The organism is Aurantimonas marianensis (assembly GCF_024195285.1).
GTDB classification, from domain to species: Bacteria; Pseudomonadota; Alphaproteobacteria; order Rhizobiales; family Rhizobiaceae; genus Aurantimonas; species Aurantimonas marianensis.
On sequence record NZ_JALHBS010000019.1, the window covers coordinates 1 to 57233 of the forward strand.

The window sequence follows — 57233 nt, forward strand, 5'->3', positions numbered from 1 at the left end:
CCTCGTCGGGTGCATCGTCGGCGATGATCTCGCCGGCATAAAAGGCCAGCACCCGGTCGGCGTAACGGGTCACGATATCCATGTCGTGCTCGACGAAGATCACTGCCGCGTCCTCGCCCGACAAAGCCTTCATCACCCGATCCATCAAGGGAAACTTTTCTTCCGAACTGACGCCGGAGGTCGGCTCGTCGAGCAATAGTACCCTCGGGCGGCTCGCCAGCGCCATGGCGATGTCGATCAGCTTGCGGACGCCGCCGGGCAATTCGTCGACCGGCTGTGCGGCATAGTCGGACAGTCCGAAACGGCCCAGCATCTCATGCGCCCGGTCGAGCGATTCCTCGGTATGGGCCGGACGCAAGAAGGACGGACGGTCCTTTCTGGCGATGTCGATGGCAACCAGAATGTTGTCGACCGGCGTCATGGTTTCGCAGAGCTGCGGGATCTGGAAGGAACGGCACATGCCGCGCCGGGTGATGCGCCTTGGCGCGAGACCCGTCACGTCCTTCCCGTCAAGCAGCACCTGTCCGGCATCGGGCTTGAGGTAGCCGGTGACCATGTTCACGAAGGTCGTCTTGCCGGCGCCGTTGGCGCCGATCAGGGAAAGCCGCGCCGTCGGCGTCACCGAGATATTGATGTCGTTCGCCGCGACCAGCGCACCGAAGGATTTCATGAGGCCGCGCGCCTCGAGAACGGCGTCGCTCATTCGGCTGGCTCCTCGTGAGGGCTGGCACCCCGCGCTCGCCATTTCGATGCGACCCGCTCGCCGGTGGCGCCGGCCCAAAGCGAACCGAAGCCGCGCGGCAGGAACAGGATGACCATGAGCAGGAACAGGCCGAGCGCCAGCTGCCAGCTGTCGGGGAAATACTGGTTGGCGAAGGAGCGCACGAGTTCGGTGATCAGCGCCGCGCCGAACACCGCGACGACGCTGGCATAGCCGCCGAGGACGGCAATGAACACCACCTCGCCGGACGTGGTCCAGTAGGCGAAGAACGGGTCGACATGGCCGAGCGCGACCCCGTTAAGCACGCCGCCGAGGCCAGCCAGAACTCCCGCGAGGATGAAATTGCGGGCGGTGACGGCGAAGACCGAGGCGCCGAGATATTCCACCCGCAGTTCGTTCTCGCGCGCCGCCAGCGCGATCAGCCCCGGACCGCTGTCGAAATAGATCCGGCAAACCGCGGCGGCGATGGCGGCAACGCCCACCGCGACGGCGTAGAGCGCGAAATCGGCGGCCCCGGTGCCCGGCAGATAGCCGAGGAAGCTGGGTGGCGGCACGTTGAAGCCATCCGATCCGCCGATCGCCGTGACCTTGGCGAGGACGCCGTAAAGCACCATCGACAGGGCCATAGTCAGCATGGCGAAGAAGATGCCGCGATAGCGCGCGATCAACGGCGAGACCAGGGCGGCGACGAGACCGCCGGAAAGCCCGCCGATGATCAGCAGCGCGAAGACGTCGGTTATCCCGAGCCGGCTTGCGAGCATCCCCGACACATAGGCGCCGACGCAGTAGTAAAGTCCTTGGCCGAAGGAGACGAGGCCGCCGCGCATCAGGGCGACGATGCCGAGCGCAATCAGCCCGAAGGCGATCGCCTTGGTCATGGTGAAGAGCAGCCAGAGCGGCAGCACCCAGCCCATCGCGATGAAAAGGACGGCACCGAGCGCCGCGAGGACGAGGGTTCGCATCGGCGCGCTCATATCTTGCGCGCCTGGACCGGAGTGAACAGGCCCTCGGGGCGGAAGATCAGCACGACGACCATGACCAGGTAGATGATGAAAATCTCCGCCTCCGGTATCTCATAGACCGCGAAGGACCGGGCCAGGCCGACAATCAGCGCGCCGATCGCCGCGCCGGGAATCGAGCCGAGGCCGCCGATGATGACCACCGCGAAACTGACGATGACGACGCTGACGCTGATGCCCGGCTGCACCGAAATAAGCGGGCTGGTGAACGCCCCGCCAAGGGCGGCGAGAAATACGCCGAGGCCGAAGGCGAGAAGATAGATGCGGGTGACGTTCACGCCCATCGCCGCGCTCACCTCCGGCTCGTTGATCACGGCCACGGTGATCTTGCCGATCCGGGTGCGGGTGAGGCCAAGCCAGACGCCGAGCCCGCAGACGATCGCCAGCCCGATCAGCGCGATGTCGTAGCCGACATAGAATAGGCTGCCGACCTCGACATTGCCGAAAAGATTGCGCGGCTCGAAGACGTAATAGGGATCGACGCCGAAGACCATCTTGGTGATGTCCTCCAGCATGAGGAACACCGCATAGGTGACCAGCAGGACGAGACCCTCGTCGCGACCGTAGAAAAACCGCAGCAGCCCGCGCTCGATGAGCGGCGCGACGACGATGGCGACTGCCAGTGCGGCGATGAACATCGCAACGAGGCTGAACCATTCTGGCAGCCCCCAGCCCGCGAACAAGGGCACGGCGACCGCCGCGGCATAGGCGCCGAGAGCGTACAGGCCGCCATGGGCGAAATTGAGGATGCGCAGCACGCCGAAGACCAGCGTCAGCCCGAGCGCGACGATGAACAGCCAGGAGGCGTAGATCAGTCCGTCGAGAATGATGGTGAGAACGATGTCCATCGCGGCGTGGTCCACCCGTCGCTGGCTTGCGGTAAACCGGGCCGCTTGGCGGCCCGGTCGGATTGCCGTGTCAGATCATCATTAGCATTTGGCGCCGGGAAAGCCGGCGTTGATCCATTCCAAACCCTTCATGTCGGCCGGCGGGTTGACGCAACGCGCGTCGAACCGGATGACGTCGTCGAGGATGATTTCGCCGTTCTCGTCCTTCTTCGAACGGCCGAAGCCGATCGGCTGGATCGCCTGGTGGCCGTTGCCGTTGACCATCTCTATCAAACCGCCCGGGCTTTCCCAGCTCAGCCCCTTCATCGCCGCGGCGAGTTCCTCGCTGCTGGGCTTCTTGCCGCCGTTTTCTGCCATCGCCTTTTCGACCGCGGTTTTCAGGCCGAGGATGGCCTGCGCCATGCGGTAGGGCGCTTGCACCGGCATGACGTCGTAGGTGGATTCGTAGTTTTCCTTCCACCATGTGTTCAGCTCGGATTCAGGCGCCATGAAACCGTAGGCGCCGCGCGCGCCGACGACGACGCCCTCCGGCATGTTCTTGCCGAGCGGCGGCAGCGAATGATCGCCGGCCGAAAACGCCACCTGGCTGCGCTGGAACAGGCCGCGCGGCAGAGCCTGCAGGATCAGAGCCTGAAGGTCGCCGCCCCAGAGCGAGGAATGCACGACGTCGGCCTTGCCCTGCAGCAGCGCGGATATCTCGGTGCCGTACTGGCCGGCGCCGAAGGCGGGGAAGAGTTCGGCGGTTACCTTCGCATCCGGGTAGATCTGGCCCATGGCGGCCTTGAAGTCAGCCCAGCTGTCCTGGCCCCAGGCATAGTCTTGGTTGATGCCGGAGAAGGTCTCGACCTCGATATCCAGGGCCTTCAGGTACCGCGCCAGCCCGACGTTATCCATCGTCGCGTGGGCGGCGGTGCGAAAGACGTATTCGTAGTCGTTCTCCTCGAAGACCCGCGGCGTGCCGCAATCGTAGAGGATCGTGAACTGCTTGAGTTCCTCGGCGACCGGCGCGACCGCCAGACAGTCGCCCGAGCCGACATAGCCGACCACGACATCGACGTTCTCGCGCTGAACGAGGTTGCGGTATTCCTGCACCTGGACCGTGGCGCCGCCGGCTTCATCGATCACCACCGGCTCGATCGTCATGCCGCCGAAACCCTTGGTGTCGTAAGGGGCGGGCGCCTCGCCGGCGTTCAGCTTCTCGATCAGCATCTTGCCGCCGTCCCAGGCGGGGACGCCGAAGCTCTGGGCGGCCTGGCCGGACAGGAAGGTGACCACGCCGATCTTGAACGTCTCTTGCGCCACGGCGGCGCCGGTCAGGGCAAAGGCGGCCGTGGTAGCCATGAGGGCGGCGGCGATGCCGGCGCGTGAAGATTTCGGGTTCATTGACGTTTCCTCCTCTTTTCAAGTCCGTTCCGCGCGGAGCGCGGCGGACCTTGTTTATTTGTTTGCGTCGAATCCTCGGGGCCGCCGGTCTCCCCAACCGGTCGGCGAAGCTCTGTCGTTAACGGCGGGCGCCTCCCTCTCGCGGCAGGGGCAGATGGACCGGCTCGTCCGGATCGCAGCCGGCAAGCACGTAGCCGCGCCGGAAATCGTTGATGTGCCGGCGCATCCAGTCCGCCGCCAGACCCGCGTCGCGGTTCTTGAGGGCGACAATGATGTGCTCGTGCGCCTCGATCAGCCGCGCGCCGGCCTGGCTCAGGCGCGGCAGCATGCGTTCATTGGCCGGAAACAGCAGCATCGCCGCGGGTTCGCGCGCCAATTGCCACGTGGCATTGCCGGTCGCCTCGGCGATCAGCGCATGGAATTCGAGATCGAGCCTGGTCAGGACGCTTTTCTCGGCCACGGCCACGCGGGTGCGGACGAGATTGTCCTCCAGCGCTTCGATCTGCTCGGGCCGGATGGCCAGCGCCGCCTGAGCCGCCGCCGCTGGCTCCAGCGCCAGCAGCAACTGCCACAGCTCGTCGAAACTGACACGCTGGAGCGCCAAAGCGCGGCTGGCGCGGGTACTCAAATCCTCCGCGCGTGGCGCCGAGGCGTAAAGGCGTCGACCGGTGCGGCGCTGGACCAGGCCGCTCTGTTCGAGCAGCCGCAAGCCTTCGCGTGTGGTGGAGCGATGAACACCGAGACGCGCCGCGAGTTCGGTCTCGGTCGGGAGCCGATCGCCGAGCGCCAGACGGCCGTCGAGGATTTCCCGCTCGATCGTCTCGAACACCAGCCGATAGGCCGGCGCCGCTTCGATCGCGGCGAAATGCGTCGCGGGGTTCTCGCTTCGCCGGGGCGCGGCAACGCTCGATACCGCTCCCGGCGTTCGATCCGCCATAGGCAACACACGTCCCGACAATGGCCGGGCCTCCTCCCACGAGTGCCGCGGCTCTTCCGGCCGTCGGCATCCTCATTGTCCGACAATCAGACTAGGCGGAGGATCATGGAAGCGTCAACCGAGGAATATGGTTGGCGCCGACGGCCCTATCCGCAGCGAACCCTGACGATCCGATTCTCCCCGTCGGTCTCCAGGTTGAGCCGGGTCGCGACGAATTCCTGGGTGATCGGCTGATTGGGATAGAGCACGCGCACGTCCTCGGCGCCGGGGGCCGCCTTCGCCGCCTCGGTGGCCTCGACATTGGCGATCCGTCCGAGGACGACGCGCGCGGCGTTGGCGTTGCAGGCCTCCAACTCAGGCGCTGGCATGCTCGGCCCGCCGACCGGCATGGGCAAGTTTTGCGGCGGCGGCACCGGGTTGGCGCGGTTGCTCGCGGCGCAGCCGGCCACGATGATCGCCGTCCCCGCAAGGATGGCCGGTAAGAGGGTTCGTTGCATGCCGCTTCCTTCATGTTTCGCTGTGATGCCGGCACTCTGCCCTTGCGGAATCACCATCGGGATCGAGGAGCGCCGTCATTGTCCGAGCGCAGACTAGCGCACCGGCCGCAAAAGACGAAAGCCAGCCACAAACCCGTGAGGATCGGTGGTCCTTTTCACGGCGGCAGCGGCGACTATGTCAAACTCCCAACACCCATTCCTTTCCCCGATGTTGTGCCTTGGAGCCTTCGCCATGAAATCTCTTCTCGCCGCCAGCGCCGCCCTTGTCGGGCTCTTTGGTCTTCCCGCCGCCAGCCAAGCCCAGGAAGGCTGCGGCACCATCCAGATCGCCTCGATGAACTGGGCATCGGCCGAGGTGATGGCCGCGATCGACCAGTTCATCCTCGAGAACGGTTTCGGCTGCGACGCGCAGCTCGTGCCCGGCGATACCATGCCGACCTTCACCTCGATGACCGAGAAGGGCGAGCCGGATGTCGCACCGGAGATCTACGTCAAGCAGTTCAAGGAGCAGATCGAGACGGCGCTGAAGGAAGGGCGGATCGTCTACGGCGCCAAGGTGCTCAAGGATGGGTCGGAAGAAGGCTTCTGGATTCCGCAATATCTCGCCGATGCGAATCCGGACATCGTCACGGTCTCGGACGCTTTGGAGCGTCCCGACCTGTTCCCTTCGCCGCAATCGTCGGACAAGGGCGCGTTCTACGACTGTCCGGCGGGCTGGGGCTGCCAGATCGTGCTCCACAACTTCTTCAAGGCCTATGACGCCGAAGAGAAGGGGTTCGAACTCGTGCCGACCGGATCGGCCGCCGGTCTCGACGGCTCCATCGCCAACGCCTTCGAGGCCAAGCAGGGCTGGCTCGGCTATTACTGGTCTCCGACCGCCATCATCGCGCGCTACCCGATGAAGAAGCTCGAATGGGACGTTCCCTACGACGATGCCGAGTGGTTGAACTGCACGACCCAGCCAAATTGCGAGAACCCCAAGCTGAACGCCTGGACGGAGGCCGATGTCTACACGCTGATGACGCCCAAGCTCGCGAAGGAATCGCCGGAAGCCGCCGCCTATCTCGAGCAGCGCGCCTGGGGCAACGATACCGTCAACAAGCTGCTGGCCTGGAAGGACGAGAACCAGGCGACCGGCGAGGACACCGCCCTCTACTTCCTCGACACCGAGGAGGACGTCTGGACCAAATGGGTCTCGCCGGAGGTCGCCGAAAAGGTCAAGGAAGCACTCTGACCGCCCGCGCGTTCATGGATACGCCGGGCGGCCACGGTTGGCATTTCGTCAGACGATCGTGGAAAGCCCGGCGAACAATGCCCAGAGCGCGGCGCCGAGCATTGCCAGGATCGACAGGCCGGTGCCTGCCGAGCGCTGCCAAGCGGGAGCATCCGCGGCGGTAAAATGCAGCGCGTGCAGGAAGCGACCGACAGTCAGAAGCAGACCGGCCCCGTGGATCGCCCAGGCCGGACCGCCCAGAAGGGCGGCGACGAGCAGGGCGATCAGCGTCACCGGAATAAACTCGATGGCATTCGCGTGGCCACGCATGATCCGGATCATGCGTGGATTGCCACCGTCGCCCATCAAGACCTTCTCGCTCTGGCGCACGCGTCCGGTCTGGAAGGCCAGCCAGAGGAGAATCAACGTGTTGAGACCCGCGTAGATCGCCAGCGCCCCTATCGCGTCGGTCGTGGGATTTATCATGGTCTCCGGTCCCATCCTGGCGGTGCGCTCGCTGCCTGATCCGATGGGTTTAAGGCGGTGTCGCCGGGATGTCGATCCGGCCTGTCATCGAGGGGGCGCGTTCGTCGCATCTTTGAGCTAGTCTTCGCTTCCCCGACGCGTGCGGCATCGGCCGATGACGCACGCGCGCGAACCGGAGAGGCGATGCCATGATGCCACTGCTGCTGGGAATGATCGTTTTCTTCGGGGTTCACTCGTTGCGGATCTTTGCCGAGGACGGGCCGGATCGGCTGATCGCTCGGCTGGGTGAAAGCCAGTTCAAGCTGACCTATTCGGCCCTGTCCTTGATCGGGCTCCTGTTGATCATCTTCGGCTATGGGCAGGCAAGGGCGGACGCGAGCTTGCTCTGGTCGCCGCCGGCCGGCCTTCGCCATCTGGCATTCCTTCTCGTGCCGGCGGCGTTCATCCTTGTCGTCAGCGCTTACGCCCCGACCGGTCACATCAAGGCAGCGGTTCGCCATCCGATGGTGCTCGGCGTGGCGCTCTGGGCCTTGGCGCATCTCCTCGTCAATGGCACGGACGCCGATCTCGTGCTGTTCGGCGGCTTTCTGGCCTGGGCGCTCGTCGACTATGCCAGCGCGCTTCGGCGCACCGCGACCGGCGCCACGCAGGCGACGGCGGAAAAAGGCTTGCGCGGCGACATCATCGCCGTGGCGATCGGTCTCGTCCTGTCCGGCGCCTTCTTGTACGGGTTGCATGGTTGGCTCTTCGGCGTGCCGCTGCTTGGATAGGATCACTAGAGCTTGCCCTTTCACAGACGCGAAAAATCGTTAGAAGACGCCATGTCTGTTGTGTGCGTCGGCTGCGGTGGATGGTGTGCCGCAACGATTTTTCGAAGAGTGAGTGAATGAGCGACGACAGTTTCTTCCGCGAGGTCAGCGACGAGCTTCGCCAGGACAAGGTCAAGGCCGTCTGGACGAAGTTCGGTGCATGGATCTTCGCCGCCGTCGTCCTCGCTGTCGCCACCACGGCTGGCGTCGTCGGCTGGGATCGTTACCGGATCGCGCAGGCCAATGAATCCGGCGACAACTATCTCGCCGCGCTGGATCTTGCCCGGGAGGGCAAGCGGGACGAAGCCGTGGCGGCGCTGCAAACGATCGCGGTGGACGGCTACGGAGCCTATCCCGACCTCGCCCGGATGAGCATCGGCGGCGTCCTGCATGAACAGGACAAGCCCGATGAGGCAGTCGCGGCATTTGACGCTGTGGCCAAGGATTCCGACGTGCCGCAGCCGATCCGCGATATGGCCGCCGTCCGGGCGGCCTACATTCTTGTCGACAGCGGCACGCTCGACGACGTCCGCAGCCGTGTCGAACGCCTGACCGGCGACAGCGAACCGTTGCGCTTTCCGGCGCGCGAGGCGATCGCGCTGGCGGCGTGGAAGGCTGGCGATCGGGAAACCGCCCGCCAGCTTTTCCAGGAGCTCCTCGACGATGCCGGGGCGCCGAACGGCATTTCCGGGCGCGCGCGCATGATGCTCGAAGTGATCGCCGCCGGCACGCCGGCCGAGTCCGCGGATAGTGTGGCCCCGGTCGATGGGGTCGCCGGCGTACCGCTGACAACGCCACCGGCCACCGCCACCGGTGTGCCTGGAAGCGACACCGGCCAGCCGGCAGCCGCCGGCACGCCGCCCGCCGATGCGCCCGAATCCGCGAGCGCCCCTGCGCCAGCGACCGGAACGAATTCGCAGGCCGCGCCCTCCTCGACGCCCTCCCAAGCGGTTAGCGAACCGGTGCCAGCGACCGGCGCGAACTGATCCCAATCGGCGTCCGGCCAACCGTCGGACGCCCCATCGCTCCGGAGGAGCGCGGAGACCTTCATGGTCACCATCGCCATCATCGGTCGGCCGAATGTCGGCAAATCGACCCTGTTCAACCGTCTCGTCGGCAAGCGGCTGGCGCTCGTCGACGATCGGCCGGGCGTCACCCGCGACCGGCGTTCCGGTGACGCGACGCTGATGGATCTCGAGTTCGAGATCGTCGATACGGCCGGGCTCGAGGAAGCCGGGGCGGAGACGCTGGAGGGGCGGATGCGCGCCCAGACGGAAGCGGCGATCGCGACGGCGGATCTGGCGCTGTTCATGATCGACGCCAAGGCTGGTCTCAATCCGCAGGATCTCGCCTTCGCCGATCTGATGCGGCGAACCGCGGCAAAGGTCGTGCTGGTGGCCAACAAGGCCGAGGCGAAGGGCGCCGAGTCCGGCTTCATCGACGCTTATTCGCTTGGGTTGGGCGAGCCGATCGGCATCTCGGCCGAGCACGGCGTCGGGATGGCGGAACTTCGTGACGCCATCGTCGAGGCATTGGGCGACGCGGTCCTGGACCATGCGGGGGACGACGAGAGCGCCGACGCGGACAGCGACCCGGCGTTTGCGCAGGAGGAGGAAGAGCCGGCATACGACCCGACCAAGCCGCTGCGAATTGCCATCGTCGGACGGCCGAATGCCGGCAAGTCGACGCTGATCAATCGCTTCATCGGCGAGGATCGCATGCTGACCGGGCCGGAGGCCGGTATCACGCGCGATTCCATCTCGGTCGAGTGGGAATGGCGCGGGCGAAAGATCAAGCTGTTCGATACGGCCGGCCTTCGGCGCAAGGCGCGCATTCAGGAAAAGCTCGAAAAGCTCTCCGTCGCCGACGCGCTCCGCGCGATCAAATTCGCCGAAGTCGTGGTGGTGGTTCTCGACGTCACCATCCCTTTCGAGCGCCAGGATCTTTCGATCGTCGACCTGGTGGTGCGCGAGGGCCGGGCGCCCGTCATCGCCTTCAACAAATGGGATCTTGTGGAGGATCGGCAGGCCGTGCTCGCCGATTTGCGCGAGAAGACCGGCCGCCTTTTGCCGCAGGCGCGGGGCATACGAGCGGTGACGGTGTCGGGCGAGACCGGCGAGGGGCTCGACCGGCTCATGCGCGCGATCGCCGAGACACATGAAATCTGGAATAGCCGCGTCTCGACGGCGAAACTGAATCAGTGGCTCGAGCGGATGGTCGGCCACCATCCCCCGCCCGCGGTCGCGGGCCGGCGGGTGACGATCAAATATATCACTCAAGTCAAGTCGCGACCACCGACCTTCATGTTGTCCACAACGCGGCCGGAAGCGCTTGGCGTCGCTTACACACGCTATCTTATCAATGGGTTACGCGACAGTTTCGGACTTTTGGGCGTGCCTATCCGTCTTGGATTGCGAAAGCCGGACAACCCTTACGCCGCAAAAGCGAAGCGGCGGTCATGAAATCACCATCATCTGTTAACCAAGAGACAAGGTTAATGGGGGAAATTCGGTGGATGTCCATCGAATGAAGAAGATGTTGGGGACGTAATGACGGCTGTTGGTTCGGTAGCAGGGGGACGCATGCATAGCCGTTCATCGAAACGCGCTGCACGCGCGATCGTGGTTGCGGCCGGCAGTTTCGTGACACTCACCGCGTTTACCGGCCAGCTCGCCTATCAGGACATGACCAGCCTGCTGGGCGGTTCCAGAGAAGCAAACCGCTGGCAGTCGTTTTTTGTTCCATCGCCCGCGGGTTCGGTGGAAACCGCCAAGATCGCCTTCGCCGATTCCGGCAAGAACAGCCGCCTGCCTGCCGGAAGCGGCGTGAAGGCCGGAAACGGCGATCTCTTCACCGTCGATACGGTTCCGCAGGCGCTCGATACGCCCGACGAGAACCGGGTCGCGCGGGCCGAGAAGGGAAAACGGGTCATTTCCGTCGCGCCCGCCGCCGGTCTGCCGCCGCGCGGCTTCTCCGCCGGCTCGATCCTGGAGCGGCAGTCGCTGCTCGGATCCCGGGTCACCGGCGGCCAGGAGCGCATCCGCAGCGCCTTCTCCAAGGTGACGCAGTCCACCAAGGACGCGATGACCGTCGCCATGAATTTCCAGCTCAAGGGCCCGCCGGCGATCAAGCCAGGCCGGGAGCGGGCAACCAACGACATGTTGATGCTGGCTTCGCTGAAGCCGTCGGACACAGAGACCGCCGCGCTCGGCTACGCGCCGTCGGGGGGGCAGTCGGGCCGCGCCTCCTCGCTGTTCGAGAAGATCCTGAAGGAAACGCCGGAGGCGTTCATTCCGCCGATCAGCGAGAATGATCATGCCTGGGCCGCCACGCCTCTGCCGGCAACCGCCTATTCGGAGAAGGAGCAGAATTGCCTTGCCAACGGCCTGTATTTCGAGGCACGGGGCGAGTCGACGCTGGGTCAGGCGGCGGTAGGGCAGGTTATCCTGAACCGCGTTCGCAACCCGGCATTCCCGAACACGATCTGCGGCGTCGTCTACCAGAACAAGAACTGGCGCAATCGCTGCCAGTTCTCCTTCGCCTGCGATGGCGCGCGTGATCGCATCGCCGACAGCGGCGCCTGGTCCCGTGTCACGCGCGTAGCCGAACAGGTGACCAAGGGCGAGCTCTGGATCAACGCCGTCGGCTCGGCGACCCATTATCACGCCAATTATGTTCAACCCCGCTGGGCACGCGCCATGGAGAAGGTCGACAAGATCGGCAAGCACATCTTCTATCGCACCTTCAACGGCGGCTGGTAGGCGGTACGCGCTAGCGAGGACCCCCGGCGCCGACCGAATGCCAAAGGTTCCTCCGTGAAATCTTGTCGCATTGTGCCGTGCCGGCCTTAGCGCGACCCGAACATTTTGCCGTGGCCGAAAAATGCGCTAGAGCCCAAGGCTCCTCGTTTACATCGGTCGGACCCCCATGGCTCAGAAAACCAAGCACCTGCTCCATATCCTGACCGCCCAGCCGGTCATCCCCGTCGTCGCGGTGGAGAACGCCGCCGAAGGCGTCGAACTGGCGCGCGCCTTGGCAGCGGGCGGCCTGAATGCGATCGAGGTCACGTTGCGCACGCCCGCCGCCTTTGACGCGATTCGGGCGATCAGCAGCGAAGTGCCGGAGACGGCCTGCGGCGCCGGAACCATTCTCGAGCCGAAGCAATTCGACCGCGCGGTGAATGCCGGCGCCAAATTCATCGTGTCGCCCGGCGCGACGGTCGAGCTTCTGGACGCCGCCCGGTCGTCCGATGTGCCGCTGCTGCCCGGCTCGGCAACGGCCAGCGAGTTGATGGCGATGCTGGAGGAAGGCTACGAGATCCTTAAATTCTTCCCGGCCGAACAGATCGGCGGCGCCGCCTTCCTCCGCTCGATCGCTCCGGTTTTCCCCGCCTTGCGTTTCTGCCCGACCGGCGGCGTCTCGATGAGCAATGTGCGTGATTATCTCGCGCTGCCGAACGTCATTTGCGTCGGCGGGTCATGGGTGGCGCCGAAGGCGACGGTCGCGGCCGGCGACTGGGCCGAGATCACTCGCCTCGCGCGCGAGGCCGTGGCACTCGGCGACTGACCGCGGCTCATCGCGGGACTTACCAGTCGAAAATCATGTGCTCGCGGTGCGGTACCACCGCGGCGCTCGCTCGCAGTCGTCGTTTCCGCGTTGGTACAGGCGCGACAGCGCCGAGAACGGGTTGACGGACCGCCGCGGCGGGACCAGATTCAGGGCACCTGCAACGAAGGAGATCGTCATGTCCACAGACGCTACCGAGCAAGGCAGGCTCGCCTTCCGCAACAATTTTCCGATGTCGTCCTGCCAATACCCCGTCGGCTCATCCTTGCGGGCCGCCTGGATGAACGGTTGGACCGAGGCGCGCAACGCGACGCCGGAGGGTTCCGCCGGCCACCCCGGCATGATGAAGGATGCGCGAACGGCCGTTAATCTCGACCGGATCGACGCGCCGCATCAATCCTGATATCACGACAAGAAAACGGCGCCCTTTCGAGCGCCGTTTTCGTTACCTGAAAAGCAGGATCAGGCGGCGTTCGCCTCGATCTGCTTGGCGTTGCCGTTGTCGGCCGTGGCGATCTCGATCTTGCGCGGCTTCATCGCCTCCGGAATGACCCGGACGAGATCGATGTGGAGCAGGCCGTTCCTCAGGCTGGCGCCCTTCACCTCGACATATTCGGCGAGCTGGAAGCGACGCTCGAACGCGCGGCCGGCGATGCCGCGGTAAAGGAGTTCGTTTTCCGACCCTTCCTCGGCCTCGGCCTTTTCGCCCTTCACCGTCAGCACGTTCTCGCGCGCTTCGATCGACAGCTCGTCATCACCGAAGCCGGCGACGGCGATGGTTACGCGATAGGCATTCTCGCCGGTGCGTTCGATGTTGTAGGGCGGATAGGTGGGGCTGTTGTCCGCGACCGTCTGGCTGTCGAGCAGCGAGAAAAGCCGGTCGAAACCGACGGTGGAACGGTACAGGGGAGCAAAATCTACATGACGCATGGTGTTCTCCATTCAGAAGCAACGATGTTTGCGTTTGGCGCGAAGCGTGCATCCCACTCTGGCGATACTGCCCGGCCAGCGGCCCCATATTGGCGACCACAGAAATAAAATGGTGAGCCGAATTTCGCGGTTCAAGGGTTTTTGAAGGGATCGGATCGGGGTCTTCCGCAAAACCGCGGGGGCGCCGATCGCGACATATAACTCTCTGACTTTTCGAAACTTTTCTCCTGAACCGAAAATGAACGTTGCCTTCCACAACCGTTCAGGTGGGCCTCGGCATAGTGGCGCTCATGGCTCGGTTGATCAGCCCCGCCGGTCCCCGCGAGAACGGGGCTTCCGACGGCAGGATCATCGCGCCGGACAGTTTTCCGCCGGGCTCCGGCGGAACCGAAACGGTCGCAGCGTCCCGTCCCTTCCGCTGTGGCCGCTCCAGCCGGGAGCCTCGAAGGGGGCTCCCGGTTTTTTTGTGCCCTCTCGCCGTTCGGTTAAGCTTTGACCGGCCCCGCCCGCGACACTACAAGCCGAGGGCGTCCGTGCCGTTCGCGATACGTCGGCAGCGGCGGTACGGAACGATGCTCGCAGGCCGGTTGACGATGAACGACGCGTACGAACCCAGTGAACTCGTCAGCAGCGCTGGCAACCCCGCCCCGCCGGGCATCAGCGCGTCGAGCTTTCGCACTCCCGACGGCAAGCGCCTGCGCTATGCCATCGCGCCCAGCCAATTGCCGCGCACGCGCGGCACGATCATCCTGCTGCAGGGGCGCAACGAGGCGATCGAGAAATATTTCGAGACCATCGCCGACCTGACCCGTCGCGGCTACATGGTCATGACCTTCGACTGGCGAGGTCAGGGCGGATCCCAACGGATAATTCGCAATACCGGGCTCGGCTATGTCCGCAAGTTCCGCAACTACGTCAACGATCTGGAAAGCATTGTCCAGGACGTGGTGCTTCCCGATTGTCGCGGCCCCTATGCGATACTCGCCCATTCCATGGGCGGGCTGATCGCACTGCAAGCCTCGCCGCGGCTGATGAACGTCATCGAACGAATGGTCCTCAGCGCGCCGCTGATATCCTTTCCTCCCGGCCGGATCGGCCTGCGCGGACTGAACCGCATGGCGAGGATCGCGCAATTCGTTGGGTTGGGACGTCTGCCGACCCATCCATTTCAGGCTCGAACCCACGAACCGAGCCCGACGACCAGCGTGCTGACCAGCGACCCGAAGCGCCTTGAGCGCAACCAGGCCCTGGCCGAGGCTGCTCCTGGGCTGTTTCTCGGCAGCCCGACCATCGCCTGGCTCGCCGCGGTCTCCGGCGCCATGGTGCGCCTAACCGATTCAGACTGGATCGCCCGGCTGGCCATTCCGACGCTGATCATCGCCGCCGGCGACGACAGCGTGGTGGCAACCCCTGCGGCCGAGCGGCTGGCCTGGCGCATGCGTTCCGGCTCCAGCCTGACCATTCCCTTCGCCCGCCACGAATTGCTGCAGGAGGCCGACCGGTTCCGTGAGCCATTCCTGGAAGCGTTCGAGGCTTTCGTGGGGGGCGTGCTGCCGCCGGATTGATCGGCCCCGGCGAACGCCCTCAGCCGTGGAGAATCGCCAGCGCCGCCGCGTGCAATTCCGGTGTCGCCGCGGCGATGATATCGCCACCGGCTTCCGGCCGGCCGCCGGTGAAGGTCGTGACTATCCCCCCCGCCTGCTCAATGATCGGCACCAACGCGACGATATCGTAAGGCTTCAGGCCTGTCTCGACGACGAGATCGACGTGGCCGGCCGCCAGCATGCAATAAGCGTAGCAGTCGGTCCCGAAGCGTGTCAGCCGCGCGCGGACCTCCAGTTCCTCGAAACGGCGGAGCCCCTCGCCCGAAAACAGCCGAGGCGAGGTGGTGAATAGTGTCGCCTCGTCGAGACGGCGTGTCGGCCGCACGCCAATCCGGCTTCGCTGACCCCGGTACTCGCACCAGGCCGCTTCGCCGTCGGCGAAATAACGCTCGCCGGTAAACGGTTGCGACATCAACCCCATCCGCGCCCGGCCCGCCTGTGAGTAGCCGATCAGCGTGCCCCATACCGGAATGCCGGAGATAAAGGCTCTTGTGCCGTCGATCGGGTCGATCACCCACAGATGCTCGCTGTTTCCTTGCGCGCCGAACTCCTCGCCGAGCACCGCATGATCAGGGTAGCGCGCGGCGATGGCCGAAACGACCGCCCGCTCGGCCGCCCGGTCGGCCTCCGTGACCGGGTCGAAAGAAGAAGTCAGCTTGTTGTCGACGCCGCCACCGACGCGGAACCGCGGCAACGTCTCGGCGTCGGCGATATCGGCGAGCTCGAACAGCAACGCGATCTCGGGCAGTTCCATGGCGCGGACTCGCTGCTGGTCGGCGAAAGGTCGGAAGGAAACCGAAACCCCGGGAGATCGGCGCCTCGATATGCGGCATTTTTACACAGTCTCAATTCACGCAGTGGTCGAAAATCGTGCCAAAACGGGATTGACAGATTTTGCAGTGCAACATAAATAGAGTCCGCGGCATTGATTTACCGCCGCCCTTACGGGCGTTTCCTCCCTAGACTCTGGACCGCGCTGTTTCAACGCAGTGCGGTTTTTTTTGTCCGCGAATCGGCGCGCCGCCTTGCGACCACAAGCCGCCTTATTCGGCGGCCGCGGGCCAGGCATAATCCGCCGCGACATCGGCGGCGAAACCCGCGACGAAGGCGGTCAACCGCTGGCGCAGCGCATCGAAGCCCGCATGCGGACGGTATTGGCGCTCGTCGGCGTAAAGGCCGCGATTGATCTCGATCTGCAAGGCATGGAAGCCGACAGCGGGGCGACCGTAGCGTTCGGTGATGTAGCCTCCGGCATAGGGCTTGTTGCGTGCCACGTCATATCCGAGCGCGATGATTCGACTGGTGGCGATGGAGACCAGCCGCGCGGCCGCGCTGGTCCCAAACCGGTCGCCGATCACGATGTCGGGCCGTTGCCCGCCTGGCAGCGCGCGCAAGCTCGACGGCATCGAGTGGCAATCGACCAGGATCGCCAGGCCGAAGCGCTCCCGCGTGCGCTGCAAGACCTCTTCGAGCGTCTGGTGAAACGGCTTGTAGATATCCTCGATTCGTCGCAGGGCTTCCGCGGCGGGCAGAACGCCGCGGTAAATTTCCTCGTTCTCCGCGACGATGCGCGGGATCGTGCCCAGGCCGCCCGCCACACGGATCGAGCCGCTATTGACGAAATCGGGCAGCGGCCCCGCGAACATTCTGGGATCGAGTTCATAAGGTTCGCGGTTGACGTCAAGATAGGCCCGCGGGAAGCGCGCCGCCAAGAGCGGAGCTCCGAGATCGGGTACGAAGTCGAACAGGCGGTCGACGTAAAGGTCCTCCGACCGCCTGATCGATTCGCCCGACAGGCGCGTCGTCGCGATCAGATCCGACGGGTAGTCCCGCCCGCTATGAGGCGAGCAAAACACGAAAGGGATGGTCGGCTCGTCGGGTTCGAGGATCTCGTAGGCCGGAATCGTTCCGGCGGCGGTCTCGAATATCGGGGTTTTCGCCAAACTGAGCCTTTCCAGCCGCGTGACGCATCACATTTTCTCATACAGGATGGCCAGACGTTCATTCCTTTTAGAAAATCTTGGGCCATTCTGCTATGGAATTGTCCCTAGAATGAACCAGGCGCCGGGATCGTTGCCCCGCCGTATCCGGATAACACGAATGTCAAAGATACTTCTCGCAGAAGATGACAACGATATGCGCCGTTTCCTCGCCAAGGCGTTGGAAAAAGCCGGCTACGAGGTCGTCAGCTATGACAATGGCGGCAGCGCCTACGAACGGTTGCGCGAGGAGCCGTTCTCGTTGCTGCTGACCGATATCGTCATGCCCGAGATGGACGGGATCGAACTCGCCCGTCGAGCGACCGAACTCGACCCTGACCTCAAGGTGATGTTCATCACCGGTTTCGCCGCCGTCGCCCTCAATCCGGATTCCAAGGCGCCCAAGGACGCCAAGATCCTGTCGAAGCCGTTCCACCTGCGCGAGCTCGTCGACGAAGTCAGCAAGATGCTGGAAGACGCGGCGTAGCGGAGCTGTCAGCGGGTCTCTCGGCCGGGTTCGAAAACAGTCTTTCGGTCGGCCGCGATCCTATTGACGCGGGCTCAAATCTCGTGTTCTAAGCCGCCTCGTCGGATGGGCGTGTAGCTCAGCGGGAGAGCACTTCGTTGACATCGAAGGGGTCACAGGTTCAATCCCTGTCACGCCCACCATCCGCCTTCAAATCTTTGCCTGACCGATAGACGAGCCGGATCATCCGACGATACGAGCTCATGCTTATGGTTCGTGGGGCCGGAACCTGACGTTCCGCAGCCGCCAAAGCCTCGCCGGGCCATCGGCACCGACCACGGCAGATGCGGCCGCCGACCGACGAAACGGAATACGCCAATATGCCCGCCATGGATGACCAAGCCGAAGCCGTCACCGATCGCGCCACCACGCCGGGCGACCCCGAGCCCGACAGGCAGGCCGAAACCGGCCACCGCGCCCGGCGAACCTTCGCCATCATTTCTCATCCCGATGCGGGCAAGACCACGCTGACCGAAAAGCTGCTTCTGGCTGGCGGCGCCATCGAGATGGCCGGCGCCGTCCGCTCGAAGGGCGACGGGCGCAGAGCCAAGTCCGACTGGATGGAGATCGAGAAAAGCCGCGGCATCTCGGTGACCTCGTCGGTGATGACCTTCGAGAAGCACGGCATCACCTTCAACCTTCTGGACACGCCCGGACACAGCGACTTTTCCGAGGACACCTACCGGACCCTGACCGCGGTCGACAGCGCCATCATGGTGATCGACGCGGCCAAGGGTATCGAGACCCAGACCCGCAAGCTGTTCGAGATCTGCCGGCTGCGCGACATCCCGATCGTCACCTTCATCAACAAGATCGACCGGGAGGGCCGCGACCCGTTCGAGTTGCTCGATGAGATCGAGGAGATGCTGGCGCTTTCCGTCGCGCCGGTGGTCTGGCCGGTCGGCCAGGGCGGCCAGTTCAAGGGCTGCTACGACCTCGCCTCGAACTACTTCCTCGCCGCCGGCGGCGAACGGCAAGTGACGCACACCGAGGGACTCGACGATCCCGCTCTGGCGGCCCTGATTCCCGCCGACATCTACGCGCCGTTCCGCGACGCCGCCGCGCTGGCCAGCGAAGGCTATGCCGACCTCGACCCCGTCGCCTACCGTCAAGGCCACCTGACGCCGGTCATCTTCGGCAGCGCGCTACAGAACTTCGCCGTCGACCGGCTGCTCGGCCTCATCGCCGCGCATGCGCCCGCGCCGCGCCCGCAGCCGTCCGACAAGGGTCCGGTCGACCCCGACGGCGACCGCGTCTCCGGCTTCGTCTTCAAGGTCCAGGCCAACATGGATCCCAAGCACCGCGACCGTGTCGCCTTCGTGCGGTTCTGCTCCGGCCATTTCAAGCGCGGCATGAAGCTCGACCATGTTCGCTCCGGCAAGGCGCTGGCCGTATCGAACCCGATCTATTTCTTTGCCCAGGAGCGTGCCCGCACCGAGGAAGCCTTCGCCGGCGATGTCATCGGCATTCCCAACCACGGGACGCTGCGCGTCGGCGACACGCTGAGCGAAGGCGAGAATTTCCGCTTCACCGGTCTTCCCGCCTTCGCGCCGGAGGTGCTGCGGCGCGTGCGCCTGGAGGATTCGATGAAGCTCAAGCAGCTGCGCCGGGCGCTCGACGATCTCGCCGAGGAGGGCCTTGTCCAGGTGTTCCGGCCGTTGATCGGCTCGACCTGGATCGTCGGCGTCGTCGGTCCGCTGCAGCTCGACGTCCTCGCCTCGCGCATCGCGGCCGAATACAAGGCGGACGTGACGTTCGAGCCGGTCTCCTCCAATGTCGCCCGCTGGATCCGTTCCGACAGCGACGCCGCTCTTGCCGCCTTCATCAAGGACAACGTCACCCACGTCGCCCGCGATCGCGACGAGCGGCCGGTGTTCCTGTGCCGCGACGACTGGGACCTGCGCTTCACCATGGAGCGCAACAAGGACATCATATTCGACGCCACCCGCGAGATCGTCGGGCAGTAAGCTGCCGGGATCGGCGCGAAACTCCCGGCATCATCCGCACTATAGCCGCCGGTAGCGCACCCGCGCGGAATGCTCGATCGCCCCGCTCACCAGCCGGTCGAGTTCGAGCCCGTCGCGCAGCATTTCCAGGAACCGCAACTCCGCCTGCGTCGCGTGAACGTCGGAGGCCGCCACCTCGATGGCCAGCGCATAGGCGGTCTCGTACATCTTGGCCGGCAGCACCCGCTTCATATTCGCGATGATCGTGTCGAGCCCGTCCTCGCGTTCCAGGATATCGCTGCAATGGCGTGCCATCTCGTCCAGACTTGCCGGGTCGAAGCCTTCGAACACGGGGAGCGTGCGGATCAGTGTTTCCAGCTCGCGCAGCTCGTTCTCGCTGATCGCGCCGTCGGCGGCAGCCATCGAAACCATCAGATGGACGAGGGCTTCCTGCGGTTCGAGGTCGGCCATTGCACGCTACTCCTTCAGACTTGCGATCGCTCGAAGCTAGACATCGACCGGGGCCGCAACAAGACGCAGGCGGGCTTTGTTGACGGCCCCCCAGCTTCTTTCTAGACCGGGCGCGACATGCCCGGTCCGCAATGCTTCACCGTCACGTTGAGGGGGCGGGCGCAGCTCGAAAGCCAACCATGCAAGGACGCCCCATGCAAACCACAGTGGACGCGGTGGCCGAACGACCGTTGCGCGAGGAGGCCCTGGCATCCAACGCCTGGCCCTTCGAGGAGGCGCGCAAGCTCATCAAGCGCTTCGAGACCAGCGGCATGCCGGCGACGGTGCTGTTCGAGACCGGCTATGGTCCGTCCGGCTTGCCGCATATCGGGACCTTCGGCGAGGTCGCCCGCACGTCGATGGTGCGCCGTGCCTTTCGCGTCCTGACCGAAGACAAGGTGCCGACACGCCTCCTGTGCTTTTCCGACGACATGGACGGCCTGCGCAAGGTGCCGGACAATGTGCCGAATCGGGAGATGATGCTCACCCATCTGGGCAAGCCGCTGTCGCGGGTGCCGGACCCGTTTTCCAACGAGCATCCATCGTTCGGGGCGGCGAACAACGCCCGCCTGATGGCGTTTCTCGACCGCTTCGGCTTCGACTACGAATTCGCCTCGGCGACCGTTTACTATGCCTCCGGCCGCTTCGACGCGACGCTTTTGAAGATGCTGGCCGCCTATGACGAGGTGATGGAGATCATCCTGCCGACGCTCGGCCCCGACAGACGCGCCACCTATTCGCCCTTCCTCCCGGTCCATCCGAAGACCGGCATCGTCCTCCAGGTTCCGATGGTGGACCGCGATCCTGATGCCGGCACCATCACCTATCTCGATCCCGACAGCAGCGAGCGGGTCGAAACGCCGGTAACCGGCGGCGCGGTGAAGTGCCAGTGGAAAGCGGACTGGGCGCTGCGCTGGGCGGCGCTCGGCGTCGACTACGAAATGGCCGGCAAGGACCTGATCGATTCCGTCACCCTGGCGTCGAAGATCTGTAAGGCGCTCGGCGCGACGCCGCCCGAAGGCTTCAATTACGAGCTCTTCCTCGACGAAAAGGGCCAGAAGATATCCAAGTCGAAGGGCAACGGACTGACCATCGACGAATGGCTGGCCTATGCCTCGCCGGAGAGCCTCGCCTTCTACATGTTCCAGAAGCCGAAGGCGGCAAAGCGGCTGTACTTCGACGTCATTCCCAAGGCGGTCGACGACTATTACCAGTTCGTCGCGGCCTACCAGCGTCAGGATCCGCGCCAGCGGCTGCAGAACCCGGTCTGGCATGTCCATGACGGCCACCCGCCGGAAAAGGCGGTAGCGGTGCCCTTCGCGATGCTGCTCAATCTGGTCTCCGCCTCCCATGCGTCGAACACGGCAACGCTATGGGGCTTCATTACCCGCTACGCGCCGGGCGTGACCCCCGAGACCGATCCGGAACTGGACCGGCTCGTCGCCTATGCGCTGCGCTATTTCGAGGATTTCGTCAGGCCGTCGAAGACGTTCCGCGCGCCCGACGCGGTCGAGCGGGAGGCGCTGGAGGCGCTCGACGCCAAGCTGGCGGCCTTGCCGAAAGATGCCGACGGCGAGGCGATCCAGAACGCGCTGCTGGATGTCGCGCGGCCGATCGAGCGCTATCAGGACCACAGGAAAACCGGGCCGCAGGGCGGCCCTGGTGTCTCGGTGGAGTGGTTCCAGGCACTCTACCAGATCCTGATCGGTCAGGAGCGTGGACCGCGCTTCGGCTCGTTTGCAGCGCTCTATGGCATCGACGAGACCCGGGCACTGATCCGCGACGCCTTGGAGGGACGGCTGGTCGCGGAGGGCTGACGCGATCTACGAAGGCGCAGCGTCGGCCGACCTGGAAGCCGAACCACGGCGCCCGACGGTCCATTTAGCGGCTAGAGCGACCCGGTTGCCTTGGCGCGTACGACCCGCTCGAACGCCGCCAAGGTCTCCTCGCTGACGTGATGCTCGATACCCTCGGCATCGCGCTGGGCGGTCCCATCGCTGATGCCGATCGCGCGAAGGAAGCTGACGACGAGTTCGTGCCGTCGCCGCGAGCGGACCGCCATTTCCCGGCCGGCCTCGGTCAGAAACACCGCCCGATACGGCTGGCTCGAAACCAGTCCCTCCCGCTGCAAACGCGCGATGGTCTTGACGACGGTGGTGTTGGCGACACCCAGCCGCCGGGCGATGTCGACCGCGCGGGCCTCGCCGGTGCTGTCGATCAGGTCGGCGATCAGCTCGACGTAGTCCTCCGCGACCTCCTGCTGATGGACTTCGCGCACCCTCTGGAAATTGGCCGCCTGCTGTTCCGCATCGGGCAAGGCGGGAATGGCGCTCGTTTGAACCTTCGTCATCACCGTCACCCATAGACGTTCGACTGGACCCCGCCAACCGCGAAATCGGTGGCCAGCCCCGGTTGACACGGTCTCCTCTTTCAATGCATTTGTAGCATAGGCTAACTTTTATAGCCATCGACAAATGAACCGGTCAGGCCTGGCTCCTGCGCCATCCACCTCGATCGAACGGGAAGCAACCCGTGACACGCACCTCACACCGGTTTTTCGCGGCGACGGCAATGGCGTCGCTGCTCGCCCTCGGTAATGGCACCCACGCGGCGGAAGAGGATCCGTTCAAGGTGGTGACGACGTTCACGGTGTTGGCCGACATGGCGCAGAACGTCGCCGGGGACGCCGCCGAGGTGGTATCGATCACCAAGCCCGGGGCGGAGATTCACGGCTATCAGCCCACTCCGCAAGATATCGTTCGGGCGAGCGGTGCGGATCTCATCCTGTGGAACGGACTGAACCTCGAACTCTGGTTCGAGCAGTTTCTGGACAATCTGGGTGATATTCCGTCGGTGACGCTGACCGACGGGATCGAGCCGATCTCGATTGCATCCGGATCATACGAGGGCCAGGCCAATCCCCACGCGTGGATGGGACTCGATAACGCCCTGGTCTATGTCGACAATATCGCGAAGGCCTTTGCTGAGCATGACCCGGGGGATGCTGACACCTACATGGCCAATGCCGAGGCCTATAAGGCAAAGATCCGTGACACGATTGGCCCACTCCGCGAGCAGATAAGCCGGATTCCGGCGCAGGATCGCTGGCTGGTTACCTGCGAAGGCGCATTTAGCTACCTGGCGCGTGATTTCGAAATGAAAGAACTCTACCTCGGGCCAATGAACGCCGACCAGGTCGGCACGCCGCAGCAGGTGCGCAGCGTCATCGACGGCGTGAGGAACAACGATATTCCGGTCGTCTTCTGTGAAAGCACGGTAAACACGTCGCCGGCCGAGCAGGTCGCCCGTGAGACAGGAGCCTCCTATGGCGGCGTCCTGTACGTCGACAGCCTCAGCGAGCCGGACGGACCGGTCCCAACCTATCTCGATCTCCTGCGCGTGACCGCGCAGACGGTGGCTGACGGTTTAACCGCGCACACCAACTGAGCCTGGCTGAATCGGAAAACGCCAGGCGACCGCATGCCCCACCTGGTGACAAGCGCCCCGGAGCAGCGACCACAAAGGACCCTCGGATGCTCTTTCGATCCCCCGAACCACCTCATCCTGTCGCGGCCGGGGGGCCGGCGGGCGGCATTCTCGCCCGCGACGTAACCGTGACCTATCGCAACGGGCACACGGCTCTTCACGACGCGAGCTTCGAGATTCCGCGCGGAACGATCACCGCCTTGGTCGGTGTGAACGGAGCTGGAAAATCGACGCTTTTCAAGGCGATCATGGGCTTCGTTCCCGCCGGGCGGGGCGAAATCCGGCTGCTGGGAAAAACGGTGAAGGAAGCGCTGCGGGAGAACCTCGGTGCCTATGTCCCGCAGTCCGAAGAGGTCGACTGGACGTTCCCGGTGCTCGTCGAGGATGTCGTGATGATGGGCCGCTACGGGCACATGGGCTTTCTGCGACGTTCCGGAGCCGCGGATCGCGCAGCCGTCGATGAGGCATTGCGTCGCGTCAACATGCGAGATTTCCGGCATCGCCAGATCGGGGAGCTGTCGGGCGGCCAGCGCAAGCGCGTGTTCCTCGCGCGGGCGCTGGCGCAGGATGGCCAGGTCATCCTTCTCGACGAACCCTTCACCGGGGTCGACGTCAAGACCGAGGAGCAGATCGTCGGCCTGCTGCGCGAGTTGAAGGACGAAGGCCGCGTCATGCTCGTCTCGACTCACAATCTCGGCTCGGTGCCGGAGTTTTGCGATCGTACCGTGCTGATCAAGGGCACGGTGTTGGCCTACGGGCCCACCGAGACGACGTTCACGCGCGACAACCTCGAACGTGCCTTCGGGGGCGTATTGCGGCACTTTACCTTACGGGGCAACGCGCTGCACGACGATGACGACCCGCGCGAGGTCAGGATCATCACGGATGACGAACGCCCATTCGTGCATTACGGCGATCCGGCGCAGGTCGCTGACGTCGCCGTCGTTGGCGAGACGGGATCTGCTCCGCCTTCCGCACACGGCGGCCATGCGGAGAAGCAAGGCGGCCGGTCATGATCGCCACGCTTCTGGAGCCATTCGGCTATAGCTACATGTTCAACGCCATGTGGGTGTCGGCGCTGGTGGGGGGTGTCTGCGCCTTTCTGTCGGCTTATCTGATGCTCAAGGGCTGGTCGCTGATCGGCGACGCCCTGTCCCATTCGGTGGTGCCCGGCGTGGCGGGCGCTTACATGCTCGGCTTGCCGTTCGCGCTCGGCGCGTTCGTCGCAGGCGGGCTTGCGGCGGGGGCGATGCTGTTCCTGTCCGGGCGCTCGGGACTCAAGATCGACGTCATTATCGGCATTATCTTCACGTCGTTCTTCGGCCTCGGCCTCTTCATGGTCTCGCTCTCCCCGATGTCGGTCAGCATCCAGACGATCATCATGGGCAACATCCTTGCGATCACCCCCGAGGACACGCTGCAACTGGCGATTATAGGATTCGGCTCGCTGGCGGTGCTTCTGGCCAAGTGGAAGGACCTGATGGTGGTCTTTTTCGATGAGAACCATGCCCGCTCGATCGGCCTTCGCCCGGAGTTGCTGCGGGCGGTCTTCTTCGTACTTCTGTCGGCCGCGATCGTGGCGGCGATGGTGACCGTGGGCGCGTTCCTGGTCATCGCCATGGTCGTGACGCCGGGCGCGACGGCTTATCTGTTGTCCGATCGCTTCCCGCGGCTGATTGCGCTATCGGTGGCGATCGGAACCCTCACCAGCTTTTTTGGCGCCTATGCGAGCTATTTCCTCGACGGCGCGACAGGCGGCATCATCGTCACGCTGCAGACGCTGATATTCCTGACGGCTTTCGTCTTCGCGCCGAAGCACGGCCTGCTGGCGGCGCGCCGCCAAGCGGGAAAGGCGTTGGCCCGTGCGCCTGTCCCGCCGGTAACGACCAACGAGGCTCGGCCATGATCGACGCCTTGGTTCAACCTTTCCAGTTCCCGTTCATGCAGAACGCCTTCTGGATCGCCCTGCTGGTAGCGCCGCCGACGGCGCTTCTATCCTGCTTTCTGGTGCTGAAGGGCTGGGCGCTGATGGGCGATGCGGTCAGCCATGCCGTCCTGCCCGGCGTTGTGCTTGCCTGGATGACCGGTCTGCCGCTGATCGTCGGCGCCTTCGGAGCCGGTATGACCTGCGCGCTTCTAACCGGGTATCTTTCCCACAACAGCCGGGTGAAGCAGGACACCGTCATGGGCGTGGTCTTCTCGGGCATGTTCGGGATCGGGATCATCATGTACACCGCGATCACCACGAACGAGCATCTCGACCACGTCCTGTTCGGAAACATGCTGGGGGTAGTGCCGCAGGACCTGTGGACCGCGGGACTGATCTCGCTAGTCGTCTGCGCGTTTCTGGTCCTGAAGTGGAAGGATCTTGTTCTGCACGCCTTCGACCCGGCGCAAGCGCGGGCCAGCGGCCTGCGCGTCGGCATGCTCCATTACGGCCTTTTGTCGGTGCTGTCGCTGGCTATCGTCGCCACGCTATCGGCTACCGGTCTGATCCTCGCGGTGGCGCTGCTGGTCACGCCCGGAGCGATCGCGTTCCTCATGACGCGCAGTTTCGGGCGAATGATGGTCGTCTCCGTCGCCGTGTGCCTGGTGGGCATGCTGGCCGGTACCTACGCGAGCTTCTTTCTCGACAGCGCGCCCGCCGCCACGATCGTCCTGATCTTGACGGCGATTTTCATCATGGCTTTCCTACGGCGCTTGCAGGTTACCCGCGCAACTTCACGAAAGGTCGTTAAGGCAATCGCCTGAGGCGCTTGCCTCCGTTTGGGAACGGCCTCGCTGTCTTCGTCCCGGCGCGCGTCTGGTGGACGGTCCATTGCCTGGTTCCCGCCCTCCATTTCGCCGACGCGGCGACGTGACGGCAGCAAAGGCAACGCAACGAAGAACACGGCGACGAAGCGCTGCGGCGATCGGCCAGAGGCTGGAGCGGGCGATGGGGATCGAACCCACGACATCAAGCTTGGGAAGCTTGCGTTCTACCGCTGAACTACGCCCGCGCTCCGGCCGGGACCATGACCGGCCGCTGGTTCCGCGTCAAGACGCTTGTGGGCCGAGTGCGACCCGGTTTCCCCCCTTCATCTGCTGGAACGGTCCAGATTGTCATCTGACGCCCTAGGCGATCAAATCGCAGAAGCCCTGGATCCTCGCCGACGAGGTCGTGCACCCCATGCGGCGCATTCCAGTCGTAAAACACGACGCCCTTGCCCCGCAAGGTCCCGGCGAGATCGGAATCGAGAATGGCGAAGCTCTCGTTGGTATGGGTTTCCCAAGCCTGCCGCGCGTGCGGACTCGCGTCGATTCCGGCGCGCAGGCGATCGGCCATGCGGTTGGCGTGGGCCGCAAGATCGAGCCAAAGATCGTCCTCGAGATAGGCCATGAACTGGGCGGCGACAAAGCGCGTCTTGGAGAAGAGCTGGGCGCCGCGCTTGCGGATGTAAGGAAACTGGCGAGCCTTGTCGGGATCGAAGAAGACGACGGCTTCGGCGCACCAGCAGCCGTTCTTGGTGGCGCCGAAGGACAGGATGTCGACGCCGCGCTTCCAGGTCATCTCGGCCGGCGTCAGACCGGTCGCGACGAGGCCGTTGGCAAAGCGCGCACCATCCATATGCAGCGTCAGATCGCGGCCATGGGCGATCCGGGCGATCGTCTCGATCTCGTCGCCGGAATAGAGCGTGCCGGCTTCGCCGGGCTGGCTGATCGTCACGGCCATCGGCTGGCCCGCATGGACGAAATCCGGCTTGAAGCGGGCGATCTCGCGCTGAAGATTGAGCGGATCGATCTTGCCGTCAACCCCGTCGATCGGCGCAAGGCGGGCACCGTGGGTGAAAAACTCCGGCGCGCCGCACTCGTCCTCGATGACATGGGCCTCGCGGTGGCAAAGCACGACGCCGCCGGGCCGGTTCACGGCGGCAAAGGCGAGCGAGTTGGCCGCGGTTCCGGTGCCGACGAAAAACACCGCCACCTCGCGTTCGAACACTTCATCGAAGCGACGCTCGACGGTCTTGTCGAGGTCGCTGGCGCCATAGGCGGCGGCCATGCCGTCGCCATGGGCGGAAAGAGCTGAATTGATCGCCGGGTGGGCGCCGGACCAGTTGTCGGAAGCGAAAATCATGGCGCTGCCGTATCGCGCCGCGTCGCCAAGGGCAAGGCAGGTTCAGGGCAAAGCTGGAGACGGCGGAGGCCGCTCCGCTGGCTTGCCGCGGGCGGTGAAATCCGCTCACCTTTGCGTGTCAGATCTCAGCGAAGTCGAATTTGTCGTGCCAAAGCTCGCATCGGGATGCTAGCAGCACCGAATGTCGATTGCGAAATCCATGACGACCGGCAATGGTCCGAGCGTATTTTTCCGCTGGGTGCTTCCGGTCATCGGGGCAGCCATCGCGCTCGCAACCCTGTTCTGGCTTTACCAAGGCCTCGACGTCGGCCGATTTTTGTCGGCGGTCGCGACCGCCAATATGGGCTGGCTGGTCATGCTGGCGGCAACGATCCTGCTCGAGCAACTGACCCGCGGCTGGAAATGGCGCCAGATCCTGTTCGATCTGAAACCGATCTCGAGCGTCAGGTTGTTCGGGGCGATCATGGCGGGCTACGGGGTCGCGATTCTCGTTCCGCTGGGCGTCAGCCCGCTCGTCCGCTCTTGGCTGATCGCGCGGCTGGAGGGGCTGCGGATGGCCAGCGTGCTCATGACATCGGCGATCGAGCGGTTTCTGGACGGAATCGTGTTCGCGTTGCTCGCCGCTTTCGTGGCGCTGGTCGGCCGAATTCCTGATGTCGACGGCGATGTGAGGACGGGGCTGGCGGTCGCGGGCGGTCTGAACCTCTTGTTGTTGTCCGGGCTACTGTATCTTCTGTTCATCGGGCGCTCGCCACTGGGCCGCGAGAATGCACGGGTCAGCCGCTGCGTCGACTGGCTGGCCGCCAGGGGGCGAGGCCGGCTCGCCGGGCTGAGGCAGGCCATTCGCGACGGCATCGTCTGGCCGCGTGATCGCAATCGCCAGATCGGGGCGGTGCTGGCCAGCGTGGCCATGAAGTTCATCGCGGCGACCCATTTCCTTTGGGCCGGTCTGGCGGTGGGTGTCGTGCTGGCTCCGCTCGATTATCTCTTCCTGATGATTTTCGCGGGCTTTGCCCTGGTGCTTGCCCGGTTCGTCCGCGTTCCCAGCGGCTTCGTCATCGGCTCCGGCTTCGCGTTGAAGCTGCTCGGGGTACCCGACGAGCAGGCTCTGGCGATGATCCTGTTCAACCACGTCCTCACCATCGTCCTGATGGTCGTGGTCGGCCTGTTGTTCCTGTGGCGGAGCGGAATCGATATTCGGCAGGCGCGGCAAGCGGAGCCTGTCCAAGAGGCCGTCGAGCGAGGTTTGCGCAGGCTCGTGCGGTGAGACGGAGACTGTTCGCTCCCGCCATCTTGCCGATCCGGGCGGGTTCTGCCATATTGCCGCTGATAGGACAGCAATGCTGTCATAATATGGTGAAAATGGGCCGTGCGGGCGCGCGTTTCGCGCCTAAAAGACACGGCCAGGTTCTATCCTGACGCCAGAGGTCGTGCGACAAGCCGGCTGACATGGAATGCTCGGGCGGCGGCTGGACGCGGGGACATGCCCCGATGGCCACGCCGAACCGGGCCTAAAAGTGCGGCCGCAACTGGCCGGATGCAGATACGGGCGCGGCCGAATGGCGGCGCCGCGACGACGGGAGACGACGCGATGACGAATCTGTCCAACGCCGAAACCTTCGAGACCGCGATCTCGACCACGGACGTCGCCGCGGCGATCAAACCGCGCACGGCGCCCGGACGGACGGGTCTCTACGACCCGCGCAACGAGCACGACGCCTGCGGCGTCGGCTTCATCGCTCACATGAAGAACGAAAAGTCCCACTCCATCGTCGAGAAGGGCCTGCAGATCCTGCAGAACCTGACCCACCGCGGCGCCGTCGGGGCGGATCCGCTGATGGGCGACGGGGCGGGAATGCTCGTCCAGATTCCGCATGATTTCTTCAAGGAGGAGATGGCGGCTCGCGGCGTCGATCTGCCGGAGCCCGGCGACTATGGCGTCGGTCACGTCTTCATGCCGCGGGATGCCGAACGGCGGCGGCACATCGAGGCGGTGTTCGAGGAGGTGGCGCGCGAGGAGGGCCAGACGGTGCTCGGCTGGCGCGACGTGCCGGTCTCGAACAAAGAGCTTTCCGAGGCGCCAGAGATCGTCGCGACGGAGCCGGTGCACCGGCAGATCTTCATTGCGCGCGCCGCGTCCATCCCCGGGAACGACGAGTTCGAGCGCCGGCTCTTCATCCTGCGCAAGGTCGTCTCGAACCGGGTCTATTCGGAGGCGAAGGGCGAGGACATCGGCTTTTACGTCGTGTCGCTCTCCTCGCGGACGATCGTCTACAAGGGAATGTTCCTCGCCTATCAGCTTGGAGCCTATTACGCCGACCTTTCGGACCCACGCTTCGAGAGTGCCCTGGCGCTGGTCCATCAGCGCTTTTCCACCAACACCTTTCCTTCCTGGAAACTTGCCCACCCCTACCGGATGGTCGCCCATAACGGCGAGATCAACACCCTGCGCGGAAACGTCAACTGGATGGCGGCGCGCCAGGCGTCGGTGGACTCGGAGCTGTTCGGCAACGACATCTCCAAGCTCTGGCCGATCTCCTACGAGGGCCAGTCGGACACCGCCTGTTTCGACAACGCGTTGGAGTTTCTCACCGAAGGCGGCTATCCGCTCGCCCACGCCATGATGATGCTGATCCCGGAAGCCTGGGCCGGCAACAAGCAGATGGCGAAGGAAACGCAGGCCTTCTACGAGTATCACGCGGCGTTGATGGAACCCTGGGACGGCCCGGCGGCCGTTGCCTTCACCGACGGACGGCAGATCGGCGCGACGCTCGACCGCAATGGCTTGCGGCCGGCGCGCTATGTCGTCACCGACGACGATCTCGTCATCATGGCATCGGAAGCCGGAACGTTGGAAATCCCGGAAGAGCGGATCGTCACCAAATGGCGGCTGCAGCCGGGCCGGATGCTGCTGATCGACCTTGAAAAGGGCAGGATCGTCTCCGACGACGAGATCAAGCGCGAGATGGCCGGCGCGCACCCCTATCGCGACTGGCTGAAGAACACCCAGATCATACTGGAAGACTTGAAGCCGGTGGCGCCGCGGGCCTCGCGCTCGGACGTCTCGCTGCTCGATCGCGAGCAGGCCTTCGGTTACACGATCGAGGAGACCCGCACGCTGATGGCGCCGATGGCGACCACCGGCCAGGAAGCGATCGGCTCGATGGGCACCGACACGCCGATCTCGGCGATGTCGTCGAACCCGAAACTGCTCTACACCTATTTCAAGCAGAACTTCGCCCAGGTCACCAATCCGCCGATCGACCCGATCCGGGAGGAACTGGTGATGAGCCTGGTGTCTTTCATCGGCCCGCGCCCGAACATCCTCGACCTGGAAGGCTCTTCCCGCCGCAAGCGGCTGGAGGTGCGCCAGCCGATCCTGACCAACGGCGATCTGGAGAAAATCCGCAATATTGGCCACACCGAGGACCGGTTCGATACCAAGACCCTGGATATGACCTACGCCGTCGAGAGCGGCGCCGCGGGCATGGCCGGGGCGCTCGACCGTCTTTGCGAGCGGGCCGAGGCGGCGGTCGTCGGCGGCTACAACATCATCATCCTGTCGGACCGGCAGGTCGGCCCGGACCGGATTCCGATCCCGTCGCTGCTCGCCTGTGCGGCGGTGCATCACCACCTGATCCGCAAGGGCCTGCGCACGGCGGCCGGTCTCGTCGTCGAATCCGGCGAACCGCGTGAGGTGCATCACTTCGCGTGTCTGGCCGGCTACGGGGCCGAGGCGATCAACCCCTATCTCGCCTTCGATACGCTGCTCGAAATGCACCGGCGCCAGGAATTTCCGCCGGAAGTCGATCCGAACGAGGTCGTCACGCGTTACATCAAGTCGGTGGGCAAGGGTCTGTTGAAGGTCATGTCCAAGATGGGCATCTCGACCTACCAGTCCTATTGCGGCGCCCAGATTTTCGACGCCGTGGGCCTACAGTCGGACTTCGTCGAGCGGTACTTCACCGGTACGGCGACGACGATCGAAGGCGTTGGCCTCGACGAGGTGGCGCGCGAGACGGCGGAGCGCCACGCCCGCGCCTTCTCAGACGATCCAGTGCTGGCCCGCTCGCTCGAGATCGGCGGCGAATATGTCTATCGGATGCGCGGCGAAAGCCACATCTGGTCGCCGGACGCTGTGGCGACGCTGCAGCATGCGGTGCGGACCGATTCCTGGGACAAATACCAGGACTACGCCAGGATGGTGAACGAATCCGCCGTCCAAAACTCGACCATCCGGGGCCTCTTCCGCATCAAGACCGCCGAAGAGGCGGGCCGCAAGCCGGTGCCACTGGACGTGGTGGAGCCGGCCAAGGACATCGTCAAGCGCTTCTGCACCGGGGCGATGAGTTTCGGCTCGATCTCCCGCGAGGCACACACGACGCTGGCAAGAGCGATGAACCGCATCGGCGGCAAGTCGAACACCGGCGAGGGCGGCGAGGAATCCGACCGGTTCACGCCGCTGCGCGACGGCTCGGCGAACCCGGAGCGCTCAGCGATCAAGCAGATCGCGTCGGGGCGGTTCGGCGTGACCACGGAATATCTGGTCAATGCCGACATGCTGCAGATCAAGGTCGCGCAAGGGGCCAAGCCGGGCGAGGGCGGGCAGCTGCCCGGCCACAAGGTCGACGCGACCATCGCCAAGACCCGGCACTCGACGCCGGGCGTCGGCCTGATCTCGCCGCCGCCGCACCATGACATCTATTCGATCGAGGATCTGGCGCAGCTGATCTACGATCTGAAGAACGTCAATTCGGCGGCCGATATTTCGGTGAAGCTGGTCTCCGAGGTTGGCGTCGGCACGGTCGCGGCGGGCGTCGCCAAGGCACGCGCCGACCATATCATCGTCGCTGGCTACGACGGCGGCACCGGCGCCTCGCCGCTGACCTCGATCAAGCACGCCGGCAGCCCCTGGGAGATGGGACTGGCGGAGACCCAGCAGACGCTGGTGCTGAACGGCCTGCGCTCGCGCGTCTGCCTGCAGGTCGACGGGGGGCTCAGAACCGGTCGCGACGTCATCGTCGGGGCGCTGCTCGGCGCCGACGAGTTCGGCTTTTCGACCGCGCCGCTGATCGCCGCCGGCTGCATCATGATGCGCAAGTGCCACCTCAACACCTGCCCGGTCGGCGTCGCGACGCAGGACCCGGTGCTGCGCAAGCGCTTCAAGGGCACGCCCGAGCATGTGATCAACTTCTTCTTCTACGTGGCGGAAGAGGTGCGCATGATCATGGCGGAGATGGGCGTGCGTCATCTGTCCGAACTGGTTGGCGAATCGCAATTGCTCGACCGCAAGGAGATGATCGACCACTGGAAGGCGAAGGGACTCGACTTCTCCAAGGTGTTCTTCAAGCCGGACGCACCGGCCGGGGAACTGCGCTGGACCAAGCGGCAGGAGCACCCGATCGTCGATGTTCTCGATCGCAAGCTGATCGCCGAGGCGGAGCCGGCCCTGACGGCGCGGCAGACGGTAGTGATCGAAACCCCGATCACCAACGTCGACCGGTCGACAGGGGCGATGCTGTCGGGCGAAGTCGCCAGACGCTACGGCCTGAAGGGGCTGCGCGACGACACCATCACGGTGAAGTTCGCTGGCACAGCCGGACAGAGCTTCGGCGCGTTTCTCGCGCGGGGCATCACCTTCGAGCTGACCGGCGACGGCAACGACTATGTCGGCAAGGGGCTTTCGGGCGGACGCATCGTCGTCAAGCCGCGCGCCAACTCCCGCGTCGTGCCGGAGGAATCGATCATCATCGGCAATACCGTGCTCTACGGCGCGATCTCGGGCGAATGCTATTTCCGGGGCGTCGCCGGCGAACGCTTCGCGGTCCGCAACTCCGGCGCGATCGCGGTAGTCGAGGGTGCGGGCGACCATGGTTGCGAATACATGACCGGCGGCGTCGTTGTGATCCTCGGCCAGACCGGGCGCAACTTCGCGGCCGGCATGTCGGGCGGTGTTGCCTATGTCTACGACGCGGTCGGCGATTTCGCCGAGCGCTGCAACATGGCGATGGTCGATCTGGAGCCGGTGCCGGAGGAGGACGATCTTCTGGAAAGGCTGCACCACCATGGCGGCGACCTCGCCTACAAGGGCCGTGTCGACGTCTCCTCGGACATGACGGGCCATGACGACGAGCGGCTGTTCCAGTTGATCTCCAACCATCTCCACTACACCGGCTCGGGCCGGGCGGCGGAAATACTGGAGAACTGGGAGGTTTACCGCCCGAAGTTCGTCAAGGTGATGCCGGTCGAGTACCGCCGGGCGCTGCAGGAGATGGAGCGCATGAGAATGGGCGTGGCGGCGGAGTAGCCGCCGTATCCGGCTTTCGTCGGCGGTGTCAGCGGGTTACGGGCGCGCCGACGGACGATCGACTTTCGCCGCGGATTGCGGCATCAGCGCAGGCAAGCCGGCTTTGGCTCGGCCTGTTTCCAGATACAACCGGGTCCGAGACGGGGCGACGCTTCCCGGACCGTGGCCTGCGAAACGCTCTCGGCTCGCGAGGGTCGGAAGAACGGAGTGACTGAATGGGCAAGGTTACCGGATTTCTTGAGATCGATCGGCAGACGCACAAGTACCAGCCGGCCTCCGATCGCATTCGCCATTTCCGCGAGTTCACCCTGCCGATGTCCGACGAGGAAGTCGGCAAGCAGGCGGCCCGCTGCATGGACTGCGGGATTCCCTATTGCCACGGGCCCACGGGCTGTCCGATCCACAACCAGATCCCGGACTGGAACGACCTCGTCTACCAGGGCGACTGGGAGACGGCGATCCGCAACCTGCATTCGACCAACAATTTTCCCGAATTCACCGGCCGTATCTGTCCGGCGCCCTGCGAGGAAGCCTGTACGCTGACCCTCGAGGATGTGCCGGTGGCGATCAAGACGGTCGAACAGGCACTGGCCGACAAGGCCTACAAGCTCGGGCTGATCAAGCCGCAACCGGCCAAGACCAGAACCGGCAAGCGTGTCGCCATCATCGGCTCGGGACCGGCGGGTCTCGCCGCCGCGCAACAGCTCGGCCGCGCCGGCCATGACGTGCATGTGTTCGAGCGGGAATCGCGTCCGGGCGGGCTGATGCGTTACGGCATTCCGGACTTCAAGATGGAAAAGCACTGGATCGACCGGCGCGTCGCGCAGATGGAAGGCGAGGGGGTCACGTTCTTCTGCGGCGTCGATGTCGGCAAGGACAAGCGAGTGGCGGAGCTGACCGCCGAATACGACGCGGTGCTGTTCTGCGGCGGTGCGGAGCGCCCGCGCGACGCGGGGATTCCCGACGAGGGGCTGACCGGTATTTACGATGCGATGCCCTACCTCGTGCAGCAAACTCGCCGGGTCGCCAGCGAGCCGATCGCCAGCGTCGGCTGGCCGAGCGAGGAGATCTGGGCCGGCGGCAAGCATGTCGTCGTGGTCGGCGGCGGCGACACGGCCTCGGATTGCGTTGGCACGGCCTTCCGTCAGGGCGCGGTCAAAGTGACGCAGCTCGACATCCGCCCGCAGCCGCCGAAGACCGAGAACAAGCTGGAAGTCTGGCCCTACTGGGCGACCAAGATGCGGACCTCGTCGAGCCAGGCGGAAGGCGCGATCCGCGAATTCCAGATCGCTACGCTCGCATTCGTCGGCGAGGACGGGGTTCTCACCGGCGTCGAGTGCGCGGAAGTCGACGAACAACGCAAGCCGCTGCCTGGAACCGAGTTCATCATCAAGGCGGACCTCGCCTTCATCGCCATTGGCTTCGCGGGTCCGTTCATGGATGGCTTCATGCGTGACGCGGGCGATGCTCTGGCGACCCGGACCGATCGGCGCGGAAATGTTTCGATCGCGGCCGACGACGAGCGTTATCTGACGTCGATGGACAAGCTCTATGCCGCTGGTGATACGCGTCGCGGCCAGTCCCTTGTCGTGTGGGCGATCCGGGAGGGCCGGCAGGCGGCACGAGCGATCGATCTCGACCTGATGGGCGAAACGACGCTGCCTCGCTAGCGGCGACGATAGGCGTCGAGGTCGGCTCGATCCCGTGCGCGCTCGCCGTGCTTTGTCGATCGACGTCAGTTGGCGGGGGCGTCGCCCTTGGCGGCCTCGTTGTCTTCGGCCCAATCCTCGATGATCGCGTCGACGATCGACGGCATTTCTTCCGGCGGCTTGATGCCGTCCGATGCGCGCACGGCGTTCAGGTCCAACGTACCGCGATAGGCAATCGACTCCCCGTCCGGCACGACGGCGCCTGTTTTTTTGTTCCAGGTGAAATTGTCCGCGCGGCCCTGGACCTCCCCGGTTCCGTTGCCGGCAATAAGGCGATCGCGCGGCGACGGTTCCAGCGTGAAGCCGCGGGTCGTTCCGCCGCCCAGAAGGGTTTCGGCGCCGGCGAGCGCCGGATCATCGATGGAGAGGGGGACGGCCGTCACCGCATTGGCCGCATTGCCGAGTGGCGGCAATTGCATGTTCGGCAACTGCTCGGCGGACAGGCTGATCGCGGGGGATACGCCGTCCTTGAGAACCCGGGCGATGGCGCGCTCCGCGAAGAAGGCCATCTTGTCGTCGCCGGCGCTGGTCATCGTGATGCCGTCGGAGTTGCGAAGTTGTACCTGCTGGCCGCTGACGCCCGGTCCCGAATAGACGAAACTTCCGTTGGCATCGACGAAGCCTTCCCAGATGTCGACGAACTGGCCGGAAACCTTCGTCGCACCCTTGCGATAAAGATCATTGAGAAAGACCATGTCTTCGCTCATCCGCTCGAACTTGAACGACGGCATGCCAACCCAGATCAGAGGGATATCGCGGTTCTTCACCGTCTCGGCGATCTCCGCGATGCGTTTTTCGTACTCCTTCGTCCAACCCTCGGATCGCAACGACAGCGTCGCCGATCCGAGCTCGATCGGCTGACGGTCGTTGGACCCAAGCGCTACGACAAGCGCAGCCGGCTTTTCCTCGTCCAGTATCGGTCCGAGATTCTTGGTCCAGTCGTAGAAGTCGTCGCGCACCAGGCCGGACGAGCCGTTGGTGCGGGATTCGACCGTGACCATTTCGTTGTCGCCGTAAAGCGCGTCGAGACCATCGGCGAGCGAATCGGCGAGGAAATCGCCGACCACCAGCACCTTTTGGGCGTTGGCGTCCTTGGTTGCCTGAGCCTCCTCGGCAATCTGCGGCGCGCTGGCGCGAGCGCTGGAATTCCGGCTCGCAGTCTGCTTCTTAGCGGCATTACGCGCTTTCGGGCGGGCTTTGGCCTTTCGGCTGACCGTGGATTTCTTGCGGACGGAGGGTTTCTTGCGAATCACCTTCTTGCGGATGACCCGCGGCGGCGGCGCGGCGCGCGTACCGCCGCCGAACAGCATCTCCAAGACAGTGCGCGGACGTTCCTGTGCCGCCGCAATGCCGGACGGGGCCAACCCCGTTATCAGCACGGCGCAACCGGCGACAACGGCGATGAGGGCCAATCGCGCCCTTCTCCAGACCGTCATCGTCGCTTTCCGTGCCGTCATGAAGTCCAACCTTCCGCTACGGGATCAGTTTCGGCGAAGGAAGTCCAGCAGCGCCTTCGAGGCATTGCCATCCCGCGCCATGCCGGCTCGTCCCTGTAACGACATGATCGCGGATTTCGATCCAGATCCGATCTTACCATCGATCTTGCCGTCATAAAGCCCGCGGGAGGCGAGATGCCGCTGGAGTTCGTAACGCTCCTCGCTGGAAAGCGGCGTGTAGCCGCGCGGCCAGTCACGATACAGCCCGCCATATCCGCCGATCCGATCGCCGAGCAAACCCACGGCGAGCGCATATTTGTCGGCGTTGTTGTAGCTTTTCAGGACGAAGAAGTTCTTGGTCATCAGAAAGGCCGGTCCATTGTCGCCAGCCAGACGAACCAGATTGGCATTGTCGGAGGGATGCGGAAAAGCCTTGCCGTTCGCCCGGCGAAATCCAAGGCTCTGCCACTCGGCCAGCGAGCGGTTGTCGCGCTCCAGCTTGCCCCGGTAGCGATCCGGAACGATCACCTCGTAACCCCATGTCTTGCCGGATTGCCAACCGTTCTTGCGTAAGAGGTTGGCCGCCGTGGCGAGGGCGTCCGGCACCGATTCCCAGATATTGGCATGGCCATCGCCGTCGATGTCGGCGGCGTAGGCGAGGTAGCTGGTCGGGATGAACTGGGTGTGACCCATCGCCCCAGCCCAGGAACTGGTGAGCTTTTGCGGGGTAATATGGCCGGCCTGGACGATCTTCAACGCCGCAATGAGCTGCTGACGGGCGAATTTGCCGCGACGCTTGTCGAGATAGGCAAGTGTGGCGAGCGAGCGCGGCAAGCTCTTCATCACGTCGTCGCGGGCAAGAATCTGCCCGTAATTGGTTTCCATCGACCAGATCGCCAGGAGAATGTCACGGTCGACGCCGAAGCCCCTTTCGATGCTGTCGAGCCACTTGTCGTAGCGCGCGCGCATCGCCTGGCCCTTGGCGACCTGCTCGTCGTTGACGCGGTTGTCGACGTAATCCCAGACCGTGTCCTTGAACTCGGGCTGGTAGCGCGCTTTCTCCAGAACATCCGGATCGGGCGAGGTGACGCCCGCGAACGCCGCGCGATAGACGTTGCGGCTGACGCCATTCTTCGCCGCGACACTCTCGAAATTCTGGATCCATCGCTGAAAGCCAGCATCGGCGGAGGCCGGCGCCGCGAGAAAGATCGAGACGACCATCGCGACGAGGGTCGATCCGAGCCATCTCAAGCGGGGTCCGGTCTTTCGTTGCATGTGTCGTCTCCTGTGTCGGTTCATTCGGCTGGGCAAGGTTGGAAGACTAGGGCTATGTCATTAAGAGTTCGTTCATCACTCCGCAGGATTGCAAACGCGCGGTCGACTGTCTTTGCTGACTTATTTCGCTATTTCACGGCAAAAACGCGGCGAGACGTTCAAATAACGATATCGACCAAGCAGCCTTCCCGCGGGCATGTCGCCAAGGATTTGAGGACCAAGCCATCATGAAAAAAGTCAGAAAAGCCGTGTTCCCGGTCGCAGGTCTTGGGACGCGTTTCCTGCCGGCGACGAAATCCATTCCGAAGGAAATGCTGACGGTCGTCGATCGCCCGGTCATCCAGTACGTCGTCGACGAGGCGTGGGAGGCCGGGATCGAACACCTGATCTTCGTCACCGGGCGCAACAAGGGCGTCATCGAGGACTATTTCGACATTCAGGTCGAGCTTTCCAACACCCTGGCCGAACGCGGCAAATCGGCCGAACTCAAGCTGCTCGACGATCTGCAGCCCAAGCCCGGGACGGCGAGCTTCACCCGCCAACAGGCGCCGCTCGGTCTCGGCCACGCGGTCTGGTGCGCCCGCGACCTGGTTGGCAACGAGCCCTTCGCTCTGCTCTTGCCGGACATGATCATGCAGGCCGAAAAGGGCTGTCTTGCCGCGATGGTCGACCTATACGAGACCGCTGGCGGCAATGTCATCTCGGTCGAGCAATGCGACCCGAACGAAACGCAGAAGTATGGTATCGTTGGCGCGGGAGAGACGGTCGGGGCCGGTTTCCGTGTCGATGGCATGGTGGAAAAGCCAAGTCCCGCCGACGCGCCGTCGAATTACTACATCTCGGGCCGCTACATTCTGCAGCCTGAAATCTTCGACATTCTGAAGACGCAGGAAAAGGGTGCCGGCAACGAGATCCAACTCACCGACGCGATGCTGAAGCTCGCCGACCGTCAGGACTTTTCCGCCTATCCATTCACCGGACGGACCTTCGACTGCGGGTCGAAGGAAGGGTTCGTCGAGGCCAATGTCGCCTTCGCGCTGTGGCGTCCGGATATCCGGGAAAAGGTGATCGATAACATCGAACGGATGATCCATACGGTGGAGCCGAACGGCGAGGCGGTGGCGGCAAAGTAGTCGACGTCGCGCGCCACTCAGCGCTGCAGCTTCAACCCTAGACGTATCGTGTCGGCGCTGTAATCGCCATCGTCCGCGTCCGAATAGACTTCCTGATGGCTGTAGAGGCCAGTGAAGGCAAGGGTGCGGTTGAACCAGTAGGTGATGCCCGTCTCGCCGGTCAGCGCGATCTCGTCCTCCCGGGGAAGCGTCGAGTCGCTGTATTCGGCTGTCAGCGCCGCGGTCAGGTCCGCGCGGGCGGTCAGCACATGCCGCAGGCCGAGGGAACCCGTATAGGATGTCGTGGTGGATGTGCCCGCCGTCTCCGGCTCAAAGGCGGTGCGCGCGGCGAAGTTTACGTCCGTCCCGCGTCGCGGCGACCAGACGAGATTGGCGTCGAGGGTCGGTGTGCCAGTCGTCTCGGCCGCAGGGTCGTCCGGCAGGTTCCAGGCGTAACCGGCAGCGATCTCGCCTGTGAGCTTCTCGGCGAGGTCCAGCATCAGACCCGCCCGAAGCGAGGGAAGCAGCGAATCACGCCCGACATCGTTCGGCCCCCGGATGCTCGAATCGTCGAACAGGCGCCAGCCGACACTGCCCTCGATGAACGGGGAAAGCGCCGGTGACAGCTCGTAACCCGCCCTCAGCCCGGCGGTGAGCGTGGTGTAGCTCTGGTCGCGGAAACCCGCGGGCTGGCCGTAATAGGCCTCGCGGGCGGCGGTGCCGGTGCCGGTCATGCGCAGCCGGCCGAAATCGCGCTGGAGCTGCGCCGAGGTCGAGGCGGTCAGAATCTCGGGGCGGTCGGAATTACGCAGGGCTGCGTCGATTTCGCCGGCGTCCTCGCGGCGGTACGCCACCGCACCCCGCAGCGTAGCGGTGGTGAGACGGTCGAGATCGAACCGCCAGCGGCCGTCGACCGCCGCCTCCGGGTCGTCGCGGGTCTCGCCCGAGAAGTTTCGGCGAAAGGTGAGGCGGGAGTTCAACTCCGCCTCGTCCTGCGACCAGTCGGACAGCAGTCGGGCCGAGACGGTCGTTTCGCTGAAGGCACCGCCTTCACCACCGGGTATCTGGTCGCTATTCGTCGAGGTACCGAGGGTCTGGAGCAGCTCGGGATAGAGGATGAACCGTCCGGCGCGGATGCCGACGGGCGCGAAGGGGTCATCCTCGCCGCGGCGGACAATGCGTCCGATCGCTTCGGTCGGCCGGTTGGTCCGCAGGCTGGAATCGGCGGGCAGGGCTTCGCCAGCGACGCCCGCGGCGAGCGGCGGATTGCCCGGCGGAAGGCCGGTCGACGGACGGCTGTTCTGCCGCCGCCGCTCATCCCGTCGGATCTCGCCCGTATCACGCGCGTCGACGGGATCGGATCGCGGGTTTGCCGCGGGCACCGGCTTGGTGGCCCGCGACTGCCCAATCGTGACGTCAAGAGCATCGGCCTTGATGTCGGGTCCGCTGAACAGGTCGAATTCACGGGCCGGCGTCGGAGGTTCCCGGGCCGGGGCCTCATCGAGCAGCGGGCGGTCTCGCGGACGCTGCGCCGGATCCTGGGCACTCAAATCCCCGGACGCGTTGCTGAGAGTGCGCGTATCCGTTCGCAGGCCATCGAGGCCCCGCGAGCCGAGGAGTTCACCGTCGGTGCGCAGTTCCGGCATGGAAAGCGTCTGGCCGAAAGCCGCCATCGGGCACAGTCCGGACAGGAAAGGCGAGGCGAGGCCAAGCGCGGCGGTCGCTGTCGTCAATCGGAATCGGCGAAATTTCCAAACCATCGCGGCGTCGTCTGCACCTTCTGCGAGCACGCGCGGTGAAACCCGAGCTTGCCGAGAGGTAAATTTTCATGGTTAAGAATTCGTTATCGGGAATCACGCATCCCGTCTTCGACTTGGAAATCTGCCTGCGTCATCATTTGGTCCGAAGGGGCTGCGATGGGCGGTCACGGAGCCGTGGTGGCGGCACCTGACAGGAGCATGCGACGAACGTGTTTGCCAAATCCGAGCCTGACGATGTCGGCCTGCCTCTTGGCGCGCGGTCCGCCGTGCGCACGATCGAGACCGAAGCCGAAGGGCTGATGGCGCTGGCGGGACTGCTGAATGGTGACTTGGCAGCGCCGTTCGAGCGCGTTCTCGATATCATTCAGGGCATCGAGGGCCGGCTGATCGTCACCGGCGTCGGCAAGAGCGGGCATATCGGCGCGAAGATCGCGGCCACCTTCGCCTCGACCGGAACACCCGCCTTCTTCGTCCATCCGGCCGAAGCCAATCACGGCGATCTGGGCATGATTGGGCATGACGATGCGATCCTCGCGATGTCGTGGTCCGGGGAGACCGCGGAACTGAAGGGAATCGTTGCCTATTCCCGACGTTTCCGTATTCCACTCGTCGCCATTACCTCCCGTCCCGATTCCACGCTCGGACGCGAGGCCGACGAGGCACTGACGCTTCCAAGGGTCGCCGAAGCCTGTCCGCACGGCCTGGCTCCCACTACCTCTACGACGCTGCAAGTGGCGCTCGGCGATGCGCTCGCCGTCGCGTTGCTCGAACGCCGGGGGTTCACGCCGGGCGATTTCCGCGTCTTCCATCCCGGCGGCCAGCTCGGGGCGAGCCTGATGCATGTCGGCGACATCATGCATGTCGGCGAGGCGATGCCACTGGTTCCAGCCGGCACGCCAATGTCCGAAGCGATCATCGTGATGTCGCGTATGGGATTCGGCTGTGTTGCCGTCGTGGATTCGGACGGCCGCCTCAGCGGCATCGTAACGGATGGCGATCTGCGTCGGCATATCGAGGACGACCTGCTCGGGCAGACGGTCGACACGGTGATGAGCCGCGATCCCAAGACGATCGAACCGGAAACGCTCACCGCCAAGGCACTCGACATCGTCAACAGCCTGAACATCACGGCTTTGATGGTGGTGCGCCAAAAGCGGCCGGTCGGGATCGTGCATCTGCACGATTTGTTGCGGATCGGCGTGGCTTAGACGTGAAACGCGGCGGCGGCTCGATCCGTCAATGCGGCGGAACCGGCTCCACCGTCAGAACCGACCCCTTCGCGCCGACAATGCGCACGCGGCTCGCCTCGGGCAGGTCCGGCCCCTCGACGCTCCACCAGCTATCCTCGATGGCGACCCGGCCGCGGCCGTTGACGATCGCCTGGGTCAGTACCGCCTCGCGGCCGATCAGGCGGCGCGTCCTGCGATTGAGCAAGCCCGATTCGCCGGCTTCGCTTTTCGAGCCGTACCAGCGTCGCCCGAGATAGACGCTGATGGCCGATAGCACGACGAAGGCGAGAACCTGCTGCTCCCAGCCGAACCAGCCGCTGGTGCCAAGAAACAGGGTGTTCATGCCGACGATCAGCGCGGCTATGCCGAAAAACAGCAAATAAACGCCTGGCAGGACGACTTCGAGAGCGAGCAGGACGAGGCCGAGAATCCACCAGCCATAGCCCGACAGTGCCTCGATGAGGGTGTTCACGATTCGCTCCGTTCCCGTGGCGGCTCCGAAGCCCGGTTGCCGCTCGCCGGCGGGCGCAGGACGGTTCGCGACACGGACTGACCCGCCTCGCCGAAGGTGGCGCGGGCGACCTCGGCGATGCCGGCGATCGAGCCGATCAGCGAGGAGGCTTCCAGCGGCATCAGTACCACCCGCTGATTGGGCGCCGCGGCGATCTTCGCGAGGGCTTCGGTGTATTTCTGCGCGACGAAATAGTTGATCGCCTGGATGTCGCCCGCGGCGATCGCCTCGGAGACGACACGGGTGGCGGTCGCCTCGGCCTCGGCCAGCCGCTCGCGCGCCTCGGCTTCGCGCCAGGCCGCCTCGCGCTTGCCCTCGGCCTGCAGGATCTGTGACTGCTTCTCGCCCTCGGCCCGGAGAATCGCGGCGTTGCGCGAACCCTCGGCTTCCAGGATTTCGGCCCGCTTCTCGCGCTCGGCCATCATCTGCCGGGCCATGGAATCGACGAGGTTCTTTGGCGGGTTGATGTCCTTGATCTCGATCCGGGTGATCTTGATCCCCCAGCTGTTGGCCGCCTGATCGACCACGCGCAGGATCTTCTCCGAAATCGCGTCGCGATTGGACAGTAGGTCATCCAGATCCATCGACCCCATCACCGAACGAAGATTGGTCATGACGAGATTGAGGATGGCGTTTTCCAGCCCCGACACTTCGTACGCCGCCGCCGCCGCGTCGAGCACCTGATAGAAGGCCACACCATCGGCTGCCACCGACGCGTTGTCGCGGGTGATGACCTCCTGGGTGGGGACGTCCAGGACCTGCTCCATCATGTTCAGCTTGCGGCCGACCCGCTCGATGAACGGCACGATGATATTGAGACCCGGCGTCAGGGTGCGGGTATAGCGACCGAATTTCTCGACCGTGTAGTTGTAGCCCTGCGGCACCGTCTTGATCGTCGAGAACAGGACGACGATCGCGAAAAACAGAAGGACGAGAACGAAAATTCCGGAGCCCGAGAGCATGTCACCTCCACCCGCTCGGGACGGTGTCGCTCGGCGCGGACCCGTATCACCGACCGGTGTCTGACTATCGCGTCAGGCGCTCCGCGACGCAAGCGATGTTCCGCCCCTGCCGCAGCTGGGTATCAGTCGACCCAGCCCCTCAGCTCCCGCCGCACCATCGCCTCGATGACGTCCATGCCCGGCTCGGAATCGTTGAGGCATGGGATGTGGCTGAACTTCTCGCCGCCGGCCTCGTGGAAGATCTCCCCTGCCTCGCCGGCGATCTCCTCCAGGGTTTCCAAGCAGTCGGAAACGAAGCCGGGATTGAGCACGGCGATGCGCTTGATCCCTTCCTTGGCGAGGGCTTCGACGGTCTTGTCGGTATAGGGCTGCAGCCATTCCTCCGGCCCGAAGCGCGACTGGAAGGTGGTCATCAGCCGACCCGGCTGCCAGCCGAGCCGCTCCTCAAGCAGCCGCGAGGTCTTCTGGCAGTGACAGTGATAAGGATCGCCCTTGCGGAAATAGCTCTGCGGGATGCCATGATAGGAGGCAATCACGCGCTCCGGTTCGTAATCGAGGCCGGCGAGGCGGATCTCGATCGAGCGGGCGAGCGCATCGATATAGACCGGCTCGTCGTGATAGGCTGGCACCGTGCGCACCGCCGGCATCCAGCGCTTGCCCATCATGTGCTCGAAGAACTTGTCGTTCACCGTCGCCGTGGTCGAGGCCGCATATTGCGGATACAGCGGATAAACCAGAATGCGCTCGCACCCCCGGTCCAGAAGCGCGTCAGTGCGCTCGGCGATCGAGGGCTGGCCATAGCGCATCGCCCAGTCGACGACGACGGCGGCCTCGCCGGCCATGCGCGCCGCCAGTTTCTCTCCCTGGGCCCGCGTAAAGGTCCGCAGCGGCGATTCGTTGCGTTCCTTGTTCCAGATTTCGGCATAGGCGGCGCCGGATTTCTTCGGTCGTGTGTTGAGCACGATGCCGTAGAGGATCGGATACCAGGCGGCGCGCGGCCACTCGATGACCCGCTTGTCGGAGAGGAACTCCTTGAGATAGCGCCGCATCGGCTTGAAATCGGTGCCGTCCGGCGTGCCGAGATTGACGAGGAGAACGCCGACCTTCGGCTGTTTTACCGGCGGATGTCTCGGGGGGAGGGGGCCGATTGCCCGCTCGGCGATCGTCTTGGTCAGGGCATTCATCGTCGCGTCCTTGCACAGCCTCGCGGGAAGCACAGTCTCGCCGAGGCACAGTCTTGTTTGGCTCGTCGCTGGGGCATCGGTCAGTCGCCGCGACCACGCGGCCCGACACCCCGGTGGACCGCTCGCCGATCATCCTGGCCAGTCGCGGCGCCGTCGTCAGCGATCGGGATACAGGAGATCCTGCGGGTGGTGAAGCGGCTCGATCCCATTTGCGACTGCGACAAAACTCCTCAGGCGCGGGCGAGGTCGAAGCGATTGCCACTGGATGTCGCGCAGGAAAGACGATTCGTCTCGACCTGATTGCAGTTGGCCGAAACCTGCTGGTTGCGCGTGGTGGATGTGTAGAGAAGATTGATCTGGCCGGGGCCGAGATCGGTATAGTTGCCGGAGGCGAGGAGCCCGTTGGTCGCCCGCTCGACCGTGGTGAAACGGCCATTCTGGAAGGTCGCCGTATAGGCGACCGGTCCCCCGATGGAGGCCCAGCGTCCCTCGATGCCTTGCGGCTGAGTTGGCAGCACCTCGGCTCGCTGCTGGGTCTGGCAAGCGCTTAGCGCAAAAGTCGCGAGCAAAAGAGAAACGGCAACAGGACGCATCAGAAGAAACCCCAAAATCTAGGCGAGAAACCCCCATGGGCGGTGTCACGCGTGTACCAAACCCCATCGGGACCGACCACAACCAGTCGTGCAAGCCTAAGCCACGCCACGATTAAAAGTCTATCGTAATTTGAGCGAATTGCCCTGGATCAAGGTGCCGTCGCATCGCCAGCGTCATCATCGCCGTCCGGCAAGATGCTCAAAGGAGATCGCCATGTTCGCGCAACTGGCCGCCCCGGACCATGTCCTCGCTTTTCGGCTGAGCGGCAAGGTCACGGGCGACGATATCGCACGCTATAAGACCCTGCTCGATGCGATGCTGAAGGCACATGACGCCATCGGCCTTTGCGTCGACATCACGGGCCTTTCCGACATGGAAGGGGACGCGCTTGTCGCGGGGATGAAAGCCGACTTGGAATTGCTATCCCATCTTGGTCAATTCCGGCGCTGTGCGCTGATCTCCGACAAGGAATGGCCGCGCGCGCTCACCCGTTTCGTCGGCCCCTTGCTCCCGAACTTCGAAATCAAGAGCTTTGCTCCGGAGCAATATGACGAAGCGCTGAAATGGGCCGCAGAGCCGGCCGCGGCGCCGAAAACCGATAAGCCGGCTGTGCGTTTCTTGCCGACGTCGCGGAACGACGTGCTTGGCTTCGAACTCGACGGCGTGATCTCGGAAAAGGAATTTCCGGCCGTGCTCGCTCGGATCAATGGTTTGTTCGACAGTCATGAAAAGGTCCGCCTCCTCGGCCGGATCAAGCATCTGGGCGGCTTCGATCCGGCTATCCTCATGCAGAGCGGTCTGGTTTCAATGAAGCTCGCGGCCCTGCGGAAAGTGGAACGCTACGCGATCGTCGGCGCGCCCGGATGGATGTCCAAGATGATCTCGACGATGAATCCGCTGTTCGATGTCGACATGCGCGCATTCCCCGCCGAGCGGGAAGCCGACGCATGGGCATGGATCGAGACAGAGCCGGCGCGGTAGCGTTGCCGCGGCATGCCGACGCTCTACCCGACGGTTTCGGCCTTGCGGGACGGGATGACGGAATGTATCGAGCCGATCGTCTCGATCGACCTTATGCGGTTGTCGCTCGTGAAGGCGAACCAATACATGGTCGTGCCGGTGATCAGCGTCCCGGTCTTGTCGTCCCTGCGGGACCAGTCACAACGGCTAGCCGCTTCGTCCATCTCGCAGACGAGACCGCGCAATTCGTAGGAAATGTAGCTGGTGCGCTTCAGCATCTCGTCGAAAAAGGCGCGCGCCTGCTCCTGCCCATGAAGGCGGAATTCGCCTTCCATCCGGCCAAACCACGGCGTGTCGGACTGCTCTGCGTTGCTGCGCTGGGAGATCGTGGCCCCAGGGGCGAAATGCCGGGCTATCGACCCGGCCGCTCCCGCCATCACCGCTTCCATCACTTCTTCGACGACCGCGCGCTTCGCGTCGGTATCAGCCATGCATTGCTCCGGGAGGGACCGGACAGAAAGCCGATCCCCCAAATTGTAGACATCTTACGTCCCGACGCCGCATCGCCAGTCGAATACGCACACGCGTACCCTGCCGGTAAATGCTCAGCGAACGAGGATGTTCCGGAACTGCCAAGGGTCTTTTTCATCGAGGTCCTCGGGGAAGAGCCCCGGACGATCGGTCAAGGGCGTCCAATCGGTGTAATAGCCCTTGACTGGACCAAGATAGGGGGACTGTACCTCGAGGCAGCGCTTGTAGTCCATTTCGTCGGTCTCAACGATGCCGGACTCGGGGTTTTCCAACGCCCAAACCATGCCCGCCAGGACAGCCGAAGTCACCTGCAGACCGGTGGCGTTCTGGTAGGGCGCGAGCTTGCGGGTTTCCTCCAGCGACAGCTGCGAGCCATACCAGTAGGCATTTTTGTCGTGGCCGTAGAGCAAGACGCCGAGCTCGTCGATGCCGTCGATCAGCTCGTTTTCGTCGAGGACATGATGCTCCGGCTGGATCTTGCCGGCCGCGCCGAATAGCTCATGCAGCGACAGGACGGCGTCGTTGCAGGGATGATAGGCATAGTGGCAGGTCGGCCGGTAGGTGACCTCGTCGTCGCGGTTGCGATGGGTGAAGAAGTCCGCGATCGAGATGGATTCGTTGTGGGTAACGAGGAAGCCGTATTGTGGTCCCGGCGTCGGGCACCAGGTCCGCACCCGCGTATTGGCGCCCGGCTGCTCCAGAAAGATCGCCGACTGGTGGCCCTTCTTGTGCTTGTTGGCGTTCTTCGGCATCCACTTCTCGTGGGTGCCCCAGCCCAGTTCCGCCGGCTGCATGCCCTCCGAGAGGAAACCCTCGACCGACCAAGTGTTCCAGAACACGTTCATCGGCTTTGGCGCCTTGGCAAGCTGGGTGTCGCGCTCGGCGATATGGATGCCCTTGACGCCGGCCTTCTTCATCAGCTTGGCCCAGCCGTCGCGGTCGTCCTGCGCCGGCTCCTCGAAATCGAGGCCGACCTCGCGGGCGACATCGACCAGCGCCTGCTTGACGAACCAGGAGACCATGCCCGGATTGGCACCGCAGCAGGAGACGGCGGTCGTGCCGCCGGGATTCTTGCGCTTCTCCTTGCGAACGGTTTCGCGCAAGGCATAATTGGTGCGGTCGGCGTTGGAGAGAGACTCGTCGAAGTAAAAGCCGAGCCACGGCTCGACGACGGTATCGATGTAGAGGACGCCGAGTTCGCGGCAGAGCTTGATCAGGTCGAGCGACCCGGTGTCGACCGACAGATTGACGCAGAAGCCCTGGCCGTCGCCCTCGGTGAGCAGCGGGGTCAAAAGATCCCGATAGTTTTTCCGCGTCACCGCTTCGTTGACGAAGCGGATACCGCGTTCGTCGAGGAGATGCTTGTCGGCGTCGTTCGGATCGATGACCGTCATTCGGCTTTTGTCGTAGTCGAAATGGCGTTCGATGAGGGGCAGGGTGCCCTTGCCGATAGAGCCGAAACCGATCATCACAACCGGGCCGGTTATCTTGGCGTGGATCGGGTGGTTCTTCTTGGCCATGCGGCATTCCTTTCGATGATCGTTGCGCCGTAACGTTGGGCGAAGCCGCTAGAGCAGTTCGACGACGAATGGAAGAGCAGGGGGAGCCAGCGCGATGACCGGACGGCTTGATCGAGGAGTAAAGCAGCCGTGATCGACGCGATAGCGAGACCGTCGAGCTCACCATTGCGGCAGGCTGTTCGATGCAACTTCCCGCCGCGTTGAGACAGGCGCTCGACGCACGTCTCGACCGCCATGCGCTCGATGACTTGCGGAGTGCGGGGGAACGGCTTTCGGGACGCTACCGCGCAGAGATCCGCGACGGGAGGCGCCACCTCGATGGCGAGCCGGCGGTGCTTGCCTATCTCGCCGCCCGCATGCCGGCGACTTTCGCCGCCATCCGGGCGAGCCTGGAGCAGATCGTCCTGCGGCGTCCGGATTTCGCGCCAGAAACCCTGCTCGATATCGGTGCCGGGCCGGGCACGGCGCTGTGGGCCGCCAACGATGCTTTCGACAGCCTGCGCGAGGCGACGCTGGTAGAGGCGAGCGCGCCGGCGCTCGGCGTTGGCCAAGGGCTGGCGCAAGAGGGATTGGCGGTGGCGACGCGTTGGGTTCGCGGCGACGCGACGGCGGATCTGGCGGAACGCGCGTCGGCCGATCTGGTGACGCTCGCCTATGTCCTCGACGAATTGCCGCCCGACGCTCGGGGGGCGCTGGTCTTGCGGCTGTGGCAGCTAACGCAGGATGTCCTTGTGATCGTCGAGCCGGGTACGCCGGCCGGCTGGCAACGCATCCTCGCCGCGCGTGAACTGCTGCTGGCCGAGGGCGCGCAGCTGCTGGCGCCGTGTCCGCACGCCGACGACTGTCCTGTCGCCGCGCCCGATTGGTGCCACTTCGCCCAACGGGTCGCCCGCTCGCGCACCCACCGTCTTACCAAGCGCGGGACGGTTCCCTACGAGGACGAGAAATTCGCCTATCTGGCGGTCGCCCGCCGACCGGCCGTGCCGTTGACCGCGCGCGTTCTGGCCTCGCCCCGAAGCGGCAGCGGCAAGGTGCAGTTGAAAATCTGCACGTCGGACGGGCAGATGCGGGAGCAGATGGTCACCAAACGCGAGGGCGAAATGTTCCGCACCGCCCGCCGCCTCGACTGGGGCGATGCGATGGAATGAGAGAGAGGCTGGCTTGCCGCCCCGATCAATCGTCCATCGCCTCCAATTCGTCGATGAAGCCGGAAATCATCGCCAGACCCTTCGACCAGAAGGCGGGATCGGAGGCATCGAGGCCGAAGGGCTTCAAAAGCTCGGAATGGTGCTTGGTGCCGCCGGCTTTCAGCATCTCGAAATATTTCTCCTGAAAGCCCGACTCGGAATTGCGGTAGACCGCGTAGAGCGAGTTCACCAGGCAGTCGCCGAACGCATAGGCGTAGACGTAGAAGGGCGAGTGGATGAAGTGCGGGACATAGGTCCAGTAGGTGTCGTAGCCGTCGCCGAGGCGCAGCGCCGGGCCGAGGCTGCGGGTCTGAACGTCCAGCCAGATTTCGCCGATCCGCTCGGTCGTTAGCTCGCCCTGGCGACGCTCTTCGTGCAGCGCCCGCTCGAACTGGTAGAAGGCGATCTGCCGGACCACCGTATTGATCATGTCCTCGACCTTGGAGGCCAGCAGCGTCTTGCGCTCGGCCTTGGTCTTGGCCTGTTCGAGCAGCGAGCGGAAGGTCAGCATCTCGCCGAACACCGAGGCGGTCTCGGCCAATGTCAGCGGCGTCGCCGCCATCAGCGCGCCCTGCCGGCCGGCGAGTACCTGGTGGACGCCGTGGCCCAACTCATGCGCGAGCGTCATGACGTCGCGCGGCTTGCCCATGTAGTTGAGCAGCACATAGGGATGAACGCTCGGCACAGTCGGATGTGCGAAGGCTCCCGGCGATTTTCCTGGGCGGTTCGCCGCATCGATCCAGTCATTGGCGAAAAAGCGGTCGGCGATCGTCGCCATCTCCGGGGCAAAGCCGGAATAGGCCGACAGAACCGTCTGGCGCGCTTCGCCCCAGGAGATGTCGCGGCGGGTGGAATCGGGCAAGGGCGCGTTGCGGTCCCAGTATTCCAGAACGTCCAGCCCCAGCCATTTCGCCTTCATGGCGTAGTAGCGGTGGGAGATCGCCGGATAGGCCTCGCTTACCGCCTCCGACAAGGCGTCCACGACCTCGCGTTCGACCCGGTTGGCGAGATGGCGCGAGTCGGCGACATCGGTAAAACCGCGCCAGCGATCGGAAATCTCCTTGTCCTTGGCAAGCGTGTTGGTGATCAGCGTGAAGACCCGCAAATTCTCGCTGAAGACGTTGGCTAGGGCGCTGGCCGCCTTGCGCCGCTTCTCGCGCTCGGGGTCCTGCAAGAGGTTCAAGGTGGCTTCCAGCGCCAGGTCGTCGCCGTCCACCGTGAAGCGCAGCGACGTAAGCGTCTCGTCATACAGGCGATTCCAGGCGCCGCGGCCGGTGATCGCCTTTTCGTGAAACAGTTCCTCGACGCGATCCTCGAGCTGGAACGGCTTGTCCTTCCGCAGATCGACGATCCAAGGGCGATAGTGCGCCAGCGCGGGGTCCCGCTCCATGGCGGCGTCCATCTCGGCATCCGCGATACGGTTGAGCTCCAGCGGGAAGAACAGGAGCCGTGAGGAAATGTCGGTGACGCTCGACTGGATATCTCCGTAGAACTTCGCCCGCGCCGGATCGGACGTGTCGCCGGAATACACCAGCCCGGCATAGGAGATGATCCGGCCCAGCAACTCTTCCAGCGCCTCGAATTCGACAACCGCCGCCGCCAGTCCCTCACCTTGGGCTTCGCCCCGAGCGGCTTCGGCAAGTCGGCCGCGCCAGCGGTTCTGGAAGGCCTCGGACTTTGCTCGTGCCCTTTCCAGATCGCTCTTGAGTTCGTCGCTATCCATCGCCGGATAAAGATCGGCCAAATTCCATTCCGGCAGCGCGCCGGTGTCGGCGGCGGCCGCTTCGGTTGCCGAGCGGGTCTGGAAAAAGCTCTGGGTCATGGCATCGATCTCGTTGGCGAAGGGGAAAGGCTGGGCGGCGGGCAGGGCCGGTAGCAGCCATGTCGTTCAAATCAGACTGAAATCAACAGCGCATCGTTAGCCTTGCTTGTTCAGTCGAATTTTAGCGGCGCGTGTCAGATTGGGTCATTCTCGCGGCAAGACGAGACGGAGGCCGACATGATCCAAGCCGTACTGATCGTCGACGATGATCCCATACAGCGACGCCTGCTCGACGCTCAAGTGGCACGGGCGGGACTTCGGTCGCTGCCGTGCGACGGCGGGCGCGCGGCACTCGATACGCTGCGCGACGGCGAGGGGGCGCGGATCGGTGCGGTCATCCTCGATCTGATGATGCCAGACATGAGTGGTCTGGAAGTGATGGCCGAGATGCGGCGCCGGCGACTGGACATTCCCGTGATCGTTCAGACGGCCAAGGGGTCGATCGACACGGTGGTCGAGGCAATGCGCGCCGGCGCATTCGACTTCGTCGTCAAGCCGGTCTCGCCGGAAAAGCTTCGGGCCACCCTCGACAAGGCGCTGCGGATGCGCGCCGCGACCCGGCGACGCGGTGGCAAATCCACCGACGCGCCCCGCCTCGACGACCCTGCGGCCTCCGCCGCCCTGCGGCCTGTGCTGTCGAACGCGGCGAAGGCGGCCGCCTCGGCGATCCCGGTGCTCATTCAAGGTGAGACCGGAGTCGGCAAGGAATGGCTCGCCCGCGCCATCCACGGGCATGGGGACCGCGCGATGGCCCCCTTCGTTCCCGTCAATTGCGGCGCGATGCCGACCGAGCTTGTCGAAAGCATCCTGTTCGGCCACGCCAAGGGGGCGTTCACGGACGCGACGGCGCATCACGAGGGCAAGTTCATCGAGGCCAATGGCGGCACGCTTTTTCTGGATGAGGTCGGCGAGTTATCGGCCAGCGCCCAGGTGAAACTACTGAGGGTGCTGCAAGACGGCGAAATCGATCTGGTCGGAGGCAAGATCCCGACAAGGACCGATGTCAGGATCATCTCGGCAACCAACCGCGATCTCGCCGCGGCGGTCGCAGGGGGTCGGTTTCGCGAGGATCTCTACTATCGCCTCAACGCGTTCGAACTTTGCATTCCGCCCTTGCGGGAGCGCCGCGGCGAGATCGCGGCTCTTGCGCGCGGCTTCGTCGAGCGCTTCGTCGGTGTGGAGCGCGGCACGCGGGTCCGCGGTCTCTCCCGGGAGGCAATTGCGATATTGTGCGGTTACGACTGGCCAGGCAACATCCGTCAACTGGAAAACATGATCCATCGCGCCGTGGTGTTGGGCGAGGAAGAGAGCCTCGTTGCCACCGATTTCCCTCAGATCACGGCGCTCATCGCCGCCGATCCGCCGGGGCCGCTACAGCCGGAAGAATCCATCGCCGGCCATCCGGAACCGCGGGAAGTGGAAGACCAGGAAAAACCCTGGAGCGGTGTCGAACGGCGACACGACGCGCCGGCCTTCCCGCTGCGGGACGAAAACGGCGAAATCCGCCGCATGGAGGAGGTGGAGGCCGACCTGATCCGGCTTGCGTTGCATCAATATGACGGGCGGATGAGCGAGATCGCGCGGCGTCTCGGCATCGGTCGCTCGACGCTCTACCGAAAGCTGCGCGCCTACGATATCGCGGTCGACTGACCTCCCTCGTCATCTGCCCAACACCAGCCTCGGCAATGCCGGCCCCACGATTGCCCGCGCAGCGTCAAGTCAAACTTAATCCAAGCTTAACGCTTTCCCTCCAGAATCCGTAGAAAGTTCCACGACTGTCATTTTCATGCCGCAGTTTGGGCAAAACTAGACGAGCGTGAAAACAGTTTCTAAGACGGTGCTGTCCCCGGGGGATTTTTTACGGGGACAGACACGATCATTGAGGGGAAGACCGCATGTTCGGACATACCGCTCGTGCCGGGCGTAGGGCCTGGCGCATCGCGACGTTCGCAGCTTTGTCCCTCCTTGCCGTCAGCGCGGTGACCGCGGCACAGGCGGAAACCAGGGTTCTCAAGTTCTACAATCTCCATACCAAGGAAAAGGCGAGCTTCGCCTACAAGCGCAACGGCCGCTACGACCGCTCGGAACTGAAGAAGATTAACTGGTTCCTCCGGGATTGGCGCAAGTCCGAGCCGACGACCATGGATCCGCGCCTGATGGACGTGATCTGGGAAGCGTATCGTCAGTCCGGCTCGCGCGCCCACATCAACGTCATTTCCGCCTACCGCTCGCCCGGTACCAATTCGATGCTGCGCTCGCGATCGGCAGGTGTCGCCAAGAAGAGCCAGCACACCCTGGGCAAGGCGCTCGACTTTCAAATTCCGGATGTTCCGCTGGCGAAGATGCGCGAAATCGGCCTGAAGATGCAGGTCGGCGGCGTCGGCTACTATCCGCGATCCGGCTCGCCCTTCGTTCATTTCGACGTCGGCAATGCCCGGCACTGGCCGCGCATGAGCCGCAAACAGCTGCTGGCGGTCTTTCCGAACGGCAACACGGTTCATGTTCCCTCGGACGGCAAGCCTCTGCCCGGCTATCAGCAGGCGCTCGCATCGTACAAGCAGCGCCGGGGCGCCTCCGAAATTCAGGTGGCCAATGCCAGTTCCGGCTCGTCCGGCGGCGGCAAGACGCTGTTGGCCATGCTGTTCGGCGGCGGCAGCGACGAAGCGGAAGACGACGCGGAAGAAGGGGCGGCACCGGCCCGCGCCGCTCCGACCCAAAGCGCAGCGTCCGCTCCCGTGGTCGCCTTGGCCTCCGCTGTTCCCCAATCCCGGCCGTCGCTGCCAGGCGGCGTTGCGATGCCCGTCGGTGACCGCTTCGACACCGGAACGCCAACGAGCGCGGGTTCCTCGCAAGAGCCGACTGTCGTCGCGTCTCTAGACGCGGCGCGAATTCCGGTTCCGACTTGGGCACCGGTGCGCGCCACGGCGCAAACCCCGACCGACGCGTCGCAAGCGCCAGACCTGCCGGCGGCCGGAGTCCCGTCAGATTCGGTTTCCACTTTGGTCGCGGCGCTCGAGGCCCAAGCGACAGAGACGGCGGCCAGCGGCCAGTTGGCCTATGTCGTGCCGACACCGCGCGACCGTCCGGTGTTCGACGATTTGTTGAAGGCAGACAAAGCGCCCTCCGCCGCGACGCTTCAAGCGATCGAGAATGTCGTCGCGGCCGCGACGCCGGTGGCGCGCCCGGTCGTCGCACCGAAGGCGGCGCGGCCGGAGGCGATGGTGAGCGTTGCCGCGACGGCACCGGTTCGTTCGCCGCCGACCGCGCGGCCTGGCCCGCCGGTCACCGATACCGCTGGCGGCGGCAAGGGCGACCGCGTGATGCGGGTTGCGGCCAGACCGGCCGTGAAATCGACGCGGATCGATCCGCAGGAGGCGATCAATTCGCGGATCGAAATCGCCTCGCTCGTATCCGATCCCAGCCGTCGCGCCGAAACAATGGCACGAAGCACTCCCGATACGGGCCGGCTCGTCGGCGATCTGCCGCGCACGTTGTTTGCGGGCGGCTTCACGCCGTCCCATGCAACAGGCAAGACCGATCGCTTCTCCGGCTCCGCCGTGAACTTCCTGCCACTGGTCAAGCTCAAGCAATAGCGCGCCCGGTTTGCGAATTTTTGAAGGCGGCGGGTCGCGAGTCCTGGCCGTCGACCACCTTCAATTTCGCCCCGTTGTCAGGCTTGCCGTCGATGCTGTGGCGGGAGGATGCCTTGCCGTGCGGCGAGCTGGACACCCGCGCCAACCTTCCAGCCTGCCCGATCCCAAGCCTTCGACGCGTAGCACATCAAAATCGAACTATTAGCACCGTGGACGAGTGAACTCCGAAAGAGCGTCGGCGTTTTTAACCGGAGGCTGTCGAGGCTGCGTAGCGGATCAAGGGCTTTCTTGCCACCGCCGGAAAGGGCGAACCGGCTGCCGCAAGTTTCGCGGGGGATTTTTTCGGGGCAGTTGCAAGAGTTTTATCGCTCGCATCGGCTCTGTAAATTCTTACACTTTTGTAATGTCGCCGCCTCCCGGTGCATTCCTTGTTTGCTTGCGGCTGTTTACGTTCGCCGGATATTCGCAAAAATCTTGGGATTGTAATCTGGCATATTGACATTAAGTATATGCCCATCAATACATGGCCGAGAGTGGCAAGGTCGGATAAAGCAGCGCCACCGTTCAATTGTCTGTTTCACGAACGATATCGGGACATTGGAAGATTCCGCCGTGGCTTGACCAGCTACTGAGCGCAATGGGGCAAAACATGGATCAGATCGCAAACATCGAAAACAACGAGATGCTGATGGAACTGACGGCCGAAGTCGTGGCCGCCTATGTCAGCAACAACTCACTCCCGGTATCGGAACTGCCGGGGCTCATAGCGGATGTCTACGGGGCACTTGGCAGCACGACGAACGCTCCTCAGGCCGTGGAGGCCGAAAAGCCGAAGCCGGCGGTCCCAGTGAAGAAGTCGGTGACGGACGACTACATCATCTGTCTTGAGGACGGCAAAAAGTTCAAGTCGCTGAAGCGTCACCTCATGACCCATTACAATCTCTCCCCGGAAGAGTATCGCGAGAAGTGGGATCTTGCGCCCGACTATCCGATGGTCGCACCGAACTACGCCGCAGCCCGCTCGCGGCTGGCCAAGCAGATGGGTCTCGGTCACAAGCGCCGCCGCGCCGCTCGCTAGGCGTAGGGTCGTCGATCCCGGAGACCGCAGGGCGTCGGGGGCAACGCTGGCGGCCGTACGGCCTTGGCGCGTCGCCTCGAGTTCCTTCGGGCGGAGGCGTGGGCCACCCCGCGCCTGAGTTCATGGCAAGATTGGACTGCATCGGTCCGCTTTCATGAGACTGATCGATTGCGTGACGTGAACGGGGAGTGCGGACGGACCGGTTTTCCGCTTTTTTCTCATTCCGCTCCAAACCCCCAGAGCAACGCAAAAAGCCCGCCGGATCGGATCTGGCGGGCTTTTGTCAGTGAAGGCGAGCAAGCCGCCGGCTACATCAGTCTTTCGGCAGATCCGGTGCCATGCCCAACGCCTGCAGATAGAGGTCGAGGATAGCCTCCTGCTCCTGGCGTTCGTTCTGGTCCTGCTTGCGCAGCGAGACGACGCGGCGCAGCACCTTGGTGTCGAAGCCGTTGCCCTTCGCCTCGGCGTAGACGTCCTTGATGTCATCGCTGATCGTCTTTTTTTCTTCCTCGAGCCGCTCGATCCGCTCGACGAAGGAGCGCAGTTGATCTTGAGCGACACCATTTACGTCCGACATGTTTCCGTCTCCGTCTGGCGCATTCCTGAAAGGGTCCGCCGGCCCCTAGCAGACCCCGGTGATTCGTTGAATGGCTGAACGGTCTCAAATGGCGCCGTCGTTTCGTCAGTCGTGCGGCCGCCCGCTTTCAAACAGCTTTTGCGCTGCCGGGTCGGCCTCGGTCTGATGCCGCGAGCGCCACTGCTCGTAGGGCATGCCGTAGACGATCTCGCGGGATTCGTCTTTGCTGATCGCGACACCGTCGGCTTCAGCTGCATCACGGTACCAGTTGGACAGGCAGTTGCGGCAGAAGCCGGCAAGATTCATCAAATC

General features: G+C 64.3%; 50 protein-coding genes and 2 tRNA genes (1 of these 52 running past the window's edge). 26 read left to right on the forward strand and 26 right to left on the reverse strand.

Going from position 1 to position 57233, the window contains the following annotated elements:
* The 6 genes from MJ956_RS03300 to MJ956_RS03325 form a co-directional block, all read right to left on the reverse strand.
* Positions 1 to 703: ABC transporter ATP-binding protein (locus MJ956_RS03300; protein ID WP_253963057.1), on the reverse strand; the 703-nt coding region annotated here is incomplete at its 3' end.
* Entirely contained in the window at positions 700 to 1683 is a 984-nt protein-coding gene (locus MJ956_RS03305; RefSeq protein ID WP_253963058.1) for a branched-chain amino acid ABC transporter permease, read from the reverse strand. The genes MJ956_RS03300 and MJ956_RS03305, both read right to left, overlap by 4 nt.
* Before the next feature lie 8 nt (positions 1684 to 1691).
* A complete protein-coding gene (locus MJ956_RS03310; protein ID WP_253963059.1) occupies positions 1692 to 2588 on the reverse strand; it encodes a branched-chain amino acid ABC transporter permease in 897 nt (298 codons plus the stop codon).
* 81 nt (positions 2589 to 2669) lie between these two features.
* On the reverse strand, positions 2670 to 3971 hold the full coding sequence (locus MJ956_RS03315; RefSeq protein ID WP_253963060.1) for an ABC transporter substrate-binding protein: 1302 nt from the start codon (positions 3969 to 3971) through the stop codon (positions 2670 to 2672).
* A 118-nt stretch (positions 3972 to 4089) separates the two neighbouring features.
* Entirely contained in the window at positions 4090 to 4908 is an 819-nt protein-coding gene (locus tag MJ956_RS03320) for a FadR/GntR family transcriptional regulator (protein WP_253963061.1), read from the reverse strand.
* Between the two features lie 146 nt (positions 4909 to 5054).
* Entirely contained in the window at positions 5055 to 5405 is a 351-nt protein-coding gene (locus MJ956_RS03325; protein ID WP_253963062.1) for an I78 family peptidase inhibitor, read from the reverse strand.
* 232 nt (positions 5406 to 5637) lie between these two features.
* On the opposite strand from MJ956_RS03325, the gene MJ956_RS03330 reads away from it, so the two are divergent.
* Complete coding sequence (locus MJ956_RS03330) at positions 5638 to 6639, forward strand: ABC transporter substrate-binding protein (protein WP_253963063.1); 1002 nt, start codon at positions 5638 to 5640, stop codon at positions 6637 to 6639.
* Positions 6640 to 6687: 48 nt separating this feature from the next.
* On the opposite strand, the gene MJ956_RS03335 is transcribed toward MJ956_RS03330, so the two are convergent.
* Positions 6688 to 7104 (reverse strand): MAPEG family protein, encoded by a 417-nt coding sequence (locus MJ956_RS03335; RefSeq protein WP_253963064.1) that lies wholly within the window; start codon positions 7102 to 7104, stop codon positions 6688 to 6690.
* 188 nt (positions 7105 to 7292) lie between these two features.
* Between MJ956_RS03335 and MJ956_RS03340 the strand changes: the two genes are divergently transcribed.
* The 6 genes from MJ956_RS03340 to MJ956_RS03365 all read left to right on the forward strand — a co-directional run bounded on the left by MJ956_RS03340 (position 7293) and on the right by MJ956_RS03365 (position 12882).
* Positions 7293 to 7874, forward strand: a complete 582-nt coding sequence (locus tag MJ956_RS03340) for an NnrU family protein (protein ID WP_253963065.1) — start codon at positions 7293 to 7295, stop codon at positions 7872 to 7874.
* A 116-nt stretch (positions 7875 to 7990) separates the two neighbouring features.
* The gene (locus tag MJ956_RS03345) at positions 7991 to 8899 is read left to right on the forward strand and encodes a tetratricopeptide repeat protein (protein ID WP_253963066.1); all 909 of its coding nucleotides are present in this window, start codon (positions 7991 to 7993) and stop codon (positions 8897 to 8899) included.
* Positions 8900 to 8962: 63 nt separating this feature from the next.
* On the forward strand, positions 8963 to 10375 hold the full coding sequence (der, locus tag MJ956_RS03350; RefSeq protein ID WP_253963067.1) for a ribosome biogenesis GTPase Der: 1413 nt from the start codon (positions 8963 to 8965) through the stop codon (positions 10373 to 10375).
* A 120-nt stretch (positions 10376 to 10495) separates the two neighbouring features.
* Positions 10496 to 11674 (forward strand): cell wall hydrolase, encoded by a 1179-nt coding sequence (locus tag MJ956_RS03355; protein ID WP_253963068.1) that lies wholly within the window; start codon positions 10496 to 10498, stop codon positions 11672 to 11674.
* A gap of 166 nt (positions 11675 to 11840) precedes the next feature.
* The gene (locus tag MJ956_RS03360) at positions 11841 to 12479 is read left to right on the forward strand and encodes a 2-dehydro-3-deoxy-phosphogluconate aldolase (protein ID WP_253963069.1); all 639 of its coding nucleotides are present in this window, start codon (positions 11841 to 11843) and stop codon (positions 12477 to 12479) included.
* Positions 12480 to 12657: 178 nt separating this feature from the next.
* Positions 12658 to 12882: a ribosome modulation factor gene (locus MJ956_RS03365; RefSeq protein ID WP_253963070.1), complete on the forward strand. Its 225-nt coding sequence runs from the start codon at positions 12658 to 12660 to the stop codon at positions 12880 to 12882.
* Between the two features lie 59 nt (positions 12883 to 12941).
* Here the strand turns inward: MJ956_RS03365 and MJ956_RS03370 are convergent, their stop codons facing one another.
* Positions 12942 to 13409: an Hsp20 family protein gene (locus tag MJ956_RS03370; RefSeq protein ID WP_253963071.1), complete on the reverse strand. Its 468-nt coding sequence runs from the start codon at positions 13407 to 13409 to the stop codon at positions 12942 to 12944.
* Positions 13410 to 14002: 593 nt separating this feature from the next.
* On the opposite strand from MJ956_RS03370, the gene MJ956_RS03375 reads away from it, so the two are divergent.
* The gene (locus tag MJ956_RS03375; protein WP_253963072.1) at positions 14003 to 14974 is read left to right on the forward strand and encodes an alpha/beta fold hydrolase; all 972 of its coding nucleotides are present in this window, start codon (positions 14003 to 14005) and stop codon (positions 14972 to 14974) included.
* A 19-nt stretch (positions 14975 to 14993) separates the two neighbouring features.
* On the opposite strand, the gene hisN is transcribed toward MJ956_RS03375, so the two are convergent.
* A complete protein-coding gene (gene hisN / locus MJ956_RS03380) occupies positions 14994 to 15767 on the reverse strand; it encodes a histidinol-phosphatase (protein ID WP_253963073.1) in 774 nt (257 codons plus the stop codon).
* Positions 15768 to 16056: 289 nt separating this feature from the next.
* Entirely contained in the window at positions 16057 to 16956 is a 900-nt protein-coding gene (locus MJ956_RS03385; RefSeq protein ID WP_256477716.1) for an N-formylglutamate amidohydrolase, read from the reverse strand.
* A 157-nt stretch (positions 16957 to 17113) separates the two neighbouring features.
* Between MJ956_RS03385 and cpdR the strand changes: the two genes are divergently transcribed.
* The 3 genes from cpdR (at position 17114) to MJ956_RS03400 (ending at position 19485) form a co-directional block, all read left to right on the forward strand.
* Positions 17114 to 17479, forward strand: a complete 366-nt coding sequence (gene cpdR, locus MJ956_RS03390) for a cell cycle two-component system response regulator CpdR (protein WP_206452863.1) — start codon at positions 17114 to 17116, stop codon at positions 17477 to 17479.
* A 107-nt stretch (positions 17480 to 17586) separates the two neighbouring features.
* A tRNA-Val gene (locus tag MJ956_RS03395) sits at positions 17587 to 17661 on the forward strand.
* Between the two features lie 186 nt (positions 17662 to 17847).
* Complete coding sequence (locus MJ956_RS03400; protein ID WP_423724792.1) at positions 17848 to 19485, forward strand: peptide chain release factor 3; 1638 nt, start codon at positions 17848 to 17850, stop codon at positions 19483 to 19485.
* A 39-nt stretch (positions 19486 to 19524) separates the two neighbouring features.
* Here MJ956_RS03400 and MJ956_RS03405 read toward each other — a convergent pair whose 3' ends face one another.
* Positions 19525 to 19935 (reverse strand): tellurite resistance TerB family protein, encoded by a 411-nt coding sequence (locus MJ956_RS03405; protein ID WP_253963075.1) that lies wholly within the window; start codon positions 19933 to 19935, stop codon positions 19525 to 19527.
* Between the two features lie 194 nt (positions 19936 to 20129).
* Between MJ956_RS03405 and MJ956_RS03410 the strand changes: the two genes are divergently transcribed.
* Complete coding sequence (locus tag MJ956_RS03410; RefSeq protein ID WP_253963076.1) at positions 20130 to 21791, forward strand: lysine--tRNA ligase; 1662 nt, start codon at positions 20130 to 20132, stop codon at positions 21789 to 21791.
* A 71-nt stretch (positions 21792 to 21862) separates the two neighbouring features.
* Here MJ956_RS03410 and mntR read toward each other — a convergent pair whose 3' ends face one another.
* Positions 21863 to 22324, reverse strand: a complete 462-nt coding sequence (gene mntR, locus MJ956_RS03415) for a manganese-binding transcriptional regulator MntR (protein ID WP_253963077.1) — start codon at positions 22322 to 22324, stop codon at positions 21863 to 21865.
* A gap of 221 nt (positions 22325 to 22545) precedes the next feature.
* Between mntR and MJ956_RS03420 the strand changes: the two genes are divergently transcribed.
* The 4 genes from MJ956_RS03420 (at position 22546) to MJ956_RS03435 (ending at position 26211) form a co-directional block, all read left to right on the forward strand.
* On the forward strand, positions 22546 to 23421 hold the full coding sequence (locus MJ956_RS03420) for a metal ABC transporter substrate-binding protein (protein ID WP_253963140.1): 876 nt from the start codon (positions 22546 to 22548) through the stop codon (positions 23419 to 23421).
* An 86-nt stretch (positions 23422 to 23507) separates the two neighbouring features.
* Entirely contained in the window at positions 23508 to 24476 is a 969-nt protein-coding gene (locus MJ956_RS03425; protein ID WP_253963078.1) for a manganese/iron ABC transporter ATP-binding protein, read from the forward strand.
* Positions 24473 to 25366, forward strand: a complete 894-nt coding sequence (locus MJ956_RS03430) for a metal ABC transporter permease (RefSeq protein ID WP_253963079.1) — start codon at positions 24473 to 24475, stop codon at positions 25364 to 25366. Before MJ956_RS03425 ends, MJ956_RS03430 begins: the two co-directional genes overlap by 4 nt.
* On the forward strand, positions 25363 to 26211 hold the full coding sequence (locus MJ956_RS03435) for a metal ABC transporter permease (protein ID WP_253963080.1): 849 nt from the start codon (positions 25363 to 25365) through the stop codon (positions 26209 to 26211). The genes MJ956_RS03430 and MJ956_RS03435 overlap by 4 nt, the downstream gene beginning before the upstream one ends.
* A 173-nt stretch (positions 26212 to 26384) precedes the next feature.
* Here the strand turns inward: MJ956_RS03435 and MJ956_RS03440 are convergent.
* Both MJ956_RS03440 and MJ956_RS03445 read right to left on the reverse strand, forming a co-directional pair.
* Positions 26385 to 26459: transfer RNA gene (locus tag MJ956_RS03440), tRNA-Gly, on the reverse strand.
* Complete coding sequence (locus MJ956_RS03445; RefSeq protein ID WP_423724789.1) at positions 26450 to 27574, reverse strand: threonine aldolase family protein; 1125 nt, start codon at positions 27572 to 27574, stop codon at positions 26450 to 26452. Before MJ956_RS03445 ends, MJ956_RS03440 begins: the two co-directional genes overlap by 10 nt.
* Before the next feature lie 181 nt (positions 27575 to 27755).
* On the opposite strand from MJ956_RS03445, the gene MJ956_RS03450 reads away from it, so the two are divergent.
* From MJ956_RS03450 to MJ956_RS03460, 3 genes are all read left to right on the forward strand, one after another.
* On the forward strand, positions 27756 to 28841 hold the full coding sequence (locus MJ956_RS03450) for a lysylphosphatidylglycerol synthase transmembrane domain-containing protein (RefSeq protein WP_253963081.1): 1086 nt from the start codon (positions 27756 to 27758) through the stop codon (positions 28839 to 28841).
* 324 nt (positions 28842 to 29165) lie between these two features.
* The gene (gene gltB, locus MJ956_RS03455) at positions 29166 to 33881 is read left to right on the forward strand and encodes a glutamate synthase large subunit (protein WP_253963082.1); all 4716 of its coding nucleotides are present in this window, start codon (positions 29166 to 29168) and stop codon (positions 33879 to 33881) included.
* Between the two features lie 215 nt (positions 33882 to 34096).
* Positions 34097 to 35551, forward strand: a complete 1455-nt coding sequence (locus MJ956_RS03460; protein ID WP_253963083.1) for a glutamate synthase subunit beta — start codon at positions 34097 to 34099, stop codon at positions 35549 to 35551.
* Between the two features lie 65 nt (positions 35552 to 35616).
* On the opposite strand, the gene MJ956_RS03465 is transcribed toward MJ956_RS03460, so the two are convergent.
* Complete coding sequence (locus MJ956_RS03465) at positions 35617 to 37026, reverse strand: SGNH/GDSL hydrolase family protein (protein WP_253963084.1); 1410 nt, start codon at positions 37024 to 37026, stop codon at positions 35617 to 35619.
* Positions 37027 to 37071: 45 nt separating this feature from the next.
* Positions 37072 to 38301: a lytic murein transglycosylase gene (locus MJ956_RS03470; protein WP_253963085.1), complete on the reverse strand. Its 1230-nt coding sequence runs from the start codon at positions 38299 to 38301 to the stop codon at positions 37072 to 37074.
* A 227-nt stretch (positions 38302 to 38528) separates the two neighbouring features.
* Here MJ956_RS03470 and galU point away from each other — a divergent pair, with 227 nt between their 5' ends.
* The gene (gene galU, locus MJ956_RS03475) at positions 38529 to 39434 is read left to right on the forward strand and encodes a UTP--glucose-1-phosphate uridylyltransferase GalU (protein WP_253963086.1); all 906 of its coding nucleotides are present in this window, start codon (positions 38529 to 38531) and stop codon (positions 39432 to 39434) included.
* A gap of 17 nt (positions 39435 to 39451) precedes the next feature.
* Here galU and MJ956_RS03480 read toward each other — a convergent pair whose 3' ends face one another.
* Positions 39452 to 41146, reverse strand: a complete 1695-nt coding sequence (locus MJ956_RS03480; protein ID WP_253963087.1) for an outer membrane beta-barrel protein — start codon at positions 41144 to 41146, stop codon at positions 39452 to 39454.
* Positions 41147 to 41382: 236 nt separating this feature from the next.
* Here MJ956_RS03480 and MJ956_RS03485 point away from each other — a divergent pair, with 236 nt between their 5' ends.
* A complete protein-coding gene (locus MJ956_RS03485) occupies positions 41383 to 42381 on the forward strand; it encodes a KpsF/GutQ family sugar-phosphate isomerase (protein WP_253963088.1) in 999 nt (332 codons plus the stop codon).
* A gap of 28 nt (positions 42382 to 42409) precedes the next feature.
* Here MJ956_RS03485 and MJ956_RS03490 read toward each other — a convergent pair whose 3' ends face one another.
* The 4 genes from MJ956_RS03490 to MJ956_RS03505 form a co-directional block, all read right to left on the reverse strand.
* The gene (locus MJ956_RS03490) at positions 42410 to 42874 is read right to left on the reverse strand and encodes an NfeD family protein (RefSeq protein ID WP_253963089.1); all 465 of its coding nucleotides are present in this window, start codon (positions 42872 to 42874) and stop codon (positions 42410 to 42412) included.
* A complete protein-coding gene (locus tag MJ956_RS03495) occupies positions 42871 to 43875 on the reverse strand; it encodes an SPFH domain-containing protein (RefSeq protein WP_253963090.1) in 1005 nt (334 codons plus the stop codon). Before MJ956_RS03495 ends, MJ956_RS03490 begins: the two co-directional genes overlap by 4 nt.
* A gap of 122 nt (positions 43876 to 43997) precedes the next feature.
* Positions 43998 to 45059 (reverse strand): ferrochelatase, encoded by a 1062-nt coding sequence (gene hemH / locus MJ956_RS03500; protein WP_253963091.1) that lies wholly within the window; start codon positions 45057 to 45059, stop codon positions 43998 to 44000.
* Between the two features lie 230 nt (positions 45060 to 45289).
* Entirely contained in the window at positions 45290 to 45577 is a 288-nt protein-coding gene (locus MJ956_RS03505) for an Omp10 family outer membrane lipoprotein (RefSeq protein ID WP_253963092.1), read from the reverse strand.
* A 289-nt stretch (positions 45578 to 45866) separates the two neighbouring features.
* Between MJ956_RS03505 and MJ956_RS03510 the strand changes: the two genes are divergently transcribed.
* Positions 45867 to 46634: a SpoIIAA family protein gene (locus MJ956_RS03510; protein ID WP_253963093.1), complete on the forward strand. Its 768-nt coding sequence runs from the start codon at positions 45867 to 45869 to the stop codon at positions 46632 to 46634.
* A 23-nt stretch (positions 46635 to 46657) separates the two neighbouring features.
* On the opposite strand, the gene MJ956_RS03515 is transcribed toward MJ956_RS03510, so the two are convergent.
* Together MJ956_RS03515 and MJ956_RS03520 are read right to left on the reverse strand one after the other, a co-directional pair.
* The gene (locus MJ956_RS03515; protein ID WP_253963094.1) at positions 46658 to 47104 is read right to left on the reverse strand and encodes a nuclear transport factor 2 family protein; all 447 of its coding nucleotides are present in this window, start codon (positions 47102 to 47104) and stop codon (positions 46658 to 46660) included.
* 114 nt (positions 47105 to 47218) lie between these two features.
* Positions 47219 to 48664, reverse strand: coding sequence for a homospermidine synthase (locus MJ956_RS03520; protein WP_253963095.1), 1446 nt, complete (start codon positions 48662 to 48664; stop codon positions 47219 to 47221).
* Positions 48665 to 48846: 182 nt separating this feature from the next.
* On the opposite strand from MJ956_RS03520, the gene MJ956_RS03525 reads away from it, so the two are divergent.
* Positions 48847 to 49812 (forward strand): small ribosomal subunit Rsm22 family protein, encoded by a 966-nt coding sequence (locus MJ956_RS03525; protein WP_253963096.1) that lies wholly within the window; start codon positions 48847 to 48849, stop codon positions 49810 to 49812.
* A 25-nt stretch (positions 49813 to 49837) separates the two neighbouring features.
* Here MJ956_RS03525 and MJ956_RS03530 read toward each other — a convergent pair whose 3' ends face one another.
* Entirely contained in the window at positions 49838 to 51673 is a 1836-nt protein-coding gene (locus MJ956_RS03530) for a M3 family oligoendopeptidase (protein WP_253963097.1), read from the reverse strand.
* Between the two features lie 177 nt (positions 51674 to 51850).
* Between MJ956_RS03530 and MJ956_RS03535 the strand changes: the two genes are divergently transcribed.
* The 3 genes from MJ956_RS03535 (at position 51851) to MJ956_RS03545 (ending at position 56344) form a co-directional block, all read left to right on the forward strand.
* Complete coding sequence (locus MJ956_RS03535) at positions 51851 to 53323, forward strand: sigma-54-dependent transcriptional regulator (protein ID WP_253963098.1); 1473 nt, start codon at positions 51851 to 51853, stop codon at positions 53321 to 53323.
* A gap of 245 nt (positions 53324 to 53568) precedes the next feature.
* Positions 53569 to 55266, forward strand: a complete 1698-nt coding sequence (locus tag MJ956_RS03540; RefSeq protein WP_253963099.1) for a peptidoglycan L,D-endopeptidase MepK — start codon at positions 53569 to 53571, stop codon at positions 55264 to 55266.
* Positions 55267 to 55915: 649 nt separating this feature from the next.
* Entirely contained in the window at positions 55916 to 56344 is a 429-nt protein-coding gene (locus MJ956_RS03545) for a Ros/MucR family transcriptional regulator (protein ID WP_253963100.1), read from the forward strand.
* Between the two features lie 313 nt (positions 56345 to 56657).
* Here the strand turns inward: MJ956_RS03545 and MJ956_RS03550 are convergent, their stop codons facing one another.
* Both MJ956_RS03550 and MJ956_RS03555 read right to left on the reverse strand, forming a co-directional pair.
* Positions 56658 to 56921: a DUF2312 domain-containing protein gene (locus MJ956_RS03550; protein ID WP_206452837.1), complete on the reverse strand. Its 264-nt coding sequence runs from the start codon at positions 56919 to 56921 to the stop codon at positions 56658 to 56660.
* A gap of 105 nt (positions 56922 to 57026) precedes the next feature.
* Positions 57027 to 57233: the 3' portion of a DUF1244 domain-containing protein gene (locus tag MJ956_RS03555; RefSeq protein ID WP_253963101.1), read on the reverse strand. 99 nt of this gene lie beyond the right edge of the window; only the last 207 of its 306 coding nucleotides appear in the window; its start codon lies off the right edge, out of view — the gene reads right to left on this strand; the stop codon is at positions 57027 to 57029.

Coding starts and splice junctions, on each gene's coding strand:
- MJ956_RS03305 (WP_253963058.1), bottom strand. CDS start 1,683: ATGCGAACCCTCGTCCTCGCGGCGCTCGGTGCCGTCCTTTTCATCGCG.
- MJ956_RS03310 (WP_253963059.1), bottom strand. CDS start 2,588: ATGGACATCGTTCTCACCATCATTCTCGACGGACTGATCTACGCCTCC.
- MJ956_RS03315 (WP_253963060.1), bottom strand. CDS start 3,971: ATGAACCCGAAATCTTCACGCGCCGGCATCGCCGCCGCCCTCATGGCT.
- MJ956_RS03320 (WP_253963061.1), bottom strand. CDS start 4,908: ATGGCGGATCGAACGCCGGGAGCGGTATCGAGCGTTGCCGCGCCCCGG.
- MJ956_RS03325 (WP_253963062.1), bottom strand. CDS start 5,405: ATGCAACGAACCCTCTTACCGGCCATCCTTGCGGGGACGGCGATCATC.
- MJ956_RS03330 (WP_253963063.1), top strand. CDS start 5,638: ATGAAATCTCTTCTCGCCGCCAGCGCCGCCCTTGTCGGGCTCTTTGGT.
- MJ956_RS03335 (WP_253963064.1), bottom strand. CDS start 7,104: ATGATAAATCCCACGACCGACGCGATAGGGGCGCTGGCGATCTACGCG.
- MJ956_RS03340 (WP_253963065.1), top strand. CDS start 7,293: ATGATGCCACTGCTGCTGGGAATGATCGTTTTCTTCGGGGTTCACTCG.
- MJ956_RS03345 (WP_253963066.1), top strand. CDS start 7,991: ATGAGCGACGACAGTTTCTTCCGCGAGGTCAGCGACGAGCTTCGCCAG.
- der (WP_253963067.1), top strand. CDS start 8,963: ATGGTCACCATCGCCATCATCGGTCGGCCGAATGTCGGCAAATCGACC.
- MJ956_RS03355 (WP_253963068.1), top strand. CDS start 10,496: ATGCATAGCCGTTCATCGAAACGCGCTGCACGCGCGATCGTGGTTGCG.
- MJ956_RS03360 (WP_253963069.1), top strand. CDS start 11,841: ATGGCTCAGAAAACCAAGCACCTGCTCCATATCCTGACCGCCCAGCCG.
- MJ956_RS03365 (WP_253963070.1), top strand. CDS start 12,658: ATGTCCACAGACGCTACCGAGCAAGGCAGGCTCGCCTTCCGCAACAAT.
- MJ956_RS03370 (WP_253963071.1), bottom strand. CDS start 13,409: ATGCGTCATGTAGATTTTGCTCCCCTGTACCGTTCCACCGTCGGTTTC.
- MJ956_RS03375 (WP_253963072.1), top strand. CDS start 14,003: ATGAACGACGCGTACGAACCCAGTGAACTCGTCAGCAGCGCTGGCAAC.
- hisN (WP_253963073.1), bottom strand. CDS start 15,767: ATGGAACTGCCCGAGATCGCGTTGCTGTTCGAGCTCGCCGATATCGCC.
- cpdR (WP_206452863.1), top strand. CDS start 17,114: ATGTCAAAGATACTTCTCGCAGAAGATGACAACGATATGCGCCGTTTC.
- MJ956_RS03400 (WP_423724792.1), top strand. CDS start 17,848: ATGGATGACCAAGCCGAAGCCGTCACCGATCGCGCCACCACGCCGGGC.
- MJ956_RS03405 (WP_253963075.1), bottom strand. CDS start 19,935: ATGGCCGACCTCGAACCGCAGGAAGCCCTCGTCCATCTGATGGTTTCG.
- MJ956_RS03410 (WP_253963076.1), top strand. CDS start 20,130: ATGCAAACCACAGTGGACGCGGTGGCCGAACGACCGTTGCGCGAGGAG.
- mntR (WP_253963077.1), bottom strand. CDS start 22,324: ATGACGAAGGTTCAAACGAGCGCCATTCCCGCCTTGCCCGATGCGGAA.
- MJ956_RS03420 (WP_253963140.1), top strand. CDS start 22,546: ATGGCGTCGCTGCTCGCCCTCGGTAATGGCACCCACGCGGCGGAAGAG.
- MJ956_RS03425 (WP_253963078.1), top strand. CDS start 23,508: ATGCTCTTTCGATCCCCCGAACCACCTCATCCTGTCGCGGCCGGGGGG.
- MJ956_RS03430 (WP_253963079.1), top strand. CDS start 24,473: ATGATCGCCACGCTTCTGGAGCCATTCGGCTATAGCTACATGTTCAAC.
- MJ956_RS03435 (WP_253963080.1), top strand. CDS start 25,363: ATGATCGACGCCTTGGTTCAACCTTTCCAGTTCCCGTTCATGCAGAAC.
- MJ956_RS03445 (WP_423724789.1), bottom strand. CDS start 27,574: ATGATTTTCGCTTCCGACAACTGGTCCGGCGCCCACCCGGCGATCAAT.
- MJ956_RS03450 (WP_253963081.1), top strand. CDS start 27,756: ATGTCGATTGCGAAATCCATGACGACCGGCAATGGTCCGAGCGTATTT.
- gltB (WP_253963082.1), top strand. CDS start 29,166: ATGACGAATCTGTCCAACGCCGAAACCTTCGAGACCGCGATCTCGACC.
- MJ956_RS03460 (WP_253963083.1), top strand. CDS start 34,097: ATGGGCAAGGTTACCGGATTTCTTGAGATCGATCGGCAGACGCACAAG.
- MJ956_RS03465 (WP_253963084.1), bottom strand. CDS start 37,026: ATGACGGTCTGGAGAAGGGCGCGATTGGCCCTCATCGCCGTTGTCGCC.
- MJ956_RS03470 (WP_253963085.1), bottom strand. CDS start 38,301: ATGCAACGAAAGACCGGACCCCGCTTGAGATGGCTCGGATCGACCCTC.
- galU (WP_253963086.1), top strand. CDS start 38,529: ATGAAAAAAGTCAGAAAAGCCGTGTTCCCGGTCGCAGGTCTTGGGACG.
- MJ956_RS03495 (WP_253963090.1), bottom strand. CDS start 43,875: ATGCTCTCGGGCTCCGGAATTTTCGTTCTCGTCCTTCTGTTTTTCGCG.
- hemH (WP_253963091.1), bottom strand. CDS start 45,059: ATGAATGCCCTGACCAAGACGATCGCCGAGCGGGCAATCGGCCCCCTC.
- MJ956_RS03510 (WP_253963093.1), top strand. CDS start 45,867: ATGTTCGCGCAACTGGCCGCCCCGGACCATGTCCTCGCTTTTCGGCTG.
- MJ956_RS03515 (WP_253963094.1), bottom strand. CDS start 47,104: ATGGCTGATACCGACGCGAAGCGCGCGGTCGTCGAAGAAGTGATGGAA.
- MJ956_RS03520 (WP_253963095.1), bottom strand. CDS start 48,664: ATGGCCAAGAAGAACCACCCGATCCACGCCAAGATAACCGGCCCGGTT.
- MJ956_RS03525 (WP_253963096.1), top strand. CDS start 48,847: ATGCAACTTCCCGCCGCGTTGAGACAGGCGCTCGACGCACGTCTCGAC.
- MJ956_RS03530 (WP_253963097.1), bottom strand. CDS start 51,673: ATGACCCAGAGCTTTTTCCAGACCCGCTCGGCAACCGAAGCGGCCGCC.
- MJ956_RS03535 (WP_253963098.1), top strand. CDS start 51,851: ATGATCCAAGCCGTACTGATCGTCGACGATGATCCCATACAGCGACGC.
- MJ956_RS03540 (WP_253963099.1), top strand. CDS start 53,569: ATGTTCGGACATACCGCTCGTGCCGGGCGTAGGGCCTGGCGCATCGCG.
- MJ956_RS03545 (WP_253963100.1), top strand. CDS start 55,916: ATGGATCAGATCGCAAACATCGAAAACAACGAGATGCTGATGGAACTG.
- MJ956_RS03550 (WP_206452837.1), bottom strand. CDS start 56,921: ATGTCGGACGTAAATGGTGTCGCTCAAGATCAACTGCGCTCCTTCGTC.